The sequence below is a fragment of the Cryobacterium sp. PH31-L1 genome (assembly GCF_030063145.1).
Taxonomy (GTDB): Bacteria; Actinomycetota; Actinomycetes; order Actinomycetales; family Microbacteriaceae; genus Cryobacterium.
Genome location: NZ_JASISM010000001.1, coordinates 397,357 through 452,325, shown reverse-complemented (window position 1 = coordinate 452,325; position 54,969 = coordinate 397,357). Strand labels below are relative to the sequence as shown.

The 54,969-nt window shown below is 63.0% G+C and carries 64 protein-coding genes, 1 tRNA gene and 2 pseudogenes (2 of these 67 cut by a window edge); 31 read left to right on the top strand and 36 right to left on the bottom strand.

The window, feature by feature from the left end; translation table 11 throughout:
- Positions 1-24, top strand: partial view of an IclR family transcriptional regulator gene (locus tag QMF22_RS02215; RefSeq protein ID WP_502846893.1) — the end only. It extends 717 nt beyond the left edge of the window; only the last 24 of its 741 coding nucleotides appear in the window; the start codon falls outside the window, past its left edge; the stop codon is at positions 22-24.
- Positions 25-44: 20 nt separating this feature from the next.
- Here the strand turns inward: QMF22_RS02215 and QMF22_RS02210 are convergent, their stop codons facing one another.
- Complete coding sequence (locus QMF22_RS02210) at positions 45-350, bottom strand: hypothetical protein (RefSeq protein ID WP_283449921.1); 306 nt, start codon at positions 348-350, stop codon at positions 45-47.
- A 299-nt stretch (positions 351-649) separates the two neighbouring features.
- Here QMF22_RS02210 and QMF22_RS02205 point away from each other — a divergent pair, with 299 nt between their 5' ends.
- Positions 650-1,996 (top strand): MFS transporter, encoded by a 1,347-nt coding sequence (locus QMF22_RS02205; RefSeq protein WP_283449920.1) that lies wholly within the window; start codon positions 650-652, stop codon positions 1,994-1,996.
- A gap of 268 nt (positions 1,997-2,264) precedes the next feature.
- Here QMF22_RS02205 and QMF22_RS02200 read toward each other — a convergent pair whose 3' ends face one another.
- The 6 genes from QMF22_RS02200 to QMF22_RS02175 form a co-directional block, all read right to left on the bottom strand.
- Entirely contained in the window at positions 2,265-3,707 is a 1,443-nt protein-coding gene (locus tag QMF22_RS02200) for an aldehyde dehydrogenase family protein (RefSeq protein WP_283449919.1), read from the bottom strand.
- Positions 3,708-3,837: 130 nt separating this feature from the next.
- Positions 3,838-4,569, bottom strand: coding sequence for an alpha/beta fold hydrolase (locus tag QMF22_RS02195; protein ID WP_283449917.1), 732 nt, complete (start codon positions 4,567-4,569; stop codon positions 3,838-3,840).
- Positions 4,566-5,156, bottom strand: coding sequence for an isochorismatase family protein (locus tag QMF22_RS02190; protein ID WP_283449915.1), 591 nt, complete (start codon positions 5,154-5,156; stop codon positions 4,566-4,568). Before QMF22_RS02190 ends, QMF22_RS02195 begins: the two co-directional genes overlap by 4 nt.
- A 17-nt stretch (positions 5,157-5,173) precedes the next feature.
- Positions 5,174-6,655: a D-alanyl-D-alanine carboxypeptidase/D-alanyl-D-alanine-endopeptidase gene (locus QMF22_RS02185; RefSeq protein WP_283449913.1), complete on the bottom strand. Its 1,482-nt coding sequence runs from the start codon at positions 6,653-6,655 to the stop codon at positions 5,174-5,176.
- A gap of 31 nt (positions 6,656-6,686) precedes the next feature.
- Positions 6,687-7,673 carry a Gfo/Idh/MocA family protein gene (locus QMF22_RS02180; protein ID WP_283449911.1) on the bottom strand — a complete coding sequence of 329 codons (987 nt, stop codon included), beginning with the start codon at positions 7,671-7,673 and terminating at the stop codon, positions 6,687-6,689.
- Complete coding sequence (locus QMF22_RS02175; protein WP_283449909.1) at positions 7,670-9,052, bottom strand: DHA2 family efflux MFS transporter permease subunit; 1,383 nt, start codon at positions 9,050-9,052, stop codon at positions 7,670-7,672. The genes QMF22_RS02180 and QMF22_RS02175 overlap by 4 nt, the downstream gene beginning before the upstream one ends.
- A gap of 48 nt (positions 9,053-9,100) precedes the next feature.
- Here QMF22_RS02175 and QMF22_RS02170 point away from each other — a divergent pair, with 48 nt between their 5' ends.
- The 6 genes and pseudogenes from QMF22_RS02170 (at position 9,101) to QMF22_RS02145 (ending at position 11,915) form a co-directional block, all read left to right on the top strand.
- On the top strand, positions 9,101-9,370 hold the full coding sequence (locus QMF22_RS02170; protein WP_283449907.1) for a hypothetical protein: 270 nt from the start codon (positions 9,101-9,103) through the stop codon (positions 9,368-9,370).
- A 42-nt stretch (positions 9,371-9,412) separates the two neighbouring features.
- Positions 9,413-9,538, top strand: coding sequence for a hypothetical protein (locus QMF22_RS02165; RefSeq protein WP_283449905.1), 126 nt, complete (start codon positions 9,413-9,415; stop codon positions 9,536-9,538).
- A 232-nt stretch (positions 9,539-9,770) separates the two neighbouring features.
- Positions 9,771-10,058 (top strand): YnfA family protein, encoded by a 288-nt coding sequence (locus tag QMF22_RS02160; RefSeq protein ID WP_283449902.1) that lies wholly within the window; start codon positions 9,771-9,773, stop codon positions 10,056-10,058.
- A 285-nt stretch (positions 10,059-10,343) separates the two neighbouring features.
- Positions 10,344-10,763: a YkvA family protein gene (locus QMF22_RS02155; RefSeq protein ID WP_283449900.1), complete on the top strand. Its 420-nt coding sequence runs from the start codon at positions 10,344-10,346 to the stop codon at positions 10,761-10,763.
- Positions 10,764-10,824: 61 nt separating this feature from the next.
- Positions 10,825-10,995, top strand: a pseudogene (locus QMF22_RS02150) (transcriptional regulator); the annotation flags it as partial.
- 116 nt (positions 10,996-11,111) lie between these two features.
- Complete coding sequence (locus QMF22_RS02145) at positions 11,112-11,915, top strand: P-type ATPase actuator domain-containing protein (protein WP_283449898.1); 804 nt, start codon at positions 11,112-11,114, stop codon at positions 11,913-11,915.
- 28 nt (positions 11,916-11,943) lie between these two features.
- Here the strand turns inward: QMF22_RS02145 and QMF22_RS02140 are convergent, their stop codons facing one another.
- Both QMF22_RS02140 and QMF22_RS02135 read right to left on the bottom strand, forming a co-directional pair.
- Positions 11,944-12,336, bottom strand: coding sequence for a PPOX class F420-dependent oxidoreductase (locus QMF22_RS02140; protein WP_283449896.1), 393 nt, complete (start codon positions 12,334-12,336; stop codon positions 11,944-11,946).
- 88 nt (positions 12,337-12,424) lie between these two features.
- Positions 12,425-12,982 (bottom strand): class I SAM-dependent methyltransferase, encoded by a 558-nt coding sequence (locus tag QMF22_RS02135; protein ID WP_283450728.1) that lies wholly within the window; start codon positions 12,980-12,982, stop codon positions 12,425-12,427.
- A gap of 489 nt (positions 12,983-13,471) precedes the next feature.
- On the opposite strand from QMF22_RS02135, the gene QMF22_RS02130 reads away from it, so the two are divergent.
- From QMF22_RS02130 to QMF22_RS02100, 7 genes are all read left to right on the top strand, one after another.
- Entirely contained in the window at positions 13,472-13,963 is a 492-nt protein-coding gene (locus QMF22_RS02130; protein WP_283449894.1) for a hypothetical protein, read from the top strand.
- Between the two features lie 2 nt (positions 13,964-13,965).
- Positions 13,966-14,301 carry a transcriptional regulator gene (locus QMF22_RS02125; RefSeq protein ID WP_283449892.1) on the top strand — a complete coding sequence of 112 codons (336 nt, stop codon included), beginning with the start codon at positions 13,966-13,968 and terminating at the stop codon, positions 14,299-14,301.
- 162 nt (positions 14,302-14,463) lie between these two features.
- Entirely contained in the window at positions 14,464-15,048 is a 585-nt protein-coding gene (locus tag QMF22_RS02120) for a recombinase family protein (protein WP_283449890.1), read from the top strand.
- A 126-nt stretch (positions 15,049-15,174) separates the two neighbouring features.
- Positions 15,175-15,450 carry a type II toxin-antitoxin system Phd/YefM family antitoxin gene (locus tag QMF22_RS02115; protein WP_283449888.1) on the top strand — a complete coding sequence of 92 codons (276 nt, stop codon included), beginning with the start codon at positions 15,175-15,177 and terminating at the stop codon, positions 15,448-15,450.
- The gene (locus QMF22_RS02110; protein WP_130178533.1) at positions 15,447-15,710 is read left to right on the top strand and encodes a type II toxin-antitoxin system RelE family toxin; all 264 of its coding nucleotides are present in this window, start codon (positions 15,447-15,449) and stop codon (positions 15,708-15,710) included. Before QMF22_RS02115 ends, QMF22_RS02110 begins: the two co-directional genes overlap by 4 nt.
- Positions 15,711-15,857 carry a hypothetical protein gene (locus tag QMF22_RS02105; RefSeq protein ID WP_283449884.1) on the top strand — a complete coding sequence of 49 codons (147 nt, stop codon included), beginning with the start codon at positions 15,711-15,713 and terminating at the stop codon, positions 15,855-15,857.
- A gap of 116 nt (positions 15,858-15,973) precedes the next feature.
- Positions 15,974-16,630: a hypothetical protein gene (locus tag QMF22_RS02100; RefSeq protein WP_283449882.1), complete on the top strand. Its 657-nt coding sequence runs from the start codon at positions 15,974-15,976 to the stop codon at positions 16,628-16,630.
- Between the two features lie 138 nt (positions 16,631-16,768).
- Here QMF22_RS02100 and QMF22_RS02095 read toward each other — a convergent pair whose 3' ends face one another.
- The 5 genes from QMF22_RS02095 to QMF22_RS02075 all read right to left on the bottom strand — a co-directional run bounded on the left by QMF22_RS02095 (position 16,769) and on the right by QMF22_RS02075 (position 20,731).
- Entirely contained in the window at positions 16,769-16,969 is a 201-nt protein-coding gene (locus QMF22_RS02095) for a hypothetical protein (protein WP_283449880.1), read from the bottom strand.
- 291 nt (positions 16,970-17,260) lie between these two features.
- Positions 17,261-17,635 carry a VOC family protein gene (locus tag QMF22_RS02090; RefSeq protein ID WP_283449878.1) on the bottom strand — a complete coding sequence of 125 codons (375 nt, stop codon included), beginning with the start codon at positions 17,633-17,635 and terminating at the stop codon, positions 17,261-17,263.
- Positions 17,636-17,717: 82 nt separating this feature from the next.
- Positions 17,718-18,419, bottom strand: coding sequence for a helix-turn-helix transcriptional regulator (locus QMF22_RS02085; protein ID WP_283449876.1), 702 nt, complete (start codon positions 18,417-18,419; stop codon positions 17,718-17,720).
- Between the two features lie 139 nt (positions 18,420-18,558).
- The gene (locus QMF22_RS02080) at positions 18,559-19,755 is read right to left on the bottom strand and encodes an ATP-binding protein (RefSeq protein ID WP_283449874.1); all 1,197 of its coding nucleotides are present in this window, start codon (positions 19,753-19,755) and stop codon (positions 18,559-18,561) included.
- Positions 19,756-20,155: 400 nt separating this feature from the next.
- Positions 20,156-20,731 (bottom strand): TetR/AcrR family transcriptional regulator, encoded by a 576-nt coding sequence (locus tag QMF22_RS02075; RefSeq protein ID WP_283449872.1) that lies wholly within the window; start codon positions 20,729-20,731, stop codon positions 20,156-20,158.
- A 74-nt stretch (positions 20,732-20,805) separates the two neighbouring features.
- Between QMF22_RS02075 and QMF22_RS02070 the strand changes: the two genes are divergently transcribed.
- Together QMF22_RS02070 and QMF22_RS17430 are read left to right on the top strand one after the other, a co-directional pair.
- A complete protein-coding gene (locus tag QMF22_RS02070; RefSeq protein WP_283449870.1) occupies positions 20,806-22,191 on the top strand; it encodes an MFS transporter in 1,386 nt (461 codons plus the stop codon).
- A gap of 196 nt (positions 22,192-22,387) precedes the next feature.
- On the top strand, positions 22,388-22,603 hold the full coding sequence (locus tag QMF22_RS17430; RefSeq protein WP_502846892.1) for a PLDc N-terminal domain-containing protein: 216 nt from the start codon (positions 22,388-22,390) through the stop codon (positions 22,601-22,603).
- Between the two features lie 181 nt (positions 22,604-22,784).
- Here the strand turns inward: QMF22_RS17430 and QMF22_RS02065 are convergent, their stop codons facing one another.
- Together QMF22_RS02065 and QMF22_RS02060 are read right to left on the bottom strand one after the other, a co-directional pair.
- Positions 22,785-23,501, bottom strand: coding sequence for a hypothetical protein (locus QMF22_RS02065; protein WP_283449867.1), 717 nt, complete (start codon positions 23,499-23,501; stop codon positions 22,785-22,787).
- 328 nt (positions 23,502-23,829) lie between these two features.
- Positions 23,830-24,981, bottom strand: coding sequence for an LCP family protein (locus tag QMF22_RS02060; RefSeq protein ID WP_283449865.1), 1,152 nt, complete (start codon positions 24,979-24,981; stop codon positions 23,830-23,832).
- A 221-nt stretch (positions 24,982-25,202) separates the two neighbouring features.
- Between QMF22_RS02060 and QMF22_RS02055 the strand changes: the two genes are divergently transcribed.
- Positions 25,203-25,586: a hypothetical protein gene (locus QMF22_RS02055; RefSeq protein WP_283449863.1), complete on the top strand. Its 384-nt coding sequence runs from the start codon at positions 25,203-25,205 to the stop codon at positions 25,584-25,586.
- Positions 25,587-26,731: 1,145 nt separating this feature from the next.
- On the opposite strand, the gene QMF22_RS02050 is transcribed toward QMF22_RS02055, so the two are convergent.
- The 4 genes from QMF22_RS02050 to QMF22_RS02035 form a co-directional block, all read right to left on the bottom strand.
- Positions 26,732-27,577 carry a hypothetical protein gene (locus QMF22_RS02050; RefSeq protein WP_283449861.1) on the bottom strand — a complete coding sequence of 282 codons (846 nt, stop codon included), beginning with the start codon at positions 27,575-27,577 and terminating at the stop codon, positions 26,732-26,734.
- Between the two features lie 1,309 nt (positions 27,578-28,886).
- Positions 28,887-29,099, bottom strand: coding sequence for a hypothetical protein (locus QMF22_RS02045; RefSeq protein ID WP_283449858.1), 213 nt, complete (start codon positions 29,097-29,099; stop codon positions 28,887-28,889).
- 1 nt (position 29,100) lies between these two features.
- A complete protein-coding gene (locus QMF22_RS02040; RefSeq protein ID WP_283449856.1) occupies positions 29,101-30,000 on the bottom strand; it encodes a hypothetical protein in 900 nt (299 codons plus the stop codon).
- Positions 30,001-30,522: 522 nt separating this feature from the next.
- Positions 30,523-31,086 carry a hypothetical protein gene (locus tag QMF22_RS02035; RefSeq protein WP_283449854.1) on the bottom strand — a complete coding sequence of 188 codons (564 nt, stop codon included), beginning with the start codon at positions 31,084-31,086 and terminating at the stop codon, positions 30,523-30,525.
- A gap of 258 nt (positions 31,087-31,344) precedes the next feature.
- Between QMF22_RS02035 and QMF22_RS02030 the strand changes: the two genes are divergently transcribed.
- Positions 31,345-31,701, top strand: a complete 357-nt coding sequence (locus QMF22_RS02030) for an alpha/beta hydrolase (protein WP_349357072.1) — start codon at positions 31,345-31,347, stop codon at positions 31,699-31,701.
- Between the two features lie 63 nt (positions 31,702-31,764).
- On the opposite strand, the pseudogene QMF22_RS02025 reads toward QMF22_RS02030, so the two are convergent.
- Positions 31,765-32,049 (bottom strand): annotated as a pseudogene (locus QMF22_RS02025) (IS701 family transposase); the annotation flags it as partial.
- 311 nt (positions 32,050-32,360) lie between these two features.
- On the opposite strand from QMF22_RS02025, the gene QMF22_RS02020 reads away from it, so the two are divergent.
- The 7 genes from QMF22_RS02020 to QMF22_RS01990 all read left to right on the top strand — a co-directional run bounded on the left by QMF22_RS02020 (position 32,361) and on the right by QMF22_RS01990 (position 36,095).
- On the top strand, positions 32,361-32,780 hold the full coding sequence (locus QMF22_RS02020; protein WP_283449852.1) for a hypothetical protein: 420 nt from the start codon (positions 32,361-32,363) through the stop codon (positions 32,778-32,780).
- Positions 32,777-32,986: a helix-turn-helix transcriptional regulator gene (locus tag QMF22_RS02015; protein WP_283449850.1), complete on the top strand. Its 210-nt coding sequence runs from the start codon at positions 32,777-32,779 to the stop codon at positions 32,984-32,986. Before QMF22_RS02020 ends, QMF22_RS02015 begins: the two co-directional genes overlap by 4 nt.
- Positions 32,983-33,333 carry an SdpI family protein gene (locus tag QMF22_RS02010; RefSeq protein WP_283449848.1) on the top strand — a complete coding sequence of 117 codons (351 nt, stop codon included), beginning with the start codon at positions 32,983-32,985 and terminating at the stop codon, positions 33,331-33,333. Before QMF22_RS02015 ends, QMF22_RS02010 begins: the two co-directional genes overlap by 4 nt.
- A 130-nt stretch (positions 33,334-33,463) precedes the next feature.
- Positions 33,464-34,042: a sporulation delaying protein family toxin gene (locus tag QMF22_RS02005; RefSeq protein WP_283449845.1), complete on the top strand. Its 579-nt coding sequence runs from the start codon at positions 33,464-33,466 to the stop codon at positions 34,040-34,042.
- Positions 34,043-34,052: 10 nt separating this feature from the next.
- The gene (locus QMF22_RS02000) at positions 34,053-34,616 is read left to right on the top strand and encodes an SdpA family antimicrobial peptide system protein (RefSeq protein WP_283449843.1); all 564 of its coding nucleotides are present in this window, start codon (positions 34,053-34,055) and stop codon (positions 34,614-34,616) included.
- 29 nt (positions 34,617-34,645) lie between these two features.
- Complete coding sequence (locus QMF22_RS01995; RefSeq protein WP_283449841.1) at positions 34,646-35,668, top strand: sporulation-delaying protein SdpB family protein; 1,023 nt, start codon at positions 34,646-34,648, stop codon at positions 35,666-35,668.
- Positions 35,646-36,095 (top strand): TetR family transcriptional regulator C-terminal domain-containing protein, encoded by a 450-nt coding sequence (locus QMF22_RS01990; RefSeq protein ID WP_283449839.1) that lies wholly within the window; start codon positions 35,646-35,648, stop codon positions 36,093-36,095. The genes QMF22_RS01995 and QMF22_RS01990 overlap by 23 nt, the downstream gene beginning before the upstream one ends.
- A gap of 98 nt (positions 36,096-36,193) precedes the next feature.
- Here the strand turns inward: QMF22_RS01990 and QMF22_RS01985 are convergent, their stop codons facing one another.
- From QMF22_RS01985 to QMF22_RS01970, 4 genes are all read right to left on the bottom strand, one after another.
- A complete protein-coding gene (locus QMF22_RS01985) occupies positions 36,194-36,448 on the bottom strand; it encodes a hypothetical protein (protein ID WP_283449838.1) in 255 nt (84 codons plus the stop codon).
- Between the two features lie 80 nt (positions 36,449-36,528).
- Entirely contained in the window at positions 36,529-36,936 is a 408-nt protein-coding gene (locus tag QMF22_RS01980) for a hypothetical protein (protein WP_283449836.1), read from the bottom strand.
- Between the two features lie 413 nt (positions 36,937-37,349).
- The gene (locus tag QMF22_RS01975; RefSeq protein ID WP_283449833.1) at positions 37,350-38,306 is read right to left on the bottom strand and encodes a hypothetical protein; all 957 of its coding nucleotides are present in this window, start codon (positions 38,304-38,306) and stop codon (positions 37,350-37,352) included.
- Entirely contained in the window at positions 38,272-38,886 is a 615-nt protein-coding gene (locus QMF22_RS01970) for an RNA polymerase sigma factor (protein WP_283449831.1), read from the bottom strand. The genes QMF22_RS01975 and QMF22_RS01970 overlap by 35 nt, the downstream gene beginning before the upstream one ends.
- Before the next feature lie 676 nt (positions 38,887-39,562).
- Here QMF22_RS01970 and QMF22_RS01965 point away from each other — a divergent pair.
- Together QMF22_RS01965 and QMF22_RS01960 are read left to right on the top strand one after the other, a co-directional pair.
- Positions 39,563-40,117: an RNA polymerase sigma factor gene (locus tag QMF22_RS01965; protein WP_283449829.1), complete on the top strand. Its 555-nt coding sequence runs from the start codon at positions 39,563-39,565 to the stop codon at positions 40,115-40,117.
- Positions 40,114-40,662: a hypothetical protein gene (locus tag QMF22_RS01960; RefSeq protein WP_283449826.1), complete on the top strand. Its 549-nt coding sequence runs from the start codon at positions 40,114-40,116 to the stop codon at positions 40,660-40,662. Before QMF22_RS01965 ends, QMF22_RS01960 begins: the two co-directional genes overlap by 4 nt.
- A 226-nt stretch (positions 40,663-40,888) precedes the next feature.
- On the opposite strand, the gene QMF22_RS01955 is transcribed toward QMF22_RS01960, so the two are convergent.
- From QMF22_RS01955 to topA, 6 genes are all read right to left on the bottom strand, one after another.
- Positions 40,889-40,964: transfer RNA gene (locus tag QMF22_RS01955), tRNA-Thr, on the bottom strand.
- Between the two features lie 46 nt (positions 40,965-41,010).
- Complete coding sequence (locus QMF22_RS01950; RefSeq protein WP_283449824.1) at positions 41,011-41,649, bottom strand: TetR/AcrR family transcriptional regulator; 639 nt, start codon at positions 41,647-41,649, stop codon at positions 41,011-41,013.
- A gap of 28 nt (positions 41,650-41,677) precedes the next feature.
- The gene (locus tag QMF22_RS01945; protein ID WP_283449822.1) at positions 41,678-43,213 is read right to left on the bottom strand and encodes an alpha/beta hydrolase; all 1,536 of its coding nucleotides are present in this window, start codon (positions 43,211-43,213) and stop codon (positions 41,678-41,680) included.
- Positions 43,214-43,316: 103 nt separating this feature from the next.
- The gene (locus QMF22_RS01940; RefSeq protein WP_283449820.1) at positions 43,317-44,519 is read right to left on the bottom strand and encodes a DNA polymerase III subunit delta'; all 1,203 of its coding nucleotides are present in this window, start codon (positions 44,517-44,519) and stop codon (positions 43,317-43,319) included.
- A gap of 201 nt (positions 44,520-44,720) precedes the next feature.
- The gene (gene tmk, locus QMF22_RS01935) at positions 44,721-45,338 is read right to left on the bottom strand and encodes a dTMP kinase (RefSeq protein WP_283449818.1); all 618 of its coding nucleotides are present in this window, start codon (positions 45,336-45,338) and stop codon (positions 44,721-44,723) included.
- Positions 45,335-48,364: a type I DNA topoisomerase gene (gene topA, locus QMF22_RS01930; RefSeq protein ID WP_283449815.1), complete on the bottom strand. Its 3,030-nt coding sequence runs from the start codon at positions 48,362-48,364 to the stop codon at positions 45,335-45,337. Before topA ends, tmk begins: the two co-directional genes overlap by 4 nt.
- 206 nt (positions 48,365-48,570) lie before the next feature.
- On the opposite strand from topA, the gene QMF22_RS01925 reads away from it, so the two are divergent.
- Positions 48,571-48,807 (top strand): hypothetical protein, encoded by a 237-nt coding sequence (locus QMF22_RS01925; protein WP_105033547.1) that lies wholly within the window; start codon positions 48,571-48,573, stop codon positions 48,805-48,807.
- An 11-nt stretch (positions 48,808-48,818) separates the two neighbouring features.
- Here QMF22_RS01925 and QMF22_RS01920 read toward each other — a convergent pair whose 3' ends face one another.
- The 5 genes from QMF22_RS01920 to QMF22_RS01900 all read right to left on the bottom strand — a co-directional run bounded on the left by QMF22_RS01920 (position 48,819) and on the right by QMF22_RS01900 (position 52,093).
- A complete protein-coding gene (locus QMF22_RS01920) occupies positions 48,819-49,259 on the bottom strand; it encodes an Rv3654c family TadE-like protein (RefSeq protein ID WP_283449811.1) in 441 nt (146 codons plus the stop codon).
- Positions 49,256-49,621: a TadE family type IV pilus minor pilin gene (locus QMF22_RS01915; RefSeq protein WP_283449809.1), complete on the bottom strand. Its 366-nt coding sequence runs from the start codon at positions 49,619-49,621 to the stop codon at positions 49,256-49,258. The genes QMF22_RS01920 and QMF22_RS01915 overlap by 4 nt, the downstream gene beginning before the upstream one ends.
- Positions 49,602-49,805, bottom strand: a complete 204-nt coding sequence (locus tag QMF22_RS01910; protein WP_092339129.1) for a DUF4244 domain-containing protein — start codon at positions 49,803-49,805, stop codon at positions 49,602-49,604. Before QMF22_RS01910 ends, QMF22_RS01915 begins: the two co-directional genes overlap by 20 nt.
- An 86-nt stretch (positions 49,806-49,891) precedes the next feature.
- Positions 49,892-50,977: a type II secretion system F family protein gene (locus tag QMF22_RS01905; RefSeq protein WP_283449807.1), complete on the bottom strand. Its 1,086-nt coding sequence runs from the start codon at positions 50,975-50,977 to the stop codon at positions 49,892-49,894.
- A 42-nt stretch (positions 50,978-51,019) separates the two neighbouring features.
- Positions 51,020-52,093: a TadA family conjugal transfer-associated ATPase gene (locus tag QMF22_RS01900; protein WP_502846901.1), complete on the bottom strand. Its 1,074-nt coding sequence runs from the start codon at positions 52,091-52,093 to the stop codon at positions 51,020-51,022.
- 691 nt (positions 52,094-52,784) lie between these two features.
- On the opposite strand from QMF22_RS01900, the gene acs reads away from it, so the two are divergent.
- Together acs and QMF22_RS01890 are read left to right on the top strand one after the other, a co-directional pair.
- A complete protein-coding gene (gene acs, locus QMF22_RS01895; protein ID WP_283449805.1) occupies positions 52,785-54,758 on the top strand; it encodes an acetate--CoA ligase in 1,974 nt (657 codons plus the stop codon).
- Between the two features lie 197 nt (positions 54,759-54,955).
- On the top strand, positions 54,956-54,969 hold the 5' portion of the coding sequence (locus tag QMF22_RS01890) for an acyltransferase family protein (RefSeq protein WP_283449803.1). Its footprint extends 1,141 nt past the window's final position; only the first 14 of its 1,155 coding nucleotides appear in the window; it begins with the start codon at positions 54,956-54,958; its stop codon lies beyond the right edge, outside the window.

Here is a 54,969-nt window from a genome sequence, read left to right as displayed (position 1 = left end):
ACGATCGTCGCAGAGCTCGGTTGACGCTGAAAACGCTCACTTGACTATCGGGCCACGCACAGGCTCTGCATGCCCACGCGCACGGTCGATCCCACGTTGCGGGCCCGCAGCTGCGACACGATGCTCGGCTCGTCGGCGACGGCGTAGAACTCGGTGTTCTCGGGGGCGCTGGGGTGGCCGTCGGTTGCTCGAGCTCGGTGGCCGACAGAACCGTCGACGGCTCGGTCGGCAGCTCGATGAGCGGTGGCACCGACTGCGGCAGGATTTCCACTCCGCCCGATGACGGCGGCCAAGTCAGTGCCCGCAACGGATGCCGCAGCCGCGCCCCCGACCGCGCGCGCCTGCAGCACCCAGCCGACAATCCCCGCAGCGAGGGCCAGCAGCGGAATCGCGGCCGGGACAGGCCGACGCAGTCGACGCGGGAGGCAGACTCCCAGCCACGTAGGCGAAGTTCACACCGGATGTTGCCGGCGCAAGCTTCCGCAGGGACCACTACACCGGCACCCGAAAAACAACAATACTGACCAAAGGGTAGGTAATCCTTGATTTTCCTGTCATACTGCCCCAGTGCCGGTTTTTCTCCGCACGATCCACACACTTTGCAGCAGCACCCGACCCAGCACCGCAGTGAGATACGAGGGAGTATTCCATGGCTTTAACGACCGAGCGCACGCAGGCTACCAGCGCTAGACGGCACGAAGAACGGAGGGTCCTCGCCGGCACAATGGTGGGTACCACCATCGAGTGGTATGACTTCTTCATTTACGCCCAGGCCGCCGGCCTCGTGCTGGCCGGCCTGTTCTTCGCCCCGCTCGCCGGCGAGAACGCGCCGCTCGCCCAGCTGATCGCCTGGGCCTCGCTCGGCATCAGCTTTCTGTTCCGCCCGCTCGGCGCCATCGTCGCCGGCCACCTCGGCGACCGGATCGGCCGCAAGGCGATGCTGGTCTTCACACTCGTCATGATGGGCGCGGCCACCGCACTCATCGGCCTGCTGCCGACCTTCGACCAGATCGGCGTCTGGGCCCCGATCCTGCTGATTGTGCTGCGCATCCTGCAGGGCTTCTCGGCCGGCGGCGAATGGGGCGGTGCCGCGCTCATGAGCGTCGAGCACGCACCCATCAACAAGCGCGGATTCTTCGGCGCCTACCCGCAGATCGGCGTACCCGTCGGCCTGATCCTCGCCACCGGCGTGATGATCGCCGTGACCACCTCGATGAGCGAGGAAGCGTTCCTCAGCTGGGGCTGGCGCATCCCGTTCCTGGTTTCCGTGCTGCTCATCGTTGTCGGCTGGGTCATCCGCCGCGCGGTCTCCGAGAGCCCGGTCTTCAAGGAGATGCAGACCCGCAAGCAGGAGTCCGCCGCACCACTCAAGCAGCTGTTCAAGAGCCACTCGCGTCAGGTCATCCTCACCGCGCTCATCTTCATCGCCAACAACGCGGCCGGCTACATGCTCATCGCGTTCTTCAGCTCCTACGCCACCAAGCCCGCCGAGGCCGGCGGACTCGGCATGGAGCGCACCCCGGTTCTCATCGCGAGCACCGTCGCGGCCGTGTTCTGGCTCGCGTCAACCATGGCCGGCGGCATCCTCTCGGACAAAATCGGCCGCGTCCGCACCTTCCAGATCGGCTATGCGTTTCTGTTCATCTGGGCCATCCCGATGTTCCTGCTCATCGACACCGGCGACATCGTCTGGTTTGCGCTCTCGCTCATCATTCTGGCGAGCGGACTCGGTCTCTCCTACGGCCCGCAGGCCGCGCTCTACGCTGAGATGTTCCCGGCGCAGGTGCGGTACTCCGGCGTCTCGATCGGTTACGCCCTTGGCGCGATTCTCGGTGGTGCCTTCGCCCCGCTGATCGCCCAACTGCTGCTCGATCAGACCGGCCAGTCCGTCTCGATCGCCGTCTATCTCATGGTGCTCGCGGCGATCTCCTTCGTTGCGGTAACCCTCGTGAAGGAAACCCGCGGGGTTCCGCTGGGCATCAGCACCCACGAGTAACTCGCGTTCATCCTGACCGTGCCGCCCGGGTTTCAACCCGGGCGGCACGGTCATTTTGTGTTGCCCGGCGCAGGCGGCGCCGGGTGAGCCTGCTCGGCCGCGGGGCTAATTCAGGAAATGCCCGCCACCCCCGGCGGTCCACCGCGAGTTTGGGCGGGGCTGGCGCCGGCATCCATTCACCATTCCTGAATCAGCCACCGCCAGCCGGCGCACCGGCACAGAACAGGGCCCCAGCCGGTGGCGAGGGCCCTGTTTCTTGAGCGGATGGCTAGCCGTTGATGACCTGCGGCACACCGAGCGCCTTGAGACCCTCAACACCGAACTCGAGCCCATAGCCGGACTGCTTGGCCCCACCGAACGGAATCATCGGGTGCACCGCGCCGTGCGCGTTGATCCAGACCGTGCCGGTTTCCAGACGAGCGGCGACGGCGCGCGCTGCGACGAGGTCGCTCGACCAGACCGAACCGCCCAGCCCGACGTCAACGCTGTTGGCGCGAGCAATGACATCATCCAGGTCGGTATAGCGGATGATCGGAAGCGCCGGTCCGAACTGCTCCTCACGCACGAGCGGGTTGTCGTCGTCGATGTCGGCGATGAGCGTGGTCGGGTAGAAGAATCCGGGCGCCGTCAGATCGGGGTCGCCGCCGATGAGCACGCGTGCGCCGGAGTCCTTCGCTGACTGCACGAGGCCGGCGACGATATCGAACTGGGCCTTGTTCTGCAGCGGGCCGAGCACATTGTTCTCGTCGATTCCGACGCCCATCGGCATTTTGGCTGCGACCGCTGTGAGCGCGTCGCAGACCGCGTCGTAGATGTCGTCGTGCACGTAGAGGCGCTTGAGCGCTGCGCAGGTCTGGCCGGTGTTGATGAACGCGCCCCAGAACAATCCTTCGGCGATGGTTTCCGGGTCGGCGTCAGGAAGTACGATGCCGGCGTCGTTGCCGCCGAGCTCGAGGGTGAGGCGCTTAACCGTGTCGGCCGAACCCTTGATGATGGCCTTGCCGGTTGCGGTCGATCCGGTGAACATCACCTTGCCGATGCCGGGGTGCACGGCGAGGCCGGCACCGATCGCGCGGCCGCCTGAGACGACGGTGACGAGTCCTTCGGGCAGCACCTGGTTGAGCACTGCGACGAGAGCGAGCACGCTGAGTGGCGTGTACTCGGAGGGCTTAACCACGACGGCGTTACCCATGCGCAGCGCGGGCGCGATCTGCCAGATTGTAATCATCATCGGCCAGTTCCACGGGCCGATCGCGCCGACGACGCCGATCGGGCGGTAGGTGATCGCGGCGTGCGTGGTGCCGTCGTCGATGAGCACCTCAGACTCCAGCGGCGTCGCGGCGGCTGTGCGCAGCCAAGCGGATGCCCCGCCCACCTCGAACCGCGCGTTGGGACCGTTCAGCGGTTTTCCCTGTTCGCGGGACAGCAGCTGGGCGAGGGCCTCCGCTGCTGCGTCGATCGCGTCGGCGGCGCTTATCATGATGGCGCTGCGCTCGGCGTGCCCGAGGGCGGCCCACGCCGGCTGGGCCAGCGTTGCCGCCGCGATGGCTGCTTCGAGGTCGTCGACGGTGTGCACCGGGGCGAGGCCGACCACCGAGCCGGTCGCAGGGTCGAGGATCTCGCGCGTCTCGCCCGTTGTGGGAGTGATGGCGGCGAGCAGCCCGTCGAAGGTGTCGAATGTCGGGGTGGCCAGGGTGTCGTTTGTTGTCATGAGTCCTCCGCGTTGAGTGCGGCGTCTTGAGTCCCGCCGTGGCTCCACCGTATGCGCGAGCACCGACATCCACTTGCACGAGAGCGCTGCCCACTCGCCATCCCGCGCACATCGTGCACGAGCCCGATGGTCAGGCCAGAAACTCCAGCGCCGCCTGCTTGAACTCACGCGACGTCAGCGCGTTGACATGGGTGCGGCCAGGCAGCTCGAGGTACTGAGCGCCGCGATCGGCGGCGAGGGCGGCTACCCCAGCGGGAATCTGGTCGGCACCGCCGGCCACAAACAGCTGCGGGATGCCGGCGGGCACGTCGAGCGTGAAACCCGCGACCCCCTGCACGCACGCCAACAGCGCCTCGCGGTCGGCGCCAGCGGCGATTGCCGGGCCGAGAACCGCGGCGATGGTCGGATCGGCGGGCAACTCAGCAGACACCACGAACCGGTTGACCTCACCCTGATCCCAGGTCTCGAACAGTTCAAGCGGCCCCGCCCCGCCGAGCACGAGGCGCCGCACGCGCTCCGGCGCCAGCTGGGCCAGGGCGGCCACCACCCGCGACCCCATCGAGTACCCGATCACGTCGACCCGCTCGAGGTCGAGGGTGTCGAGCACGGCCACGAGGTCGGCGGCGAGCTGCCGGGGCGCGTAATCAGCGGGGCGATGCGGCTTATCGCTGCGGCCGTGGCCGCGCAGGTCGGGCGTGATCGCCCCGCGCCCCGCCTCGCCGAGCGCACGCACCCAGCCGGAACCACCCCAGGTGACCGCGGCCGCCGAGGCGAATCCGTGCACGAGGAGCACCGGCCGCTGTCCCGGCGTGGCGTCGAAGGCGATGCGCACACCGTCGAGCCGCCTCGCGAACTCTGTCACGCGACGGCGTCACTCGCAGCGAATACCGCGCCGGCGTGCGCCATCTCGGCGAGGGCTGCCTGGGTGGATTCGGCGGCGACCCCGGCCACGAGATCGGTCAGCACGCGCACGCGCTGGCCATGTTCAAGCGCGTCGAGGGTGGAGGCCCGTACGCAGTAGTCGGTGGCGAGGCCGACGATGTCGACCTCGGTGACTCCGTGCTCGCTCAGCAGTGCTCCCACGGTCAGCCCGGCCTCGGTGGTGCCCTCAAAGATGGAGTACGCGGGCTTGCCCTGGCCCTTGCGAATGTGAAAGGTCACGGCATCCGTTGTGAGAGCTTTGTGATACTCGGCGCCCGCGGTGCCGGCCACACAGTGCACCGGCCAGGTCGTCACGTAGTCGGGAGCAGCATCGCGAGCGAAGTGACCGCCGTTGTCGTTGCCGATGTCGTGCCAGTCGCGCGACGCGAAGACGTATTTATAGGCGCCACCATGAGCAGCCAACAGCGCGCTCACGCCCGCCGCGACCGCCGCGCCCCCGTCAACCCCGAGCGCACCGCCCTCGGTGAAATCATTCTGAACGTCAATGATGAACAGTGCACGGGTCACGATGTCGCCTCCGATGGTCAGTTGTTGGACAAATTGTCGCCGCAGTTGAAGAAGCCGGTGGCCAGGGTGTCGATGGCGATTTTCGCATTCGAACTCACGTTGCCAATGGCGTAAATAGCGAAGGTAAGCGGGGTACCGTCGGCGGCGTGGATGACGCCGGCGAGCGTGTAACCGGTGTCGATCCAGCCCGTCTTGGCAAAGACGGCGCCGTCGGCAGCGGAATTGGCACCGGCGAAACGGTCGCTGTAGGAGAGGGATCCGCGCGGACCGCCCGCGACCGGCAGGCCGTCGAACAGCACGCCGAGGTCGCCCTCACGAGCGTTGACCTTCACAAACAGGGCGGTCAGGTAAGCCGGCGACACGGCATTGTTCGGGCTGAGGCCGGAGCCGTCCTTGATGATCATGCCGGTCGTGTCGATCCCGTAGGCGGCAAGCCCGCCGACGATGCCCTGCTGAAGCGCGGCAAAGGAGTTGCCCGCCCCGCTTTTGATGGCCACAAGGCGGGCGAGCATCTCGGCAATGGTGTTGTCGCTCACGATCAGGGCCTGCTGAATGAGCGTCGACACCGGTGCGGACTGCACTGCGCCGAGCTGGGCGGCGCCGGCGGGAGCCGTGGCCTGGCTGATGGTGAGACCGCCGCCGAGCGCGTCAGCGAAGGCCGCTCCGGCGCGGGCAATCGGATCCTCGCTGCGTGCTGAGGTGCTGCGGGTGGGTTCGTTGCGGTCGCCGTCCACCATGAGGGCGGTGATTTCGGGCATGTAGCCGAGGGCGAGTTCGGTGCGGGCCCAGCCGTCATCCCAGTCGGGGCCGGAGAAGTACGAGGAGTCGAGCACAAGGGAGGTGATCGGCGGGTTGGCCGGGTCGGCGGCCCAGGCGACCATGGTCTGGGTGGCGAGGTCGTCGAGGTGGGCTGCCCCGGTATAGAACGGCTCCTGGCCGGTGGGCAGGCGGGACAGGGTGAGGTCTCCGCCGCCGACGAGCACGATCTGGCCGGGTTCGGCGCCTTTCACGACGCGGGTGGTGGCACGGTAGTCGCTGCCCAGCACGTTGAGCGCGGCGGCCGAGGTGAGCACCTTCATGACGCTAGCCGTGCGCGAGGACGTCGTTCCGCCGCGGTCGAACAGAACTTCGCCGGTGGTGGCGTTGACGACCTGTGCCTGAAAATCGGCGAGACGGGTGTCGGCGGCGAGCCCGGCGACCGAGCAGGTGCGCAGCCGGCTGGCCGTCGTTGCCTCGGCGGGCACCGGCCGGGCCGGATCCACCGTGGGCGTCGGGCTCGGCGTGGCCGCCTGCGATGACGAAACAGCGGATGCCGCAGCCGGCTCGCTCCCGCCGGTTTGCGTTCCAGCGAACACGGCTCCGCTGCCCAGCAGCACGAACACCAGGGCGCCGGCGGCGATCAGCCACGCCCGGCGGTGCCGGGAGAAGACGGCCGCGATCCCGCCGCGCGGGGACCCATCAGCCGTGGCGGGTCCGGGTGTCTGCACTGGTTCGTCCACCTCCGTATGGTATCCGACTGGCCTGGGCAGGCTATTCGCCCGGGTAGAGCAAGCCGATCTGGGCGCGCACGGCATCGAGGGTCTCCGTGATCGCAACGGATTCTTCGGCCGGCATGATATCGCTCGAAATTCTGCCGGCCCGAATTAGAGCCTCGACCTCGACCGCTTCGAAGTGCATGCCGCGGCCAGCGAACTCGGCCGGCACAAAGGTCTCGAGCACAGCGCCAAGATTGTCGAGCACGCGAAACCCGGTCGGTGCATACCAAACGGAGTCGATATCGATGCGCCCACTCGTGCCAATGATGGAGGCCGTGGTGGGGCCCAGGGTGTCGCTGGCCGAGAACGTCGTGGCGATCTGGCCGCCGGCGTAGCGAAAGATGGTGGCGACCTGGGCATCCGCTCCGGTGGCTTTGAACGAGGCGCTGGCCAGAATCGTGTCGGGCACCCCGAACACGGCCTGCGCGAAGTTCACCGGGTAGACGCCGAGGTCGAGCAGGGCCCCGCCGCCGAGGGCGAGCGAGTTCAGTCGGTGCGCGGGGTCGTCGGGTAGATCTTGGGTATGGTCGGCGAGCAGGCTGCGCACATCACCGAGCGTTCCGGCGGCGAGAACCTCGCGGATACGAGCCATGTGCGGCAGAAACCGCGTCCACATGGCTTCCATGACCAACAATCCGCGGCTCGCGGCAAGGTCGACGATCTGCCGGGCTTCACGAGCGTTGAGCGCAAAGGGCTTCTCGATGAGCACGTGTTTGCCGGCGTTCAGCGCGAGCGCGGCGTGCTCGGCATGAAAGGGGTGCGGGGTCGACACGTAGATGGCGTCGACCTCGGGGTCGTTCACGAGATCGGCGTAGCTGGCGTGCGCGGTGGGGATAGAGAATTCGGCAGCAAAAGCATCGGCCGACGCCTGGCTGCGCGATCCGACCGCCTGCACCGTGTGGCCGTTCTGCACGAGGTCGTTGGTGAACAGGTGGGCGATGCCGCCGGTGGCCAGGATTCCCCAGCGAATGAGAGCCGTCATGCCTGCAGTTTATCCGTGGCCACCGACATTGGGTTCTGGATGCCCAGGCCCGAGACGATTCCGCCACCGACCAGCAGAATTCCGGTGGCAATCGCGGCGCGGTGGAACCCCTCGACGTCGAGAACCGGCCCCACGATGATGCTCGCCGCTGCGATCGCGACGAGTCCCGCCACCCGTGACACGGCGTTGTTGACGGCCGAGGCGATGCCGGCCCGGCTGGGCTCGATGGCGCCGAGGATGGCGGAGGTCAGCGGGGCCACGGTGATGGTCAGGCCCAGGCCGAAGATCACCACGCCGGGCAGCACGCTGCTGAAGTAAGTGACGCTCTGATCGACCCGCAGCATGGTGAAGAAGCCGATTCCGGCGGTGATCGGGCCGACGCACATGAACAGCCGAGGCCCAAACCGCCCGGCGAGCCGCCCGACAAGACCCGACAGCGCAATGCTCAGGATACTGACCGGCAGCAACGCCAGGCCGGCCAGTGTCGCTGAATACCCGCCGACCTGCTGCAGGAACACCGCGAGAATGAACGAGCCGAGCGACAGAGCCGCGTAGATGAAGGTGGTGGCCACGTTGCCCACCCAGAAGTTGCGCACCTGGAACAGGCTGAGCGGCATCATCGGTTGCCGGGTACGGCGCTCGTGCCCGATGAACGCTGCAAAGCACACGAGGCCCACCCCGAGTGGAATCAGGATAACCGGGCTGCCCCACCCGAAGTTGCCCTGTTCGATGAGTGCGAAGACGGCCAGGGCCAGGCCGAGCACGCCGAGTACCGCGCCGACAATGTCGACGCGGGTGCCGGCATCCGCTGCAGGGTCGCGGGGCAGGCGCGCCAGCAGAATCAGGGTCGCCGCGATGGGCACGATGTTGATGGCGAACACCAGCCGCCAGGACGACAGGTCAACCAGCAGACCGCCGATGAGCGGGCCGGCGATGAAGGCGGTGCTGGTCCATGCGGTCCAGGTGCCGATCGCGCGAGCCTGGCCAGCGCCGGAAAACGTGCTGAAGATGAGCGCCAGGGAGCTCGGCACCAGCAGGGCACCGGCCACCCCCTGCAACCCGCGCGCGCCGATCAGAAAGGGGGCGCTCGGAGCCAGGGCGCAGAGGACGGATGCCGCGGCGAACCCCACGAGACCCCAGAAGAGCACCCGCCTACGCCCGAAGGCGTCGGAGAGCGAACCGGCGAGCAGGATGATGCCGCCCAGGGTGATGAGGTAGGCATCGACCACCCACTGCTGGGTGGCAATGCCGCCGCCGAGCTCACGCGTGATCGCCGGAAGGGCCACATTGATGACGGTGCCGTCGAGGAAGGCGATGAACGAGGCGAGCACCGCGACCACGAGAACGAGCCGTTGAGTGCCGGCCGAAGAACTTGTCATGATCCGAGTTAACTCCACCGGCCGGAAGATATACGCCAAACTAGACCAATGATCACCCTGCAGCAGGATGCCGATGGCTTTATCCGCATGAACCGGCACTTTCCCGACAACTCACTCATAAGCATCGCCTTCACCGAGGGGGCTGCGGAAGAGTTCACCGGAACCCAGCTGAACGCTATCTTCGACGATGCGCTGGCCGAGTTTCGCGGCCAGAACCGCCTCGAGGGTGCGAAGGGCTTCTCCCGGGCACCCGCGAAGACGGTGCACCCCACGAAGAACATTACCTTCGTAAAGGTGCACCCCGGAATGGCCGCCTGACCCCGACCGCTCCGGCCGCGCGCGCTCGAATGCTGCTCGCCCGTGCAGGAATGGCAGCGCAGAGCACGGCAGCGCACCAAGCGGATGCCCGGCGGCTCAGACCGGTTGCGGCGCTCGGGCGGTCAGCGCGGCGAGCCGGTCGACACCGATCGGTTCGTCGGCCAGTAACGGAACGATAGCGACCCAGGCTCAGAATCAAGCGGCCCCTCCGGGCTCCTGATTGGGCTGCTCGCCGGGGGCGGTTTCATCGTTCTGGTTGGCGTGGCCGTCGCCTTCTCATTCGGCACAGCCGACGCATCATGCTCATCGGCTGCACCGTTCTGCCCGTCGGGCTCGTTGCGCTGGCCGGAGCACTTCTCGCCCCGGCGACAGTGACAACCTGGATTGGGCTTCTGGTAATTTGGTTCGTGCTCGGCGCTGCGACGGCGTTGATCAACCGTGGCGGTTCGCGGGCCTCGGGGTACTCGCGCTGGCCGCCTACGGATTTGTCGCCGCCTTTCAGCCTGATGCAAACTTCGGCCGCGTCCTGGCCGCCTACGGCGGCATTTTCGTGGCTGGATCCCTTGCCTGGGGAGTTTTCGTCGATGGGTTCAAACCCACCGTGTGGGACTTCATCGGCTCGACCGTCTGCCTGATCGGCGCGGCCATCATCATCGCCGCACCCGTGGCGACAGAACACGTCGACTAATCAGGTCACCGGTTCAAGAGGTCGACCTCGTCGCAGCCGACTAAGCAGTACGGCTGAACCACGACGAGGTTCAAATTTCGGGCCGAGCTTCGCCAACTGTTCGAGTTCTCAGTGTCGCGCCGAATCTGAGCGGACCCTCCGAGCCGCACAGGCCAATCATCAACCGTCGTTGGCGCCACCCTATCCGGGACCCACCCCAGCTGTTTGGGTCATCCTCTGAGAGAATCGTGTCATGAGGACTTCCACCAATCCGAACGCCGGCGCAGTCCCTGAGGATTCGTAGTCGTGTCGGAGTGGTGGCAGGTGGCAGTCGGCGTCGCATCCGGCCTGGTCCTGTTCTGGCTGGTGCTTGTCCTTGTACTGTGGTTCGAGCAACGCAAGCACTCGGGCCGTGCGTCGCTGGTAGATCTTCTTCGTCTCGCTCCGGACGTCGTGCGACTGCTGAAGCGTCTCGCTTTAGACAGGTCCGTCCCGATCGGGGTCCGGGTCTGGTTGGGCGTGCTGTTGATCTACCTGATCTCGCCTATCGACCTCATCCCGGATTTCATCCCGGTGCTGGGATATGCCGACGACGCGTTGGTCGTAGCGATCGCTCTCCGATTCGCGACCAGGCGCGCGGGCAGCGACTCCATCACGAAGCACTGGCCGGGGACACCAGCTGGTCTGGCTACTGTTCTGCGTCTGGCCGGATTGTCCTCTTCCTGACTTCAGGTGGAACGCAATACCCAGACGCCGGCAAGGAGGTCTCACCGGGCTGACGGAGACTATCTCTGCCACCCGACATGAAGGAACGCGCATCTTCTATCGTTTGGAAAATGAGCACGCCGCGCTGCTCGTGCGCGATGCAATCTTCCAGGCCGAACACAGCCTCGGAGGCACCCCCCGCCACCACCACGGCGATCTACCCACCACACCCGTCGAAGCGGTCCACTCATGACGGTCACATTGACGGATGCCCCCATCAGGTCGGGCGGGCGCGTCCTGGCGAAACCGCCGTAGAACTTTCGCACCGGAGCGCGCCTACCCGAGGTTCGCTGGGCGGCCCTCGCGCTGGTGCTGTTCCTGATCGCGTGGCCGCTGCAACTCGCGGGTGCCCCCGCACCCGTGTGGTGGACGATCTACCTCGCTTGCTACCTGGCCGGCGGGTGGGAACCGGCTCAGGCCGGCCTTGCCGCTTTGCGGGGACGGGTACTCGACGTCGATCTCTTGATGATCGTCGCCGCCATCGCCGCAGGATCCATTGGACAGGTTTTTGACGGCGCTCTCCTGATCGTTATCTTTGCTACGAGCGGGGCGATCGAAGCCCTCGTCACCCAGCGAACCGCCGATTCGGTCAGCAGCCTTCTCTCCCTCGCCCCCGAACAGGCCACCCGCCTGATGCGGTCGGCAACCGGGGACGACCTCATCGTCGTCGACACCGCCGATCTCACGGTCGGTGACCTCATTCTGGTGCGTCCCGGTGAACGGATCGGCGCGGACGGCATCGTCGTCGATGGCACCAGCGAAGTCGACCAGGCCGCCATGACCGGCGAATCCGTGCCCGTCCGGCGCGAAGCCGGCCAAACGGTGCTCTCCGGCACCGTGAACGGCACCGGTGCGCTAACCGTGCAGGTCACCAGCTCCGCCAGCGAATCCGTCATCGCGCGCATGGTGTCCCGCGTCGCAGAAGCATCCGAAACCGAATCACCCCGTGCTTTGTTCGTGGAGAAGGTCGAGCAGCTCACTATCGATACCGCGGCGGTGTTCGATCCGGTCCGGAGAAACAGCCATGAACGGAGGCTACAGGTCAGCTCACCGGTCAGAAAATCAACTTGGGCTGCCCGTCTGAACTGCGACCGAGCCGCGAGAAGACCATAAGCGCAGACGCGTGCCCGGTCTGTACCGGCTATCCCTGTCCGCTGATGCTTTCCGCCTCGATCGTGAGAATGACGCGTTGCTGATCGCGCCCGCCATACCAGGGGTAGGGTCGTCCGGTGTATTTCTGCGACAGCGCCTCGATGCTCTCCGAGCCGCCGTCTGTCGTCATGGTCACCACTTTGCCACGCACCTGGATGTACCGAAACGGATTCTCGGGGTCTTGTATCGCTACTGCTACGCGCGGGTCGCGCTCGACGTTTCGCACTTTCACGAACCCGACGACTGTGTTGATGATGATGTGCTCGCCGTCGGTATCAACCCACGTTTCGGTCACCTGCGGGGAACCATCGGCCATGATGGTGGAGAAAAAGCATGGACTTGGTTTGCGTAGCAGGTCGAGAACGGCGTCGGGTAGGGTCATCGAGTTTCCTTTTTAGGGAGCAGTGGCGGTCGCGGTTTGTCGTCGGACGATTGTCCCCTATCCGGCTGTGTGGCAAGGATAATCCAGTTCAGGGTCGCTCCTGCTCGATCGTGTGCAACGAAGCCGTTAGTACCGCAGGACCGGACCCCTGTTGCAGGACGAAGATCCCGTCCGGGGTGTCGACCGGGTCACCCGTGCCCGGCGTTTGGAATACCGTGACGCTCCACGGCAATTCGTCGCTCGGGACACTGAGGTGCCAATCGGCGAATCGGTGGATAAGGGTGAGGCCACATGCTGCGGCAGCAACTAGTTGCGCTTCGGGGCCACCGCGCGCGGCCGTGGTAGTCCCGATGACGAGCAAACCGCCGGGGCACAGAAGCTTTGCTATCGGCAAGAAGGCCCCGGTCAGCGTGTCGTCACTGAGGAGCGCGGGCACGTTGCCCGTCGCCATGACCACGTCGAAGCGGTCGGGCAGGTCGATGGCGGCCAGTTCATCCGGAAGGTGCTCCACCGCGACGGCGCGAAACCAGTCCGGGTCGAAGCACTCGAGGGCCACCGCAAGGATCTCGGGCGTCGGGTCGATGCCGACCGCACGGTGTCCCCGACCGCGAAGTGCCGCGACAGCCGATCCATGACCGCACCCGATGTCGAGGATGACGGCGTCTCACGGTGAGATCATGTCAACGAAACGTGCCTCCGCGGCCAGATCGGTACCATCGGCGATGTACCGGCGCATCTTCGCGGCATAGGGCCAGTAGTCGACGCCCCCTCAGCGCCGGTATGTCCCGGACACCGGGAATCCGTCGCCAGCCACACCGTTGAACACCACGGTGTCACGCATCCGGAGTGCTGCTCGTGTCAGTACCCACATTCGCCCATGTCAGAAAAGCGGTTCGACTTGGTCGCTGGCACAAGTTCAGTCAAGTTACCAACGTAGGGGCTGCGCGGCTCACCAGATCGCGCCGGACTCTTTATTCGGTCGCTGGCGCCGCGCAATCGAACCCTCGCGGAACACTAAAGCTTTTGGAGCGCACAGCCAATTTCCACGGGCACTACAGGACGTTAATCGTCGGGCCCATCAGGAATCAATGGTGAAGCACAAGGTGCGTGAGACCATCGAGACTCTGATCCCGCAGTGCGCTATCCGTTGCGGAAAGTGGAAAGTGATGTCACGATGCAGAACGAAGAACAGGTCCCCATCTCCGCACGCGATGCATTGGCATCCGCTCAAGCAGCAGAAGATGCCATGCGGCGGCGCGCCCGCTCGATCAGGCCATCCATCGCCATCGTCGGACTAGCCGGTGGCGCGATTACTGCCGCAGTTTTGCTGCCCCAGGAGATGTCATTCGTCGTTGCAGTCCTCGCGCTCATTGCCATAATCGTTTCGGCCTGGCTCTTCGACCGTGCTGGAGTTCGCCGCCTCCTGGCCCAGCCAGGTCAGCATCTTGCAGGGCGACTGATCCTTGTCGGCGTTATGGTGCTGGTCCCGATCGCCGGAATCCTCATTGGAACGTACACAGACTTCTTCTGGGCAGTGGTGGGGTTGGCGATTGCAGTGCCACTGGTCATGATTGCGGTTCCCTGGTGGTGGGAGCGAGATCTTCATCGCACAGCAGCGGGAAGCTAACGATGCGCGCGGTATTCGATGAAGTGATCCATGCACCCAATAGGCTGCGCATAACGGCCGCGCTGTCGGCCGTCGAGACCGCGGACTTTTCCATAATCCGTGATTTGCTGGGTGTCAGCGATTCCGTTCTCAGTAAGCACGTGAAGCCGCTGGGCGAAGCGGGCTACGTCAACATCACAAAGACCGTTATCGATTCCCACATGCGGACTTCTCTCGCCCTCACCATGGAGGGCCGGAAGGCCTACCGGGCGCACATAGAAGCCTTGCGAGAAATCACCGCCAATATGGGCGATGCGGACACGGGCAGCGGACAGGTCTCGGTACATCCCCGACCGTGATCCATCGTCACGAGAACTAATCATCCCGGGCATGATCAACCACGCAGGCTGCGCCCCACGCCTATTCTGACAATTTCGGTGTAACACCCGTGATCCGTCCCAAAAAGGGGGGGCACTGCGACGGTTGTTGACCTGTTCACAGCAGAGCGGGATGGTTTTGCCATGGATGGATTACTAATTGGATACGCTCGCGTTTCCACAGAGGAGCAAGATCTCACCGCCCAACAAAACGCCTTGGAACGACTGGGCGTTAGATCGTCACTGATCTACACCGATCACGGTCTGACCGGAACGAATCGGGCCCGACCCGGGCTTCGCGAAGCGCTGGCGGCCTGCCGTGCCGGAGACACTCTCGTCGTTGCCAAACTCGACAGGCTCGCACGCTCACTGAGAGATGCGAAAGACATCATTGACGAGCTGACGGCCAAAGACGTCAAGCTGAGTATCGGCGGAGCGGTGCATGATCCGAACGACCCGGTCGGGCGTCTCCTCTTCAACGTCCTGGCAATGGTCGCTGAATTCGAGCTCGATCTGATCCGCGCCAGAACGCGGGAGGGAATGCAGGTGGCCAAAGCGAAAGGGCGTCTTCGCGGTAAGCAGCCCAAACTCTCGGTGGCGCAACAGAAACACTTGATCGAAGTCCACAACGCCGGCCTTCACTCCAGCGCGGAACTGGCGGAACTTTTCAACGTCGCACGGTCGACCGTTTATCGCACTATTCAACGTCAGTTCGAATCGGGCCACTGATCGGGGCCCTCAACAGTTTTCTCGTTGCCGGGCCTGCTGGTCCGGCAACGAGAAGCCTGCGCGAGGGGCCATTTGTAGATTTGAAGATCGCTTGTACATCTGGGGAACGGAACGTACGCTTGAAGCATGTACACCACGGTCCCCGTCAGCGTCTCTGATGCACGCGACCAGCTCGCATCCATCATCGACCGCGCTCATACCGAGCACGAGCCGGTCTTCTTGTCTCGCCGCGGGCGGCGAGTTGCGGCTGTTATCGACGCCGACGATTTGGAGCGTCTCATTGAACTGGCCGAAGACATGGCCGATATTCGTGCCGCTGAGGAATCCCGTGAAGAGATGCGTCGCACGAAAAGCGAACCGACTCCTTGGGAACAGGTGAAAACAGACCTCGGCCTCGTATGACTTACTCGGTGAAGATCGCACCAGCCGCTGAACGGCAACTGCGCAAGTTCGATCCACAGGTCCGCCGGAGAGTTCAAGCAGCGATCGACCTCTTGGCAGACGATCCGCGGCCACCCAAAGCAATCCAACTCGTTGGAGGCTCTGGCGAATGGCGGGTCCGAACGGGTGACTACCGCATCATTTACGAGATTCACGACGACCTGTTAATCGTGCTGATCCTCCGACTCGGACATCGACGCGAGATTTACGAATCCCGATAAGTGATCCCGCAAGACGAACCTCGTGCGGTACGAAACAACTTCCGGTTCTCCTACCGTGGCGGCCCGACCGGGCTTATGGGCGACGCAAAGATCGTGACCGAGAAAATAGCGATCAAGGCGAAGAAGGGGATACTGCGCGGATTCTAATCCGCTGAATCAACTCAGACTGTCGAAGATCTCCCCGCCGCGCTGGCGTGGGGCGGCGCGCAGGTCTCCGACATATCGTCATCGGGCTGACCTCGATTACTCGATAGGGTGCAGAGATGGCATTGCATCCGATGAGCACCGTCCCGCACGTCATCGCTGAGCTGCCATCTCTCCAAGGCGGATCGCTGACCGTGGGTGACTACCTGCCTCGTGGGCACGTTTCCTATGCGCGCGTCATGAACCCCATGCGTGACGACAACGGTCGCCCCCTTCCCTGGCGGACCTTTGCTGCGGAGCAGTCTGAGGTGGACGCAACGTCGAAGTGGGCCGACCTTCTCGACGACGAGCCGGACGTAGATGTCAGAGTCGGGACCATCGAACCCGCCGTGGCAGCAACGCTCGCCCGCCTTCTCCGCGACCACACCGCCACACCCACCGAGTGTTTCTTCCTTGTCTGGGAAGGATACGCCGACCTGCGCGCGGACCTGCGAAAGGCAGCAAGCATCATGCTCATGCCCGAGCGTCGCATGCACGTTCTCTCCGGCGACCTCGCCGACGGCGCGGAACCCTTCGAGGGGGTGGCCGGCGGAAGAAGTGCCCAGTGGTGGATACCCGCGGATGGTGTCTGGGCCGTCGGGAACGACCTCTACGGCGCAAGCGTCTATGTCTCAGGAACCGAAGAACTGATCAGCGCCATTCTCGCCGCCGCCGACATCGAGGCATACCGTGCCTCAGCATCGATGCAGATCGTCGCCGAGGAGTGGGCCTCCTAGGTCTCCTGCGATCCCCTGGCTCTAGGTAGAGTTCCCGCTACGGGAACGTTCAGCGGGCACAATTTCAGGTGCGCGCGGAGCCTGAATTGATGGTGTTTATGACCCTCGAGCGCTGTTCTCCAGGCGAAGTGCTATGAGTCAGGACGTGAGCATCCAGATGAGGGCGGCGGCGTTGGCCAACGCCGTGATCGCAGGCCCGAGGGTCTTGACACGATCGGAGATCGCACCACCGATCACGGCATCGAACCCCTGGACCAGAACCATGGCCAGCGCTGCGGCGGCTGCGAAGGCTATCGAGGAACTGGATAGGCCGACTACAGCGACGACGATAAGCGCCACGCTTCTTGCCAACGCATACATTGACGGAACGCGAGACTCACGGGTTGCGTCGCGCAAGCCGCTCACAGCGTACCCGCCGCTCACTAGAGAGCTGCTGAGCGTCAGAGAGGCGCAGATCCAGAAGGCAACCGACATGCCTTCACCTTAGCTAACGGTCCTCGGCTGCCCATGCCCGTGACCGCGTGGGCGACGAGGTGCGGTCGTTTCATGGTTAGCCGTCCCGGTCACAGCACGCAATAAGGTAGTGAGGGCCACGCGAGCTACTTGGCCGTGCTAGCTGAAACGTTGTGTTCAACTTTCAGGTCGTGAGAAGAGGTTGACGAGGTTACCGTCGGGGTCGCGGAACAGTGTCGATCTGTTCCCCCACGGCATGGTTGTCGGCTCGAGCACAATAGCTTCGAGCGCGTCTCGGAGTCGAGCGAACTCCGAGTCTACGTCGGTGACAAGAAATTCAATGATCACCGAGTTGTTGGCGCTTGGGGTAGGGGCGTGCTTTCCGAGCGTCGCGACCGTCGCGGTGCTGGCAATCGCGAGGACAGTGGTTCCAGTTCGTATTTCGGCGAAGGTGGGCGCCGGTCGCGCTGCGGTTGTGGCCGTAACAACCTCGTAGAAGTGGGTAAGTCGGTCGACGTCACTGGTGATAATTCGGATGGATGCAAATTCCATGGTGTTCCCTTCAGCCGGCCCCGCTGGCTCGACACCACCATCCTGCCACTGCCTGGCGACACCGTCCTGTCGGTGTTTAGCGTTAGGGCATACCGGTGCTCACGGTTCGCAATTCGCCACGCGGAATGTCGAGGTCCTCTATGTGGAACGGTCGCTGCGGTGATCGTTCACCGGTCGACACCGCCGTGCTGATCCGTTCGCCCTTGAACGCACGTATGTCGTGACGGAGCCGACACCACGCAATCAGATACCAGTCACGTCCTTTGCCCACGTAGCCAAGAGGCTCGATCTCCCGGGAAGTCTCGATCCCAGCGCGGTCCCGATAACCGATTTGGAGTACATTCCTGGTTCGGAGAGCGCCGGTGAGTGCCGGTGGCATCTCTACTGCGGGGCCGTCTTCGAGCAAGTGGATGCGGGTAGCGAGGTCTGCGGTCTCGCCCAGGCTGCGATCATCCATCACGGCCACCACTTTCCGCAGCGCGGACGTCGCCGCATCGCGGAAAGGACTGGTGGCCAACATCCCGAGCGAGATCGTGACCGCAAGCGCCTCGTCGACGGTGAAGCCCAGCGGCGCGAGCGTGTGTGCGGGATCGAGGCAGTACCCACCGGTCCGGCCAGGTTCTGCCCAGATCGGCACCCCGGACTGTTGCAACGCTGAGAGGTCGCGCTCAATAGTTCTGGAGCTGACATCGAACTTCATGGCGAGCCACCGCGCGCTCCTCGGTCGCGGCGCTACCGCCCGCAGCTCCTCCACCAGCGCGTACAAACGATCGGTGCGGTTCACAGAACTACCTTAGATACCAACAAACGGAACAACCACGCCCGGCATCCGCTAGCTCGACAAGGAGCAGGCAACGCTGACAACGCACCTCGAGACCTGATTGAAAGCGAACTCGGACTTCCGGGTGCCCCAAGCCGAACCCTCAACGCGGCACGGCGGGCGGCGGGAAGCGGTCCCAGTCATCCGCACGTGCGACTCCCTCCGCCTCGGTCGTCGTTGAGCGGATGTAGTCACCGAGATACGGCAGCGAGAACACGACGTGCCCGCGTCCATCCGCCTGGACGTAGCCACTTTCGATGAGGCGCTTCTTGTATACCTGCACGTACTGGTCCGACACCCCCATTCTTTGAATGATGTCGGCCATCCTGCTGCGCCCCTCGTCGACAGCCATCGCCTTGACGAATTCCTGGTCCTTCTCAGAGAGATCTTGGTAGACACGGCTGATGACGCGGCGCTCGACTGCTGTGATCGCGCGACCGTGCGCAGACTGCGCGTCGGCAAGCGCGATGGTCGCCGCCGTTCCACTGCCGCGCCACGCGTAATCACCGGCGAGCTGCACGAGGTAGGGGTAACCCTGCGAAAACGTGACGAGTAAATTGAGCGCATCCTCGGTTATAGATCTCCCACCGATACGAATTGACTCTGACAACACGTGCCGGGTTTCCCTTGGAGTAAGGCGACGGAAGTCGAGCTCTCGTGATCTTCGAAGGAACGTCGTGTGCTCCTGTTCGACCAACGCGTTAAGGTCGACCTTTATACCGGCGAAGACGACCATGACATTCGCACCTTCGCTGATGGCGTGCGATACCTCCAGCGCGAACCTCGACAGTTCCCGCAACCTCACCTTTCCCGAGGAAACCTCGTCGATCGTGATCAGAATTCCGGCGGGCTGTTTGCTTTCAGCAAGGGTGGTGGACAGTGCAACCAGGTCGCGGCGAAGCAGTGGCTTCACTTCACGGTGGCGGTCCACGTATTCCCAGTGCGCGGTGAATTGCCATATGCCGAGACCCGTCAACCGCGCTCGCGCCTCGGGCGAGAGCCCACCCAGGAGGCTCGGAATGGTGGTCTCCATCACTCGGTCCATCAAGCCAGCGCTGGCATCATCGCTGATCACCAGCCACCCGTTCGACAGCGCGCTATCCTGAATCTTCGCGAGCATCGACGTCTTCCCGGCACCTCGCAGCCCGGAAATCAGCACCGAGTGGTTCTCACCAAAGTCTAGGCTGGCGAACACGTCGGACAACTCCGCGAGTTCCGTCTCATGCCCCCCGAACACCAAAGGTCGACGACCGTATCCTGGACTGAACGGACTGGGTTCGTAACCGTCTCGAAGGGGCATGGGTACCAGAATAGCTCAAACGGTATTTATTGTATTTACTTATCCGGCTAGCAGCGAAACCCGATTCATTTCCGTGGGAAGAATATGCGGAGGCCGCACGGCTGAGGGAAATCTCGGTTGACGCCAAGGCACTGCACGACCGTCCACACACGGTTCTGCTGTTGGATAAACTCGCCACGATCTACGAATTCTGATCAACGACGGCCACTGCGACAGTTCTCTCGGTCCTGAAATCTGGCGTTCCGCAAGGGGGACGTCGAGAGCGACAGATCCGGGGGCAAACTACCTGGCGGCCGAGTTCGCCGACGTTGTGTCACAGGGGAACCTCTTATGCGACGGTGCGGCATGATCTTGACGTGAACCGATTGGATATGTGTCAGCCCGACCGCTTCGTCGCAGCTCAGTCCTTGGCGAGCAGCGACCGCAGCGTGGCCAATACAACGCGGTCCGCTTCCTCTTCGGCTAGCGCACCTCCGCGCAGTTCCGCTGCGGCGGCGTGAAGAATCGACATGAAACAGGTCGATAACCACGACGCACGCAGGTCGGAGCGCATACTGCCAGCCGCCTGGCCGCGCTCGATGAGCAACCGTACCCGAGTCATCGGTTCCTCGTGGTGAGCGCGGATCGCATCGTTGCCCAGCGATGCTTCAACGGCACTCAGCATGCGCTGTTGCGAGTTCACGATGCGCCATGACCGGCGTACGAGTCGTTCGAGGGCTTCCAGTGCGGGCCCTTCGAGGTCGATGGTGGAGAGGTCCCGCTCAGCGCGATCGATGCTTCGGACAAGCGCCGCCTCAAGTAGCTCCTCGCGGGTTGAGAAGTGCCCGTACAGGGTCACGCGCCCCACTCCTGCTGCTTCGGCGATGTCACTCATGCTCGCGTGAGGATCGGCATCGAGACAATGGGTTGCGGCGTCAAGTATCGCGTCACGATTGCGTAAGCCGTCGGATCGCGGCGCTCGAGGTTTGGATTTCACGATTTGACACTATCTGAAACAGTGCTGTATTAGTTAACCAACTCATACAAGTCTGTTTGATTTAAGGATGTCGCATGTCCCACCCCGATTCCTCGTCTGTGCAATCGTCTGAGCTCTCCCGGTTCGATAGGCGCGAGAAGCTTGCACTCATGATCCTCGCGCTTGCTCAGGCGATGCTGGTGATCGACATCACCGCCGTGAATGTCGCTCTTCCATTGATGAGTCGTGATCTCGGTCTTGATGCGTCACTCGCCAGCTGGACGGTTGCCGCGTACACGGTGCCATTCGGCGGCCTGCTGCTCTTCGGGGGCCGCTTGGCGGACGTGTTCGGCGTGCGCCGGATGCTCCTGTTCGGCCTTGTCGTGTTCACCATCGCATCGTTGGCTTCCGCCATCGCAGTCGAGCCGATCCTGTTTCTCTCAGCACGCGCAGTTCAAGGGATCGGCGCAGCGCTCGTCTCGCCCGCCGCCCTCTCGACTCTGGTGCGACGCTTCGACGGCGTTCGCCGTCACCGCGCACTCGCGGTCTGGGGCGGCACCGGCGGAGCGGGAGCGGCTGTCGGAGTGCTCATCGGCGGCCTTCTCGCCGGTGGCTCAGGCTGGCGCTGGATCTTCCTCATGAACGTGCCGATCGGTGCCGTCATCGCGGTAGCGCTGCCAATTGCCGTCCTAGCAACGATGCCGGATAAGCGCCAGCCGCTCGGCGCGGGCAGCGCGATCTTCGCGACCGTAGGCTTCGCGAGTCTCATCGCCGCGATCTCGCTGTTAGGACGCGTCGCCGTTCCGATCCTTGCCCTGCTCGTGGCGATCGCGCTCGCGTTGCTGGTTGGCTTCGTCGTCTTGGAGCGTCGGGCCACACAACCCTTGATCAGGCTCGCGCTCTTGAGGTCCCGGCCGCTCATCTCCGGGGCTTCCCTCCTTCTCGTCTCCACCGGCGTTCTCATCGGCACCTTTTTCCTGCTGTCGTTCCGCTTGCAGGTAGGAGAAAACTGGACACCGATCGGCACCGGCCTGGCATTTCTACCGATCGCGGTCGGCGTGGCCGCAGGTGCCCAGTTGGGCGGACATCTTCTCGGTCGGTTCGGTGCCCGCCGCGTCGCACCCATCGCGATGCTCCTGGCTGCGGCCGGATTAGGCGCACCGGCGCTGGGCTCCAGTGACATCACAACCATCGTGGCCGCCTCCGTCGCCGCTATCGGGTTGGGAGCCAGCTTCGTCTGTGCGAGCACCACGGGCCTCTCGGAAGTGGAGCCATCGGAATCCGGAGCGGCATCCGGTCTCTTGAACTCATTCCACGAACTGGGAAGCGGAATCGGAGTCGCCACCATCGGGGCGATCGCGGTCGCCGGCTTTGGGATCGGATTTGCCGCACTCGCAGCCGCCGCCGTCGTGGGCGGCGCGGTCGCGATAGGCCTCCCCCCGGGCAAACCCGCCGCCGGCACAGTGCACTTCGGGCACTAGACGTTTGACAACAAGTGTGTGTGGCAGCCTGAAATACTCGATCGGTACCGGGGCCATCCCGATCCCATATGGCGAACCCTGAGCGGGCGAAATTGAGAGGTCGGGGTTCTATGGCCTCGCGGAGTGGAAACTTGACAGTGATCCTCTTCGCTGATCAGCTTGGCGGACAGGATGCCTGTCGAACCGGGGGACGACGATGAACAATCCGCTTATTCCAGCTTTCTACGACATCGCGTGGAGCGGCGTTGTGGTGGTCGTCGTCGTGGCTCTCGTGGTGGCCCTGGTGCAAATTCGGCGCGCACCTTCGTTGAGTTCGACCGCTCGGGCCATCTGGGTGCTTATTGCGCTTTTCGCTCCCATCGCAGGTCCTCTGATCTGGTTCCTTGTCGGCAGACGACCTCAGCCCGAGTAGCACCGCCTGCGGTGCTACCCATCGATTCTTGGCGGGGATGTCGACGATACTCTGCGTGGACTGCACCTTACGAGGAACCTCATACGGGACACCGATCACGTGATAGCTGGACACTCTCTGTTGTGCGTGATTCGCGGTCCCATAAACCGAACCGGCCGCTGATCAGGTCGTGTCGCCCGGGCTACTTCGTGGATCGCGTCCAGGGGCTCACGCTTTCCAGCTGGACGTTCACGACGCTGGGGCCAGCGAGAAGAGTTCCAACGGCCGTGAAGTCTTGCAGAGGGAGGATGCTGTCGGTCGGGTCGATGCCATTGAACTGTCGAACGTTGACCCGCCCCGAATTTGTGGACGAGAAGATAACCGGTTGCTCAGCTCCCGCATACAGATAGGCGTCGTAGCCGCCAGTCTCGGGTAGTGCGGGAAGGGCCGAAATCGGTGACACGGTAATGGACCAGTCACCCGCGCCGGGCCCGATGGTGATCCAGCCCGCCGGGCCAACGGTGGAGTCCAAGCCATAGGCGACACTGGCGACATCGCCTTGATAGTCAGCCATGCCAGCCTCGTGGTACGTTCCGTCTTCACCATAAACCTGCGCGCCGGACTGCTCATTGGCATAGTGGCCGGGCGCCCACGTGATTGTGTAAAAGCCAGATTTTGCGTCGTCGGCAAAGACAATTTCATCAGCGCCGCTGCCTGTGACGGTGAAAGCCTCGAACGTCCCGAATGTCTGGTCCGCCCACGCCTGAGCAGATTTCTGCGCAGTGGGTTCATCCGTCTGGGCGGGGGTTGAAGAGGACGACGCTGATGAATCAGGTGCGGCGGGTTGCTCCGCTTGGCAGCCGGACAAGACAACAGCCGTGCCGGTCGCTGCGGCCAGTACGAATGTCACACGTTTCATAGAATCCCCTTGGTGTTTACCGTCTTCCCCGCGTTGAGATGACGTCGTCGGGCTGCGCCCTTGGCGCCCCACTGTTTTAGATTGAGTTTCCCAATGCCTAAGCTCGTTAGACAATTCGACAGTGGTGGTCGTGTGTGCGAGGTCTATGCGTGGACCGTTGCCCTGATGCAGGCTCTTCAACTTGCGCCGTGACTTTAGATGCTGCCCGGACGACCAGAGAAGCCCACAAGGGGAAAACCCTCTTTCGGGAACCTGATGAAGGTCTCCACCGCATCTCGAGAAGCGACACCCGGTCGCTGTGCCCCACCTCTGGCAACAAAATTTGAATTTATCTAAGCGCGGTGGCGATCAGGCTGCGGATGTAGTCGTAGTCCGGGTTCTGCGGGTCGACGCCATTATCTGGAACCAACTCAACGGAACCCACCGGTAGGTTTCTGGTCTTGCCTGCCAGGTTGGCGAAGGAGTCGAGCATTCCCCGCGGTACGTCGGTCTTGACGACCTGCTGGCCGGCCTGGGCCACACCTTGGAACTTTGTGAGCACGTTCGCCGGGTTGAACTGCTTGAGGAGCGCCTCCTGCAGGATGCGCTGGCGGGCCATGCGGTCGTAGTCGCTCGTTCCGTGCCGGGAGCGGGCGTACCAGGTGGCGTGGTAGCCGTCCATATGCTGCTTGCCCGGCTCGAACCACTCGGCAACACCGTTCAGTGCCTCATCGCCGCCGAGCGGAACACGGTCGGTGACAGTGATGTCTACGCCGCCGAGGGAATCGATCAGGTCGGAGAAGCCTTGCATGTCAATCAGCACGTAGTACTGGATGGTGAGGCCGGTGATTCCACTGGCGGCGTCGCGCATGCCTTCAATGCCTGGTTCGCTGTTGTCGGCCAAAGCGTTCGGGTACATCTCCGGGCTCTTCAGCGCGACCTCGGTATAGATGGAGTTGAGCATGCAGACATCCACGTTGCAGCGATTTTCATAGCCGTAGCCGTCCGGGTAGACCGCATTCAATGGCGAGTCGGCCGGGAACGGTACGTCTTCGAGGTCGCGCGGTAGGCCAATGACGTCCGCCTTTCCCGTCTCAGCATCGATGCTGACGACCGACATGCTGTCGGGCCGCATGCCTTTCCGGTCGGCTCCAGCGTCGCCGCCGAGGAGCAGGATGTTGTAGCGGCCGTCAACGGGCGGCTCCGACGGCCCAGCCGCGAAAACCGAGGATAGGAAATCGCTGGCCGTGGTTGCCACAGAGGCACCATACCCGGCGACGCCGACCACGGCCGCCAGCACAACAGTCGCTAGCCCCGCGATAAACGGGCGCGCCTGGGGCCGGGCCTTCACCAAACGCACTAGCCGGATCGTGTCGAAAGTTAAGACAACCCACACCACGGCATAGAACACGATCGCGATGGCGATGATCCACAAACCAATCGAGTCAGTGGCCACGGTGAGCAGGATCTCCGGATTCATCGCGTATACGGTGCCGGTCACTACGATAATGGCGAGGAAACATAAGGTGGCGCGTAGGCCAAACCGGCCAAGTACCCGACTACCGGCAAGCACTTGAGCAGAGCCGGGGATGAGAATATTGAGGACGACGAGCCACCAAGCCCGCCGAGTCATGAACGTTCGGGATCCGAAGTCCGGGTACCGGATCGGACTCCTCACGCTGCTCATCGTTTCGCCTGCAGGGCCGTGTACTTCAGTTCCACATGACGGGCGAGGAGGGCGACCTCACCTCGTTCGACGACAAGGCTCTCTCTATCCACAGCGAATTGCATGTTGTCGTTCCAAATGCCGACTACTACGGTCTGCATTCTCACCACTCCAAAGTCGTCATACGCAGCGGGGAAGAAGAGCATGTCAAAGACGCTTTCTACGTGAGACGCGTTGCTGGAGGGAACGAAGTTCTCAAGGCCCAACCACCGGTGGCTGGAGCCGAGGCTGTGCACCCATTCACCACGAGATCGTGGCAAGTACGGCCAAGTTTCGGGCACGGAACAATGCGCCCCCAAAATTTCCCCATGCTTACACCGTATCGCTACAGCGAAAACAACATCGCCATCGGGGTGACTGCAACGAATTTCTGGCGCTGACACATTGAATCGCACCAAGGACCGATAAGTAACCTCACTCATCGGCTGCACCAGCGACGAACAAAACCGTCATCGTTATCCCACAGTCGACGGCTCAAGCTGGACTCCCAAGGCAAACAGCGCAGGATGACGCGTGCGCCCAAGCCTCCACCGGGTGACGCAAATCACACCGGACCCTGAAATTGATAAAATAAGACCTGGGTGTTTCCAGCCCGACACGCGCAATGCCTTGTCCTCCATCTGTGGCGTCCCAGAAGCCGAACCCCCTACGGGACGAATCGACGTCCGTCGGGTGGCCCCCTGCCGACTGCCAAGACAGTCCTGTTACGTCTGCCAAGACGCGAGGTGCGCGGCGAATCCCGGTCTCTTCTGCCACTAAGCGACCGTTTCAAGCGCGAGCTGAGTCGCCGCGGCAACTTGGTCGGCTGAGCATCCCTCTAGATCCCACGTCTCGATCCATGCATCCACCTCCCGGCCCTGCTCTCGGGAAAGCGCTCCTAACGCTGACCTTCCCACAGACGCTTCAGCCGTTGGATGTACACGGCCGGAATCTTTGCGCGGTCCCCAGCTGTTGCGCCGATCGCGTACCGGGCATAGTCATCGATCAGGTCTATGCAGACGGCGCACAGGCTGTATTTGCTGCCGCGTCAGGCTGATCGAATCACCGAACTATGGTCTGGAATCCCGCAAGTCGGCGCCATTAGTCCGGTCGATCCTCGTCCCTCGGGATCCCTACTCGCGACGATCGGTGTGCGGAGGCGTTGCGGCCACAGACGGAACGATCACTAATACAAATCCGAGGGAAATAGCCGCCGCAAACACGTTGGCGATTGGTACGGCGAAAGAGACTGAGACGACGTACCCAATCGCTGTGGTTGCAATAACCAACAAAGGCGCGAAACGCGCCAGCTGCGAAGCCCTTGGTCGCGGCAAGTTTCCTGCACCCCGCTCGTTCTTAGATCGCGCAATCCAAATCGAGGCTCCAAAAAGAAGGGCAAAGAATAGCAGCCATATTCCGGCAATGCCCGTATAACCCGACAGGACTGCTACTGGGGCAGTGAGCCAGACAGTCCAGAGCGTTACCACGCCCAATCGGCCTGTAGTGGGAAGCGGTTCTGTAAAGCGTGCGAAGGTCATGGTAGACACTAACAACCTACCTCGACGGGGTACGCGAACGGAGAAGTATGAAATTTTCTCAGTCCCAAGCATTTGCCATTAGCCAGCGCGGAACTCGCTGCGCTCGTAATCGCAACGGATGACAGGCCGCATGCAAACGCACCTACGGGGCCTCCGACGGCTGTACAAGCAGCCACGACCAGGAACTGAACAGTAGGGTCAGCGCCAGATATCATCTCAGTCTGGTCTCGAGAATATTCATAGGTACAAAACAACCAGTCGCATGCAATTCCAGGGTCGGCAACGACCGGATATGCTGCACCCTGATGATTAACGATTTGAGTAATGATATTGCCATCGATGGCGTAGTGCGTGCTAACCGTTGCACCGGTGGAATCTTTCGCCCATGCTGGCTCAATGTAGTTCACGACTTCGCCTGCGACATCACGTACGTGGATTGTGCCGTCCGGTGCCTCCGTCAGTACTGCCGCGTCACCGTCGACTAGTACTGCAAACTGGTAATCGAGGGGGGCGGACGCGTCGTTGATCACCACGTATCCCGCGTTAGCCGCGGTACCCTCTCCCGTGAGAACGTAGCTGTACGCATCCGATTCCGTGTATATGAGGGCTTTCCCATCAGCTCCTAATTCGCCATCGATTTCTGAAACTGGAACAACACTCACCGCGGCTTTTCCACTTTCAACGGTCAAGCCACCATCTTGGCTCAGCTGGCCCAACGGGGCATCATCGGCATTTCCGTTTTTAGCCGGAAGCTGTGAGCGCAGTTGCATTCCACCTGTCGGTTGAATAAGCCCCATATTTTCTAAGGCCACCAAGGGATCAGCCTCGGTATTTGCATGTGCGGGGACGGACACTCCTAACATCACTGCAATCGTAAGTATAGATAAAAATGATCGTGAAATTGAAACTCTCAATGTCGTCTTCTCTCGATTTACTTCACCGTGATTTATGGTTGTCGTGATACTCGAACACTTCAGGTCTAACAGGTCGTGCTATTCGTCGCAAACCGATAAGTCTCGGATATCTCACTAAGAATGTGGGGAGTATGGCTCAAACGCAGAGCCGTACTCTTGGGCTCAGATCTGAAAGGAGTCGTCGGTTCAGTAGTTGTGGCCAATGGCAACGACGTCGCCTGGTGCGTAGGAACCCACAACATCCCAACGGTCATACTTCTGAAGTACGCCGACCAGGAACCAACCTTGCAGCAGGGCAGACAGCATCCCCTACTGTCCAGGCGGAGCACGTCTCCCGCCAGACGGATATGGATATGGATTTGCCCTGGGCCGAGTAGGAGCCAACGAAGAAAGCGTGAGCGTGCACGAGGACGAACACGACGTCACCGCGACGATCAGCAACGGCTATTTGCCGCCAGTCGGACTCGACCGTTCGTCGGATCGAAAACGACGCGTGCTCACCACCCAGAGCCTATCTCGCGGGGTTGAGGCGACCGCACGCCCGACAAATACGGAACGGTTAGCGCGATACGCCCGCAAGGGGAACCCTCTGCGGCACGGTGCGCCTAGCAACCCAGGGGCGCTGTCATCGCCGGCAACGTATCAGCCCTCAATCCCCCGCAGCTTGAGTCATTCCTGCGTTACCGCGCCGGCCTTTTAACCGTGACAGTGATGGGCTCTGACGAGGTCTGGAACGGCTGAGGTCGCTGCCTACGATGCTCACGCACGCGGCCACACCGTTGCATTGACCACTTGAAGCTGTCGGCACTATTGGTCCTGTTTTGGCGGGGCGGTAAGAGTGACCATTCTCGACAATGAGCCGCGCGAAGCGACGACGGTGACGCGGAGTCAAGGCAGCTTCCACATTCAACAACTAGAGCGAGTCGTCACATCTTGCTCGATCAACCTGACCAGACGATATACCTCGCGGATGCTGAGCACCCGGGGGTGGATTCAGAAGATCAAGTACTACATGTAGTTGAATACCGCAGCAGCCTACGTATGTAGAAACGCCCGTCCGTAGGCCTTAGCGAAACCTGCGAAGATCGTACGTGCAATTCATTCTTCCCGCGTCCCCTGCTCCCGACAACGACATTTTTTTAAGTGGTCACATCGTATTTCGAAAGCAACTTCCGTACCTGCCCACCCGGTGCAGCGTTACCCCATTATTTAGGGACGAGATTCCATGGCCTTGCCAGGAAGTCGATGCTCAATGGCTTTGCGACATTCGCACGAATAATAAAATACCACTGCCGATCACGAGGGAAGCGATGCCCACAAGTATCGACCCAATGGATATATTTCCTACAAAAGCCACTACCGGTGCCAGGGTGATTAGGATTGATCCAAAAATTGCTAACGCCGGTATCTTGCGCTCGGTTTCCTCATCGACAAGCCCAATAAAGATCATCCAGCGTTTCATCCTAGACGCCAATCCCAAAACCCTTCAATGTGTTCTTCACGATCGAGCCTGCGATGCGCCCAACCGCTCCCAGCGCCGCGCCGAGGAGGCAGCCCCTAAACCCGCCCCAGAAAGTGGAACCGTCCCACATCGAGTTTAGCGCACCCGTAACGCACCCTCCGATGATCACTCCAACGCCAGTGGAAACCCCCGCGAACGCGGCTGCAACCGCAGCTCCAGTAGCAGCACCAGCTGTTATCGAGAGTGCAAGTTGCCACCATTGCGGGTCAGCAACGACGGGGAATGCTGTGGTTGGGTCAAATTTCACGCTCTGAATTAGCACCTGATCTTGAACGGTCAAAGAAGTCTCGACATTCTGACCGTTCGCATCCTTCGCCCAGGGCGCGAGGAACTTTCCCATCGCTATGCCTTCAGCGTCACGGACGGAGACCGAACCATCTGATTCGACATTCACGATCGCATTGGCGGGGAGCGACAACGGGAAACTGTACGTGCTTGCTGCGGCTGAAGATTTGATGGTTATAAGAGTTTGCGTGCCCGTCGAAGTCACATAACTAGTCAGTGAAGCACTCGGTAGGACTGTGCTCGCAATTGGGGCGCCCTGACCGGCGAATAGCACCTCCGGAACGTCACTGGCATCAAGATGCTGCGTCGCCGCTGCCTTGCCTGGCAATCCAATACTCGAACCGGCGTCACCGCCGCTCAGGACTACTTGGCTTGGCTCTGAATTGGAGTTTGCCCGAGGGTCATGACCTTGAGCGCCTGCACTAAGGCTTGGGGGCGCAATAGGCATTTCCGCCGCCGCTGCGATCCCCCCTGTGGTGATGGAAATACTGCCAACGAGCAGTCCCACGATAAACGCTTTTTCCGAGAATCGCATGCCACCGGTATTCTTTTGCATCGAGCTCCAAACGTATTCTTTTTTACTCAAATATTTGCGACATCGGCTACGGCAAACTATTCCGCCAACCATCACTGCCCGCGGCCTCGATAGTCGCAATACAATCTTCTCGTCAAACGACCACGGAGAATTTGAATAAATAGCGGCTGAAAGCGACACCGTCAATGCCGGCGACGGTGGTGGCCGAGCGGGTGGGGTGGTTTCGGAAGAAGGTCGCGCAGCTGAGGCCGGTGTTCGCGCCGAAAGACCCAGCAGACCGGATCACCTATCGGGCCGGTGACCAGGCGCAGTGCGACCGCTGGTTCCCGACGGCGGATATTCCCTTGGGCGGAGGCCGAAGCGGGTCACCGCCGGTGCTGGTGATCGTGGCATCGTATTCACGGTTCATTACCGCGGTAACGTTGCCGTCGCGGACAACGTTAGTGCCGGGAGCTGACCACCCACGATGGGTAGAGGAACTCAGAGAAAGCGGGTGTCTCACTTACCAACCCTCTACGGTAAATTTAGCGCTGACTTATCGGATCACACCCTGACGAACCGCCCTGGGCAGCTATCCAGCTTGCAATTGACGGTACGAGTGAGGGCGGTGTTCCCTGCGCGCACGATGTACAAGCCAAACGCGCTAGTGACCAGCGCCGCCCCGAACCCAGTAACGCCCGAGGTCACCTGCCAATCGATCCCGCTCTGGCTGGCCAGGTAGAATCCGGTGCCCGCGATGATGAGCATGAATCCGCCGAGGTAGTAGTCGATCGTTCGTCCGAAAATTGCGGGCATAGGGAAGAAGTGAAGTCCCACGATGAGCACGACCACCGGAAGTATCCACACGTACTGACCGAAGAGCGCGAGGACAACGACCGAGGTGACGATGAGCGCACCCTGGATGCTGCTGACGATTGTCATGCCCTTGGAAATGCGGGCGTCGTACGCATTTGTCTCGTTCGAAACTCCACCAGCAAACTTGATCAACTTTGCGGCACGCACAGCCAGGAAGACCGACCAGCCAAGTGCCGCCACGAAGAAGAATGCTCCCGGAACTGGCCAGGCAAGAACTGGCCAAATGGCGTACACGGGGGTGAAAACGGCCATGGGAATCAGTCCCGAGGCGATGCCCCTGACGATCGGTCCAACTCGAGCATTGAAATCATCCACCGAAAAATTGCCTCCCCCTAGGTCAGTTGAAATTACCCCGTAGGAGGTGGCGCCCGTAAGCCGGACGATGAGCAAGGCAGTTCGAGGGCGAGAACGGCCGTCGCACCGTGGGTCTCGACATGTGTCAGACGGGAAACCTCTACGGGACGAGACGACTTCCGTTTTCGCAACTTTGGTGGCCCGACCAGTCTCGTTATAGGCAACGCAACGACTCGAGACCAGAGGGACGGAGAGAATATTGCGCCGAGTCTGAGCCTCTGCATTACCCAAAGACGACGGGATAAACAGCGAAACAACGCGACGGTGAGCCCGCTGTATGCCGACCTCTCCGGCCTACCGCCAACTCTTATAGCGACTGCCGACCACGATCTGCTCCGCTCAGAAGGAACAATGTTGGGTACCCGAATACGGGAGTATGGCGTCAACGTTAATCATGTGGAGTATGCCGGAATAGTTCATGGCCTTTTAGGCCTCGGCCATGTGTCACCAACAGCAGAGGCGGGCCAGGATCTATTCGAGCGGTTCTACCGCCTGAGGCGCTACCTCAGCTAACTCAGCGGTCAGTCCCGGGCACAGTCCGCTTTATTACTGGACGGCCCCCATCAAACGTCTAGGTCAACGACCGCAACTGAGGCGGGTGCGAGTGATGAACAGGTGGGCGGCGGTCACGAGGGTGACGTGACGGTTCCAGCCTGCTCCGGTGCGGCCTTCGAAGTGGGCCAGGCCGAGGCCGTGTTTGAGTTCGCGGTAGTCGTGTTCAATTCTCCATCGCATCTTCGCAATCCGCACCAGGGTGGCGATTGGGGTGTTTTCTGGGTAGTCGCGGATCCAGAAGTCGGTGGGCTCGGGCGCGGTAGCTGGCCATTCGGCCAGGACCCATTGTTTGGGCAGTGATCCGTCGTCACGGAGCGGGATGTCGCGGTTGGCGAGCCGGATTCGTAGCACGTGAAGCGAGAGGCCATCGTTGCGGTGATGTGACAGTCTCAGTTACGAAGAATGAGGAATGTGGTTGGTTCGAGATCGACAGTTCGAGGGTGTGGAACCGGAAAACGAGGCGGATGCGCAGTGCCCGGAATAACCGCTCGCAGGTGGGCGCGATCAGAGATCTTGACCATAGCGGTTCAAAGCAGATGCCGTGACTTAACTACTCTTTCCACCGAAGTTGTAAACAAAACTTGACATGCATTCTGCGACGCTCATAGTGTTGGGTCATGCTCAAAAAAGCGATTAGGACCTCAACATGGAGCATCATTTTGATGACTATTCTTGCGGCGACGTTTGGCGGTTACATAGCCGGCTGGCAACTAGCAGGAATAGCGAAAGGGGCGGTTCTGGGACTCGTTATTGGATGTGCCACGGCAATCCATCTCGTATTCCGCACCATCAATCGACGGGCACCCGAGGCACACACTCCAGAATTGGAAGAGGAGTCAGTCGAATACCAACTGCTTCAACGTGCTGGTGCTGGGGCCTTCACTGACACCATTTCGCTTGGAATTCTCGCCTGTATTGTTGCTTTTGCGTCTCCAATCTCCGGCGTCGGTTTGTATGCGCTTCTTGGACTGTTGCTGGCTTCGATTATGAACTTCGGTATACGAGCCACCGTGCTCTGGCGGCGTGGTGGTGCATGAAGAATACTGTTCGTGATGAACGTGAGCGGCATAAGTGGACACAGGCCCACCTTGCGGCCCAGCTACAAGTATCGCGGCAGACCATCATCGCCATCGAGCGTGAGCGGTTCGATCCCTCATTACGTCTTGCCTTCGCTCTCAGCGCCACTCTAGGCGTGGAGATCACCACTCTATTCACACCCGACCTCGAAAGGACTTCACCATGACTGTCTGGATCGCCCTCGCACTCTCTCTTCTCGTGTCCCTTATCACTGTCCTCGCCAGCCGTGGCGTGATACCTAACAATGGCCTCGTTGGGATCCGCACGCCGGCAATCACATATAGCGATAACTCATGGCGCCAAGGCCACGCCGCAGCGACTCCTGTCATCATCGCCACGACCGTCATCGTAGTGTTCGGAGCGATCCTGCTCCTGATCGTTACTCGTGATAGCACGACGGACGCAACTAATTTTGCCGGTCTCGGATTGCTTGCCCTCGAAGTAGTTGGGATTGTTGCCGCTGCCATCCGAGGCAATAAGTACGCATCCCGCGACTTGCAGAACCAACCATAAATGTGGCAGGTTATAAATTGTTTAGGTTATTCGATACCTAAAGTGAATATTTATACCTAGCATAATTGGGGGATTTATCAATAAAAAGTTTATTGGCGCTGCCGTTACGATCGCGCTTAGTGTTGCATCGATGACGTCCATGGGGGCAATCCCGGCGACGGCAGCTGAAAACCCGGCCGCCTCCATCATAAGTAAGAAGCAAACGGCGCTAAAGTACAGCACTACCGACGTAATTAGTTTCTTCGTACTAAGCAGTGGATCCATCTTTAATTCAAATCCGGAGTTAGCGGAAAGGCTCGGTCTTGAGCATCAGGACGTTCCCTCCGAAACTGTCGACGAGTTGGTGGCCCTGTTTGAAGAAATCGACCCGCACTTGACGGCTCGAGTTGTAGAACCGGTTCAGTCGGGCAATCCTCTTCGAGCTCAGGCCGGGATCAAAGCGCTCGGTGAGGACGTCAAGCTCGTCAATACTCGCCTTATGGGCGAACAAGCCGCCAACAGGGTTTCTACTGGTCGTGCATCAGCCAATGGCTGGCTGTGGACGCAGAGTTATGTCGCGACCGTGCAGATCGCCGCTGCCGCCGGTTACGTCCTTGCGCTTGGAGCTGCAGTAGTGGCCGGTGTTTTCGTTCTGCTCTACGAGCCAAACACAGGGGCGACGAAGTTTGACCGTGAACTCGCGGCGCGCGCAATCAGTGGGGCACTCTAAACAAGCTGCAGTGAATACCGCTGCCAAGGGCGGAGCTATAGCGGCAATCGCGACAATCGTCTGCCTGTGCGTACCCCTTGGCGCCGGTGTTTTCGCTGCCATGCCCACGACTGTTCTGAGCGAGGATTGGAAGTCTCGCGCAGAAGTGGGCACAGTCTTCCCAGAATCATGGGAATTCTTCACTCGCGATCCTTCGTCCATCGCATTGGTCGTCTACGACGACACGTCCGCCCGCCGCGGTGAAATACTGGCTGAAGGCACTCTTCCACAGACCAACATTCAAAACGGTCTCGGCCTTTCTCGGAATCAGCGTTCTCAGGACACGGAGAAGGCCATTCTGGCGAGTCGTACGAGCGACTGGGTGGAATGCGGCGGCATGGTCTCCGTGGACTGCCTGAAAGCGGCTGCGCACGAATCTACTCAGGTGGTCACACCATCCAAGGGCTCGCCCAACTTCTGTGGAAGCTACGTAATCGCAGAGCAATCTCCAGTCCCATATGCGTACCGAAACGTAACGAATGAAACAATCCAAGTAACCAAAGCCGCCCACATCGAGATCTCATGCGCACGATAAGCCAGGTCCTCAATAAAATCACGGTGAGTGTGTCCGAATACGCATCTCTGCGGCGTTCGACGCAGGTGGGACGATCTGTGATCGCGGCCGCCCAGCTCTCCATTTTGGCTCTAACCTCCTGGGCTAATTTGACGCCAGAGGTTCTCGGACATAAGCCAGCTCCGGCCTGTATCAGTGTCGTCAAAGCATCGCTCTTCTGCGTCGACACGAGTGACGACAAAGTAATCTCAAGATTCATCGCGGCAGGGATACTCATACTTGTGATCATTGGTTTCCTTCCAGCTGTCACGGCTGTGCTTCATGCTTGGGTCGCGTTCTCCTTATCCACGAGCATCGGACTACCAGACGGCGGCGACTCTGCTGCAGCTGTGGTCACGATCATCATTATTTTCATCACCGCACGCGATACACGCCTCTTCGCGTGGGGACGGTCCGATCCGATATGGTCATCATCCGTGACTGACGGGATTGCGTGGGGCGCATGGTGGATCCTTCGTCTGCAGATGGCTTTCATCTACATTGAGAGTGGGCTCTCCAAATTCGGGACGGCCGAGTGGATGAACGGCAGCGCAATGCACTACGTCGTCCGGGATCCATCGTTCGGCGCTAGCGGTCCCGCAGGGTTACTAGCGCGGGGGATCACGAATACGGCTGTCGGTACGGCAGCTGTCACGTGGGGAACGATCGTTCTCGAGGTGGCCGTCGGCGTATTGATTCTGGCGGGGCCACGGGCTCGGAGATGGGCGCTCAGTTTGGTAATCGCTCTTCACCTGGGAATAATCATTGTGATCGGCTTGTGGTCTTTCGCCGGAATTATGATGGGGGCCGTCATCATTGCGGCTACGCCGAGGCAGCATCTGCTAATTGCCCCGGACACAGGGGCTGCATTTGGCCCCGAAGTGTCTGAAAAAGGAGTGGAGTCAAGTATCGGGTCACCCACGAGCGAAAATCACGAACCCAATCTCGGAGCCAATCAGAGCCCGACAGCAACCCAAATTCCGCATAAAGATCAACGATCTATGATCATCTGTGTGGCTTCAAAATCACAATAAGGAGGAACTGCTTCAGGCGGCACTGGAGCGTGCGCAGTCGACAGTCACCGGTGCCGTCTCAGCAGAACCCGCGAAGCCGACGCTGGAGCTCTGGCTGGTCGGGTTGATCATGGCTACCCTTCCGGTCGATGAGGAGCGTCGCGCCGCCGTAATCATCGGTGTCGCGTTCGCAGACCAGGCGCCATTCGATGAGAAGATCGCCGCGGCGATCCGCTCAGGGGATGAAGCGATTCGCAGCAACCTGGTCCGCCTGTTCGCTTGGCGACGCGCTGAAGGAGAACTGAAGGCGCGTTTGGATGACGACTCACTCTCACGAGCGATCTTTGCCTTCAGCGCCGGACTAGCCGGTCAGTTGCTCTACGACCCGCGCCCGATTGCCGAGATTGAGGCGCTCGTCGCCGGAGTTGTCGCATCCGCCCTGGTCTAAGTCACACAGGCTGAGGTACCGCTCGAGCGCAGCACTCGCGTTTGACACTAGCGGGGCCGCCCGCAAGGGGAACCCTCTGCGGGACGACCGGAGGTCCGTCAACGCTTGCCAGCCTCTACGCCGTTCTCGGCGGTAAACGCCGCAATCGCCCGACGATATCGCCCCGATTTGACGAGTCCGACGGTGATCATCCCTCCCGCGACACCGAAGTACACGAACGCTCGCGTCGGCTCCGTTCCCACGACCAATTGGGCGATTGCAAGCAGCGCCCCAACCCCGCCGAATAGCGTCCACGCGATGGCGGACGTGCGGATACGCTCTATTGCCATTCTCTGCTGAATGAGCGAGGACATGGCTGGACTGTACACCGGCCACTTACTTGGTGCGTCGCGAGCCTAGTCCTCTACGTGCAGGTCCGCCTCGAGATCTGTGATCACTCAGATCTCGAGGCGGAGTCGCGCAAAACTTTGAGGGTCCACAGCGCTGTCACACCATTTATCACCCCGAGGAAAATGTAGACGACCGCCCACGTGCTACCAGCGACGATGAGGACGACGCTCAAGGCAATCATGAGTGGCGACAGAACGCACTGAACGATGGCCCCGATACGCTGTCTACGTCGAATTCGGGACGCGCTGACGGACACTCCCGGTGGCCACACTTTGTCGGCCCAAGTCCTCCTCAACGTCCACACCGCAGCGACGGAAAAGAGGATGGTGGCGCCGACCAAAACCAACGCACCAAGAATACTCGCCGCCGAGTTGGCGATCAGAAGGCCCGCGGCACCTGCGATCACGGCGGCGGCAGCCATTCCGAACCAACCGGCAACCTTGGGCGACATGGGCTCAGAGTAACCAGTATCGGATCGAACCGGTAGCGACACCTCCAGTGGGCCTCCCAGCCGAGTCTTATGGGAACGCCCTTCGGGACGGTGACTGCAGCCATGGACTTTAGGCGAGTCGGGCGACTATCAGCACATGCGCCCGTCGCTGAGTACAAGAGCGAAGCTGAGAGCCGTCTGTTTGCAGCGTCTGCAAAACCGGCGAGTAGGACCTCCTCCCTGCCCGTGACAACGATCTGGGGCACCCGCAGAGCGGAAGCTGTGCGAGTTAGATCCATTCCAAATGCAAGGCTCCGACGGCGGTCAACGCTGCCGGGTAGGTGTCGTCGCCAGGGCCGACGGAAGAGGGACCGGGATAGAGTACGTCGGCGGAAGATCAACTGCGGCTGGATTCACCTCCTGACTCGGAGTGATCATGGCGCCGTGTCCACAACGGTCGTCTCAATCGCAGTTAGCGAAATCTCCTCGTTGAGTCCCCACCCGAAGAGTGTGGCACCGCTCATAGCCCGTTCACCTATGACAAGTCCGGTGTCGGGATCGATGATGATTTCTTGGCGTTGCCCTGCTCTGAGCATCTCATTTCGGCCGATCGCGATTCCTGTCACGCCGTCGAGATTCGCGACGTTGTCGGTCGCCGTAACTCCGGGAATACGGGAGAGCGCGTCGAGGAGAGCTGCGCGCTGTGGAGCCGGAACGAGACCGGACCGAAGGATGTCAGTGATGCGCACGAAGTTGTCCTCGTCCCGGGATGCCGATCCCCCGCTGTACTGGGCGTTGATCCACTCATACGCTGCGATGCCATCGAGGGGGATGTCCGCGTAGTCGACGTTCACCCACGAAGACTCGGGGCCGTAAAATCGTCCGTCGACTTCTCGGGTTGTCTCGATCGAATCGCCGGTGAGCACGCCGGGCATGTTGCCCCAATCGCGGTAGAGCACCCATTCCGCGTCAAGATCGGCGGGCATGTACACGTCCAGGATCTGATCGTTCGGCTCGCATCCGGTGTCATCGCAGACTCCCCAGCGAGCGTGCGTGTGCGAACGAAGGTACTGATCTGAGCCAGCCACAAGGTTTGCATATTGGATGGTCTGGGTGGCCGCAGAGCGCAGCACGTCACTCGCGTAGGCCGTCTGTGCGTTCAGAGTGATGTTGCCCGCCACAAGGACGCCCGTCATTGCAGCGGCCACCCCGGCAGCAGCCCAGCTGAGCCGCGGCAGCCAGAGCCGCTTCTTATGACGCTGCGCTCCCGCATGAGTCGCGTCGCCATCCGCGATGCGGCCGAGAAGCGCTGCCCGCCCCGCGGTCAATACTGTCGGGCTCGGTTCGCGCGAGTCGTCACGCGTGTTGCGGAGCAGTGTCAGTTCGTCCATGGTCCGTCTCCTGTTCGAGGGTTTCGATGCCTGCGGCGCGGCGCAGTTGGCGCCGTGCCCGATTCAGTCGTGAGCGCACTGTTCCGACCGGTACTTCCATCGCTGTGGCGATCGCGGCGTAGTCGAGGTTGCCCCACGCGTAGAGCAGTAGCGTGTCGCGATCGATCTCCGACAGTCGCCGCAACGCCTTCGCCAACCGCTGGGTGAGGCGGTGAGCGTCAATACGTGCGCCGGCCAGGTCGATGAGGTCGGGGACGATCTGCGCCGCGAGATCTGCTGTCATCCCCTTCCACGCCGTCGCCTCCAAGCGGACATGCTTCCGCATCAGTCGCGTGGCAATACCCAGCAACCACGGGCGCGCATCGACCACTGTCAAGTCGTAGGCCGACCTCCGCTCGAATGCCACCAGGAACGTCTCCGACATCACATCGTCCGCAGCGTGGTCGCCCAGCCGCTGTGCGGCATACCGGAAAACTGATGGCGCGTGACGGTCGTACAACGTCGCGAACACGGCCGGGTCACGCGCCGACCGTTCTATTACGTCGTTATCAGGGCTCATATCCGTATTGCTCGATTCCATTGATCGGGTTCACACCAATCTTGCTGGGTCCGAGTGTCGACGAGCGGAGGTGTTCTCCCGCGACCTCGTCCAAGCATCGATGAACTCGATGCTGTCCCATTGGAGGTACTGCACCCCTCGGCTCATGGGCGCGCACAACCGCAGGCCCAATTGAACCCACAGAACGTGGACAATGGTCCGCCGGCCGACTGGAGGTGCCTGCGGATCTTCCCGAGTGTCCCACGGGTTTTGAGAAACTCAGGTTCCAAGACAGTTCTTCTCCTTGGGCGATGCGATCTGATAGCACCGCTCAACCCCGACGTTCGGTGCCCGCAAGCCGGAAGGTGACCGGGACACCCGAACGATAACGGAGCGCCGAAGACGTTCCGAATGGTCTCGGGAGCGCCCGATTCCCGTATGCCCCGCCCGAGAAAATGCCCGGTGAAGGGGTGACAAACGGAACATCAAATCAGGCGTCGACCACACTCAAACCGATGGAACCGGGGCCATCCGTCTCCGCCCCACGAGCGGTGCGCGACCGGAGCTGTGGAATCGATCGCGATGCTTTGGTGAGGGTAATCCCGCGCCTAGGCACTCGTGCAACCGCGGCAGAGAGGCGCCGCGTGTAACACTCTGGCTGCGGCCGGACATTATTAGGTATGACCGACTTTGAGGCGGACGCCAGCGACTCAGACCTGTGGTTGCAGGTGCGCACGGCAACGGTCAATCGTTCGGGGTGCTCTTCGACCGGCACCACGACCGGGTCTTCCGCTACAGCTTCAGGCTGGTCCGCTCCCACGTCGAAGCCGAAGACGTCACTGCGATGGTCTTCCTCGAAGCCTGGCGACGACGGGCGCGCGTTCGTCTCGTCAACGGCTCCATCATCGCCTGGCTGCTGGCCACTGCAACCAACGTCGCTCGCAATCGACTTTGCCCCGCCCTGCGCTACCAGCGGATGCTCAACAAGATTCCCCGACCGGAACCCGCCCCTGACCACAGCACGACCGTTCTCGACGAACTCGCCGCGGCACCCGCTCGGCGAACAGTCCAGGATGCCTTCCGCGGATTGAATCACCACGACCAGAAGATCCTCTCACTCTGTGTTCTCGAAGAGCTCTCGGCACCGGACGTCGGCGAGATCCTCGGCATCGCACCCGGCGCAGTGCGAGCACGCCTGCTGCGCGCCAAACAGCGCGTCAGCCACACCCCTAACATCGATTCCTTGACACTTCATTCAGGAAAGACACTATGAATACGAACGATGATAGCCGCCCAGTTTTCAACGAAGCGCGCAGCGCCGCGATGCGCGCGATGCTGGTCGACGTTGCAGAAATCGGCACCACCCAGAATCGTCGATTCCGAGTGGCTCCACGAACCTGGACCGTCGTGCCGGCCGCCCTCCTCGTGGTCGGCCTCTCAGCTGGCATGTTTTTCGCCACCCAACCGGTGACCGATGATTACTCAGTCGCCTGCTTTGCCCGGGCTGAGTTGGACTGGCGCGGAGCCTTCCCCGGCACGACCGGCGGGTCCCTCATCGGCACAACCGATGGCACAGATGCAGGATCCGCCCCCATCACGGACGCCATCGCATTCTGTTCCGACCTATGGGCCCAGCACGCACTCGATGCCACCTCCCCCAACGGAACACTCCCCGGCCCCGGATACGACGATCGCACCTTCTCCCACCCCGTCCCCAGCCCCCTGACCGAGTGCGTCATGAAAAACGGCGCAGCGGCCGTCATCCCTGGCGGCCCCGACGTGCGCAGCCGACTAGGCCTCGCCTCAAAATCCGTATAGGTCTCCGCGGACAGTCCACGCAGAGCGTTGAATCCCGAGATCGTGCCCGTCTTACTCAGCGGCCAACTTCTATCTCTTCGACAGCGCGTCGCCGTTCGACCCATTCCGACGACACGCAAAATGTGAATCGCACCTAAGCCTGGGCAAATTGTGGGCAAATCCGGCAAATTCGGAGAAACATACCGCTGAGCCGGTTTCAGAAACCCCATCTGACCAGCATATTTAGTGGAGCCGCCTGTCAGAATCGAACTGACGACCTTCTCATTACGAGTGAGATGCTCTACCAACTGAGCTAAGGCGGCGATACCAGAACGCCCCATAGGGCACTCGGTGACACAGCAGCCAAGCCTAGTCGTTTCTGCGAGTGATTCTGTACACCTCAGCGAAGGAGGCATCCACGCGCTCCGAGAGAGGGCTCCCACCGTCCCCCTCGGCCCAGCACCGCCAGGCATGGCGGATGGCGGCCACGGCCACCAGAGTGAATAGCAGGGCGCGCTGGTTCAGCTCGGCCGTGTCGTGACCGGGAGCGTGGGCATCCGCTCTGAAACGTTGCTCGATGATCTGCTGCAACTGGTCCTCGAAGTCGCGCAGGGTGGCCATGCGCATGCCGAACAGGTAGGCATTCTCCTTCATGACCGTGCGTCGCAGCTGGTGGATCTCGCGGTCGGCCTCTGTGCGCTGCAGGCTTTTGGAGAGCAGCACGGCCAGATCGGCCAGCACGTCACTGTCGGGGCCGCCAGCGATAAACGCCTCGATGTCATCAGCGGATGCCAGTCCCGGCGCGTCTCCGATCAGGGCGGCGTCTTTGGAGGAGAAATAGTTGAAGAAGGTGCGCGGCGACACGTTGGCGACGCGGCTGATGTCTTCGACGGTGACGTGGTCGATGCCGCGCTCGCGGGACAGGGTCAGCACGGCGTGCTGGATGGCCCGCCGGGTGGCGAGGCGCTTGCGCTCGCGCAGTCCGGGCAGTTCAGTATCAATCGACATGCCGCAATTATTTCACAGCACGCAACTGCTAGCACTGGGGGTCGGATGCTGGCACGATTCCGTCCACCAGATACGAGTCGACGGCATCGTTCACACAGGAATTCGACTTGTTGTAGGCGGTGTGCCCCTCGCCCGTGTAGGTCACGAGGCTGCCGCTGTCAAGCTGCTCGGCCAGCTGCTGCGCCCAGACGTAGGGGGTGGCCGGGTCGTTGGTGGTACCGACGACGAGGATGGGGGCCGCTCCGGCCGCGTGGATCTCGGTGCGTTCGCCGGTGAACTTGTACGGCCAGTCCGCGCAGCCGATATCGCCGAAGCTCATGAATGGGCCGATCACCGGGGCCGCAGCTTCGAGGTCGGCGGCCTGGGCACGCATCACGGTCGGGTCGGCGTTGTACGGATAGTCGATGCAGTTGATCGCCATGAACGACTCGGTGGAGTTGTCGGTGTAGTCGCCGTTGGCATCCCGGCCGTTGTATGCATCGGCAAATTGAAACGCGCCCTCGGCGCTGCCGTGCAGCACGGTGTCCAGCATCTTGCTGAGTTGCGGCCACGCGGTGGCCTGGTAGAGCGGGTAGATGATCGCGGTGAGCAGCGCGTTTCCGCCGAGTTGACGGCCGTCCTTGGCAGTGATGGGGCTCGCGTCGACGGACTTCAGCAGCGCGCCGATCGTCGTCATCGCGCTGTCGACACTGCCGCGGAAGGGGCAGTCCTCTCCCGCCAGGCAGTCGGTGAGGTAGGCGCGCAGGGCATTTTCAAAGCCGACAGCCTGGGTCTTGGTGACCTCGAAGTTGCTGGTCGAGGGGTCGACGGCGCCGTCGAGCACGAAACGGCCGACCTTCTCGGGAAAGAGTTCGGCGTAGGTGGCTCCGAGGAAGGTGCCGTACGAGTAGCCGAGGTAGTTCAGGTGGGTGTCGCCGAGTACGGCGCGCAGCAGGTCAAGGTCGCGGGCGGCGCTCTTCGTGTCGACCGTGCCGAGCAGCGGCCCGGTGCGCTGGGCACAGGCCGCGGCAAAGGCGTCGGAGGAGATTTTCAGCTCGGCGATCCAGGCATCCGTTCCACGCTCGGCGGTCGTGAGCCCATAGATGTACTCATCCATATCCGAGGAGTCATAGCAGGCAACCGCCGAGGACCGCCCGACGCCCCGAGGATCGAACCCGACGATGTCGAAGCTCGCCTGCAGGGTGGAATCGGTGGCGTAGTCGAGGGAATCCTTGATGAAGTCGTAGCCGGAACCACCCGGCCCGCCTGGATTGACCAGCAGTGAGCCGATCCGGTCGCTGCCGGTGGCGACATGGCGTACCAGAGCGAGCGACACGTCGCCGGCCGTCGGATCGTTGTAGTCGAGCGGCGCTGACGCATCGGTGCACTGCAGGCCCTCGCCGCACTCGCTCCACTGCAGCACCTGGCTGTAGAACGGGTCGAGGTCGTTCGTGACCTGCTCGCCGGTGGGGGTGGACTCGGAGGGGCCGGCATCCGTCGCGAACCAGGAGGCGCATCCGCTCAGCGCGAGGGTGAGGGCCACGGCTGCGGCGGTGATGCTGGTGGCGCGAGTGCGTCGGTTCAACGGGTTCCTCTTTCATAGCGAGAAGCGGATGCTGCGGTTCAGGCTATCGAAAGCGGCTGGGAGTCACTGCGAATGGCTTTGCGAGCTCGTCACTGCGAGCTTGTCACTGCGAGCGCCGGATCGCCGACACCAGCATCGCCTCGAGGGCGAGGGCCGGGGCAACGTTGCCCTGAATGCGCTGGCGGGCCACGGCAATGGCGTCCATCGTGGCGACCGTGGTGGCTGGGCTTACGGCCGCACTGGCCGTGCGCAGTTCGGCAAGCAGTTCGAGGTTGATCACGGCGTGTTCCCGGCCGAGCTGCACCATACAGACATCGCGATAGAGCGAGGCAAGGTCGACCAGGATGCGGTCGATGCCGTCGTGCAGGCTGCGCTTCGCCCGGCGCTTCTGGTCGTCTTCGAGGTCTTTGATCTGGCTCCGCAGCCCCGGCGGCACGGATTGCCCGGCTTCCACACCGAGCGAACGCAGCATGCCGTCGCGCTCGGCGGCATCCAGCTCGACGGTGATCGCCTTCGCGTCGTCACCGGCGATCGCGAGTAATCGGGCGGCAGCATTGACGGCAGACGACACCGAGCGGATGCCGAGGGCCGCACGCAGTGTTTCCTCGCGTCGTGCCCGCGCATCAGCATTTGTGGCGAGCCGCCGAGCCATACCGATGTGGCTCTGGGCGAGGCGGGCGCTGAGCTCGGCGATGACGGGGTCGACGCCGTTGCGGCGCACGAGCAGGTCGGCGACGTCGGCCACGCTCGGCACGCGCAGACGAACCGTGCGCACGCGCGAGCGGATGGTGGGGAGCAGGTCGGCCTCGCTCGGCGCGCACAGAATCCACACCGTGCGTTCGGGCGGTTCTTCGAGGGCTTTCAGCAGCACGTTCGAGGTGCGCTCGACCATTCGGTCGGCGTCTTCGACCACGACGACCCGATAACGACCCACCGAGGGCGAGTATTGCGAGCGGGCGACGGCCTCCTTGACGGTCTTCATCGGGATGATGACACCCTCGGTCGTGAGCACGCTGAGGTCGGGGTGGGTCCGCGCCTGCACCTGACGGGCGGCCGCGAGGTCGCCGTCGGGGGTGCCCGGGCTGAGCAGGGCCGCCGCAAAAGCGAAAGCGAGGTTGGAGCGGCCGGAACCGGGCGGGCCGGTGATGAGCCAGGCGTGCGTCATGGAACTGGATTCGGCGGTCGCGATGCTGCCGGCCGCTCCCCCGGCATCCACCGCGCCGGTGGTTGCCGGCACCCGCTGCGCCGCCGCCCGGAAGATGGCGATCGCGTCGGCCTGTCCGGTTAGGTTGTCCCACACTGCCATGAGTCAAGGGTAACCCGCGCCGCTGACAGGCCCGCGCCCGCCGAGTGCCCCTACCGACCGGGCCCAGGCCCGGAAAGCGGGCCCAGGTTAGATCATGGGCCCAGTTGCATAAGGTGGGCCCGGTCCCCGCGCACCCGCCCACGGTCGTCCCAGTTGCACAAGGTGGTCCCTGTTTCCGGGCCCGGGCCCGGGCCCGGAAAGTCAGAGTAGGGGAAGGACGCGGGACCGGATGATGGCGGCGATCTCGGCGACCGGAGCGGCGGCATCCACTACCAGGAACCGGTCGGGTTCGGCAGCGGCCAGATCGAGGAACGACGCGCGCACGCGAGCGTGGAAGTCGTTCTTCTCTGCCTCCAGCCGGTCGAAGACCTTGTCGTCGGCATCGAGCCGGGCGCGGGCCGCCCGCGAGTCGAGGTCGAGCAGCACGGTCAGGTCGGGCAGTAGCCCCTCGGCGGCCCAGAGCGACAGGTCGCGAACTTCGGTGGCGCCGAGCACGCGCCCGGCACCCTGGTACGCCACCGACGAGTCCAGATAGCGGTCCTGTACGATCACGTCGCCGCGAGCGAGCGCCGGCCGCAGCTTGGTGCCCACGTGCTGGGCCCGGTCGGCGGCGTAGAGCAGGGCCTCGGCGCGCGGGTCGACTTCGCCGCGGTGGTGCAGCACGATCTGGCGAATCTCTACGCCGACCTCCGTTCCGCCGGGCTCGCGGGTGCGCACGACAGTACGCCCCCGCCCTTCGAGCCAGTCCGTCAGCAGCTGCGCCTGGGTCGTCTTACCGGATCCGTCGCCGCCCTCGAGGGTGATGAAGAGACCGGTCACGGCGCCTTCGGCGCGATGGTCGTGGTCGTCGCCGAGTCAGCGGCCGAGGCCCGCTTCTTGACGGCCGGCTTCTTGACCGCGGGCTTCTTCACGGCGGCCTTCTTCACCGCCGCGACGGGCGTGCCGGCCAGCGCGGCCTTGGCCGCCGCATTCTTGGCGCGGGTAGCGGCTGCCTTCTTCGCGGTCGCCGCCTTGGCCGCAGCGGTCGGCGCCTTCTTCACGGCCGGCTTTTTGGCAGCGGCTTTCTTGGCTGGTGCCTTCTTGCGCGGCGCGGCCGGCCCCTTGGCCCGCTTGTCGGCGAGCAGCTGCACGGCCCGGTCGAAGTCGATCTCCTCGATATCCTCCGACTTGGGAATAGTCGCGTTGGTGACCCCGTCGGTCACATACGCACCGAACCGGCCGTCCTTGATCTTGATCGCTTTGCCGCTCTCCGGGTCGGGCGCTTCGAATTCCTTGAGGGCACTGGAGGCCCGACGTGCACCGTACTTGGGCTGCGCGTAGAGCTCGATCGCGCCCGGCAGGTCGATGTCGAAGATCTGGTCTTCGCTCGTGAGCGACCGGGTATCGATGCCCTTCTTCAGGTACGGCCCGAACTTGCCGTTCTGGGCCAGAATCTCGGTGCCGGTCTCCGGGTCGAGCCCGACGACGCGCGGCAGGGCGAGCAGGCGCAGGGCCGTTTCGAGGTCGACCGTGGCGAGGTCCATGGACTTGAAAATGGATGCCGTGCGCGGCTTGTCAGCAGCGGCCACCTTCTTCACAGCCGGCTTGCGCTTCGGCTTGGCGACCGTGACCGTGACCTCGCCGGTGGCGGGGTCGATAGTTTCGATGGGCGCGGCGACCGGAGCCGCGACAACGACCGGAGCAACCGGCTCGGCCGGTGCCGGCGCGAGCTCGGTGACGTACGGCCCGAACCGGCCGTCCTTCGCCACGATCTCCTTGCCGTTGTCCGGGTTGAGGCCGATCACGCGGTCGGTCACGACCGGGGCGTCGATGAGCTCACGCGCCTTGGTCGCCGTCAATTCGTCGGGAGCGAGTTCCGGCGGGATGTTCACGCGGCGGGGCGGAGCATCCGCTGCCGCGTCGGGGTCAATGACCTCGAGGTAGGGGCCGTACTTGCCGATGCGCAGGGTGATGTCGTCGCTGATGGCGACCGAGTTGATGACGCGCGGGTCGATCTCCCCGAGGTTGTCGATGACCTGGCGCAGGCCTCGGTGCTTGTCGCTGCCGAAGTAGAAGCTGGTGAGCCAGTCGAGTCGGTTGGCTTCGCCGCCGGCGATGCGGTCGAGGTCGTCTTCCATCTCGGCGGTGAAGTCGTATTCGACCAGGTCGCCGAAGAATTCTTCGAGCAGGCGCACGACTGAGAACGCGATCCAGTTGGGAACCAGCGACTGGCCGCGCGGCGTGACATAACCGCGCTCGGTGATCGTGGAGATGATCGACGCGAAGGTCGAGGGGCGGCCGATGCCGAGCTCTTCGAGCTTCTTGACCAGGCTGGCCTCGGTGTAGCGGGCGGCCGGGGTGGTCTCGTGGCCTTTGGCCTCGAGCTCGAGCAGGGTCAGCGTCTGGCCTTCTTCGAGCGGCGGCAACTTGGACTCGGTCGCATCCGTGGACGCGTTGCGCTCCTCGTCCTTGGACTCCTCATAGGCAAGCATGAAGCCGCGAAAGGTGATGACGGTGCCACGGGCTCCGAATTCAGCGAGCGCGCCCGAAGCGGTCGGGTGCTCCGAGGCTCCGGTCGGGCCGGCAACAATGGTCACCGAGGCGGTAGAGCCGGTGGCGTCCTTCATCTGCGAGGCGACGGTGCGCTTCCAGATCAGGTCGTAGAGCTTGAAGTCGTTGCCGCGCAGGCTGGAGGCGAGCGAGGTCGGGGTGCGGAACGTGTCGCCGGAGGGACGAATTGCCTCGTGCGCTTCCTGGGCGTTCTTGCTCTTGCCTTTGTAGGCGCGCGGGGCATCCGGAACCGTCTCGGCGCCGTAGAGCTTAGCTGCCTGGGTGCGGGCGGCCGTGAGGGCCTGCTGGCCGAGCGACGGCGAGTCGGTACGCATATAAGTGATGTACCCGTTTTCGTACAGCGACTGCGCAACGCTCATAGTCTGCCGTGCGGTGAAGCGCAGCTTGCGTGCCGCTTCCTGCTGCAGGGTCGAGGTCGTGAACGGTGCGGCGGGGCTGCGACGGTACGGCTTGGAGGTGACCTTGGTGACCTCGAGCTTCACACCGGGAGCCCGCAGCGCGGTCGTCAGTGCCTGAGCGGCGGAGGCATCGAGGGTGATGGCCTTCACGGTGGGCTTGAGCGCACCGGAATCGTCGAAGTCGCCACCGGTGGCGATGCGCTCACCGTTCAGTCGAACGAGCTTCGCGTCGAACGCCTGCTCGGTTTCTAAAGCGGATGCTGCCAGTCGCGCCAGCAGATCCCAGTAGCCGGCGGAGACGAACGCGAGGCGCTCCTTCTCCCGGTCGACGACGAGACGGGTCGCGGCGCTTTGCACCCGGCCGGCAGACAGGCCGGGGCCGACCTTGCGCCACAGCACGGGCGAGATCTCGTAGCCGTAGATGCGGTCGAGGATGCGGCGGGTTTCCTGCGCGTCGACGAGGGCGGTGTCGAGGTCGCGGGTGTTGTCTTTGGCGGCGAGGATGGCGTCTTTGGTGATCTCGTGGAACACCATGCGCTTGACGGGTACCTTGGGCTGCAGCACCTGCAGCAGGTGCCAGGCAATGGCCTCGCCCTCGCGGTCCTCATCAGTTGCGAGCAGGAGTTCGTTCGCATTCTTGAGGGCCCGCTTGAGTTCGCTGACGGTCTTCTTCTTGGCGTCGCTGACCACGTAGTACGGTTCGAAACCGTTCTCCACGTCGACCGAGAATCGGCCGAGGGCACCCTTCTTGAGCTCAGGCGGCAGGTTTTTCGGCTCGATCAGATCGCGAATATGACCAACCGAAGACAAAACCTCGTAGCCGTCGCCGAGATACGCGGCGATCGACTTCATCTTGGTCGGTGATTCAACAATGACCAGCTTCTTAGTGCCTGGCACCAGACTCCTCTTTATACGTAGTGACCAAATATGGGCCAAGGCACACCATACACACCGGAATGGAGTGCGCGCCTAATCGACGGGCACGTCTCGGCGCGTCCCGCTGGCACACACGGCGCTCCCAGCCCGTGCTCAGTTCGCTCAGAGCATGCACCACCACAATCCCGAACGCTTGCTGTTTGCCCGCCCAAGTGCAGAATAGACGCATGGGTACAATGACGGCCACATACACCGCGAAGTTGACGGACGGCCCCCTTCAGGGCAAGACAATCACGACGACTTTTCTCGACTCGGGTGATCCGCAGCCGCGCATCGAGATTCCGGCCGATTCCGGCAAGCGCTATCTCTACGCGCGCGGCGCCGGCCTGGAATTCGAAGGCTCCGATTCACCCGGGCGCCCGAGCGCAGTCGAGTACCGCTACCTCGAGGTGCTGCTCTCGTAGATCGACCCGGCTCAGGGCGGCGGCCCGGCCCGAGCACTCCCGGAGATGTCGATTCCGTGCACCCGACGCCGCACCGAAACGGATGCGATCAGTCCCGTCACCGTACAGTTCGTGACGGTGGTCTCGTTCACCGTGGCGACGGCATCCGCTGCCTCGCAGGGGTAGCCGGCGATTGACCCGGAGGCCGTGTCGGCGGCGGCGAGCGCGGCCGCATCGGCCGCGTTCGCTACGGACCGGCCCGCGGCGAGCAGCCCGAGAACCGACACGACGAGGGTTGTCAGCAGCACGGTGGCGGCGAGCACGGCGAGCGCGAGGATCGACCCGGCTCCCTGATCGGTCGACCGAGGCCCGGTTTCAGCCACTGTGCCAGGCCCGGTCTCGGGCCAGACGCCAGTGCCTGCCGTTTCGGTCTTGGCGACCCGGTCGTTCGCCGTACCGATTCCCGGGCTCATTGGCCACCGGCCAGGGCGCAGGACTGTGCATCGAGGGTGAGGCCCGCGAAGATTCCCGGCGCACGCGTGACGACGTGGGCACAGACGAACTCGCCGCGGTGTTCCGGTGCCAGGCTCGCGCCACCCACGGCTCGTTGCACGAGCGCTGCGGCCCGGGCCTCGCTGTCGCCGCGGGCGAGGGCCCGCGCGGCGCTGGCGGCAGCATCCGTCACCCGCACCTGCACGCCAATGACCTGAACAGCACCGAGGCAGCAGGCCAGCACCAGTACGATCGCTGGCAGTGCCGTGGCGAACTCTGCGGTCGTGCTGCCCCGACTGCGTTGGCGACCTCCGGCGCCTTGACTACCCGATGCTGAGGGCACGTCGCACCAGATCGGTGAGCATTCCCCGCACCTCGTCGCTGCGCAAAATGACGATGAGCAGCCCGGCGAACCCGACCGCGGCCATCGTGGCGACAACGTATTCCGCCGTCGCTGCTCCGGCCTCGTCGGCCAACTTTTTAAGGGTGGTCTTTGTATACACAGACTCGTCTCCTTCGGCGTCCATCGACGCGGGTTGGGCGGCACGAGCACGCTCACTCTGCTCCGATCCATCGGCGCGGGCGGGCGGCATCCGCTTTTCTGTGGACAGTTTCAGAACGTTGTCAGGGTGGAGGAGAGCACACTGAGCAGCAGCGGCACCACGCCGACCAGCATGAACGCGGGTAACACGCACAGGCCAAGCGGCAGCATGAGCGTCACGGAGAGTGTCGCGGCTCGGCGCTGCCCGGCGCTGCGGGCATCGCGCCGCAGTTGTTCGGCCTCGCTGCGCAACAGTTCTGCCGCGGGAACTCCCGCTCGCGTTGACAGGTCGAGTACCCGGTCAACCGGGTCACCGACGTCGCCCGCTGCAATGCCGTAGCGCTCGGCGGCAGCCTGCACCAGTGCACGGGAGCGGTCGATGGAACCTCCGCCGCTCATAGCGATGGCCATGAGTTCCAGTCGCAGCCCCGGCGTGAGGTCGGTCGGGCCCGCCCGGCGCACCAACGCCCGGTTCCAGCCTGCGGCTGCGAGCATCAGCAGAGCGCCGCCGCTAAGGCAAACCCACCCAGGCACGGTCGCGAACAGGGTGTGCAGGGAGTCGAAGCCCATGAGGCTGCCGAAGACGACCCCGATCAGCGGCAGCACCATCACCAGTCTGGCGGTCGCGCGAGGAGCCGCCAGCGCCACCTCGAGATCGCGCTGCACCTGGGCGAGTTCCCGCAGGGATGCGGCGAGTTCGCGCAGGCAGCCCGCCAGCGGCGCACCGGCCTGGGTTGCTACCTGCCAGGCAGCAGCAAGTCCGAGCCAGGCGTGCTCGGCCTGAGTAGCCGCATAAGCACGTCGTCGCCCGCGTCCGGCAGCCGCCGCACGTGCGGCACCGCCCGCAGAAGAATTCTCGCAGCCGAGCCGACGCGCCTGACCGGCGATCGCATCGGCCACGCTGTCGCCCCGAGTCGCGGCGCGCGCTGCAGCCCGCACTATGGGAGTGGTCCCCGATGCCACCGCGCCGGCCTCGCCGGCCGAAACCATGCGGGCTGCACGCGGCGAAACCACCCGGCGCCCGATCGGAACGCCGCGCGCCGGTAACAGGTAGCCCCACGCTGACACCGGGGACACACCCGCCGACAGCAGAACCGCCAGCCGTTGGGTCACTGCCGCGACCTCTTCGATCGGCGGGACAGCGTCAGGTCGGCGCACGGTTGCACCCTCGCCGAATCGTGGCTGGTTGATCGCCCCGCATCAGACCGCCTCGATCGAGAGCCGGTCTCGGCCGTCGAGCGTGAAACGTCCGACGGCGTCGAGTCGGCGTACCCCGTCGGTGCGTTCCAGGTGCAGCACCAGGCCGATCGCGCTCACGGTCTGCCTGGCCACGGCGGCAGCGCTCATGCCGGCGAGAGAACCGAGCGCCTCCAGTCGCGCCGGAACGTCTTCGAGCGAATTCGCGTGCAGCGTGCCCGCTCCCCCGTCGTGACCGGTGTTGAGAGCGGCAAGCAGCTCCCGAATCTCCGCCCCGCGGCACTCGCCGAGCACGAGCCGATCCGGCCGCATGCGCAGCGCCTCACGCAGCAGCGCCTCCAGTCCGATGCGCCCAGCCCCCTCGAGATTGGCCTGCCTGGCCTCGAGGGCCACGACGTGCGGATGCCGAATGCGCAACTCAGCCACATCTTCGATCGCGACGATGCGCTCGTCGGCCGGCGCTTCGCCGAGCAGCGCCGCCAGCAGCGTGGTTTTGCCACTCCCGGCAGCACCGGTGATCAGCAGATTCTGGCGGCCGCGCACCGCGGCACGCAGGCGACCCAATCGGGCAGCGGATGCCTCCCCCACGCCAAACAGCCCGGCGTCAGCGAGTGCGCCAAGGCTGCGGTCGGCGGCGTGCGGAAGCCGAATCGAGAGCAGAGTTCCGGTGCTCGAGACCGGCGGAAGCACAGCGTGCACCCGAATGCCGTCGGCCAGTCGCACGTCGACGCACGGGCTCGCCTCGTCAATATGCCGCCCGCCCAGAGCGATCAGTCGGACGGCCAGCTCGCGCACCTCGGCCTCGCCGAGTTGCCAGGCCGGCGCGAAGGCGAGACCGTGCCCGGAGTCGATCCACAGGCCGGCATCTCCGTTGACGAATAGGTCAGTCGCACCCGGGGCCGCGGCGTAGCTGGCAAGCGGCCCCAGGGCGCGCACGTTCGGGCGCTCGCTGCCCACCAGCGGCGGGGCCGCTCGGGCGGTCTGCGGTCTCGCGCCAGCGGCATCCGCTGTCGCCGAACGGTGCCGGGCGGAGTTCACGGGCGGCGGTGTGGCTCCAGAACCCGACATGCCCGACATGCCCGACGTGCCCAAGCGCACCGCCGCGGTGCCGACCGGCGGCGTCGCCCGGGGATCGGCCACCGCTCGCGAAACCGAATAGTCAACGCCAGAGTCGGTAGCGCTCGAACCGGCAGCACTCGGAATAGCCGACACTGCGACGGCCGCGCCCGGAACGGCGTACGACGGAACGGCAACGAAAGGCTGGCCCATGCTTCGACGGTACGGCGAGCGGTGACGGCGCCGGCTGGGCCGGCACAATCTGTGGACAACCAGGGGGCCGAGGAAGCTGTGGAGGAGTTGCACCAGCACGACCTCCGCACCCAGTTCAATACAGCGCCCGCACCGCACAACTTCGCGCGGGTCTAACAAACGGTCGACTCGTTGAAGTCGAACCCGTTAAATAGAAGGGGCGGCACCTATTGGGGGGAACAGGTGCCGCCTAGCATCGCGCAGATTGGGGGGAACCGTACGCGACGCTGGTCAAAACTTTCGTTCAGACGTGTTTCAGTTTACGCAGCCGCGCTCAAAATGCAAGTCCAATGTCCTCATTAGAGAGGACACTCGGGCGGGGGGTACAAAATCACCCTGAAACGGGGGTCCATTTCTCAGTATTTCGTTTGTGTATACAGAGATTGGTCCGGAACCGGTAGGGTTCAGGTGAGCTGGCGATGTCCTGCATGCACGTACCGCAAAGGAGCGAATTACACATATGACGGTTAAAATTGACACCCTCCTGCACGAATCGCGTCGATTCGCGCCCACTCCCGAGTTCGCCGCGCAGACAGCAGCGACACCGGACCTGTACGCCGAAGCACAGAACGACCCGACCGCCTTTTGGGCTGATCAGGCCCGCAATCTGCTGCACTGGCACAAGCCGTTCACCAAGACCCTCGACTGGACCAACCCGCCGTTCGCCAAGTGGTTCGAAGACGGCGAACTCAATGTCGCCTACAACTGCCTCGACCGCCACGTTCTGGCCGGAAACGGCGACCGCGTGGCGCTGTACTTTGAAGGAGAGCCCGGCGATTCCCGCAGCTACACCTATGCCGAGCTGACCACCGAGGTCAAAAGGGCCGCCAACGTGCTGCTCGGCCTCGGGGTCACCGCCGGCGACCGCGTGGCCGTCTACCTGCCGATGATTCCCGAGGCGGTCATCTCCATGCTCGCCGTGGCCCGCATCGGCGCCGTGCACTCCGTCATCTTCGGTGGATTCAGCGCCGAAAGCCTGCGCTCACGCATCGACGATGCCAATGCCGTGCTCGTCATCACGGCCGATGGCGGCTACCGCAAGGGCAAGATCAGCGCCCTCAAGCCGGCCGTCGACGCCGCACTGCAGTCCAACGACTCCTCGGTGAAGAACGTGCTCGTGGTCAAGCGCACCGGCCAGGACGTGCAGTGGAACGACCGCGACATCTGGTGGTCCGACGCCATGGAGACGGCCTCTCCCGAGCACGAGGCCGGAGCTTTCCCGGCCGAGAACCCGCTCTTCATTCTGTATACATCGGGCACGACCGGCGCGCCCAAGGGCATCCTGCACACCAGCGGCGGCTACCTGACCCAGAACGCGTTCACCCACCAGAACGTCTTCGACCTCAAGCCCGAAACGGATGTCTACTGGTGCACCGCCGACGTCGGCTGGATCACCGGACACAGCTACGTGGTTTACGGACCGCTCGCCAACGGCGCCACCCAGGTGCTCTACGAGGGCACCCCCGACTCCCCGCACACCGGTCGCTGGTGGGAAATCATCGAAAAGTACAAGGTCTCGATTCTGTATACAGCGCCGACCGCGATCCGCACGTTCATGAAGCTGGGCCGACAGATTCCGCAGAAGTTCGACCTGTCGAGCCTGCGCGTGCTCGGCTCGGTGGGCGAGCCCATCAACCCCGAAGCGTGGATGTGGTACCGCGAGGTCATCGGCAGCAACCTGACTCCGATCGTCGACACGTGGTGGCAGACCGAGACCGGCTCGATCATGGTCTCGGCCCTCGCCGGCCTCACCGAAACCAAGCCGGGCGCCGCCCAGGTTCCGGTTCCCGGCATCACCATCGACGTGCTCGATGACGACGGCGTGCACGTCGGCCACGGGAACGGCGGACTCCTCGTGGTCACCCAGCCCTGGCCAGCCATGCTCCGCGGCATCTGGGGCGACCCCGAGCGCTTCAAGGAGACCTACTGGGACAAGTTCGAGGGCACAACCGGCGCGAAAGACGGCCCGCTGTACTTCGCCGGCGACGGCGCCAGGCTCGACCACGACGGTGATATCTGGTTGCTCGGCCGTGTCGACGACGTCATGAACGTGTCGGGCCACCGCCTGTCCACCGCCGAAATCGAGTCGTCTCTCGTTGCCCACTCGCTCACGGCCGAAGCCGCCGTGGTCGGTGCCGCCGACGAGACCACCGGTCAGGCGGTCGTCGCGTTCGTCGTGATCAAGTTCAGCCAGGCTGAGATTGCCTCGCACGAGGACATCGTCAGCATCCTGCGAGCCCACGTGGCCCAGCAGATCGGTGCCATTGCCCGCCCGCGCGACATCTACATCGTGGACGAGCTGCCGAAGACCCGCTCCGGCAAGATCATGCGCCGTCTGCTGCGAGACGCGGCCGAGGGACGCGACGTCGGCGACGTCACCACCCTCGCCGACACGATGGTCATGAACACCATCACCTCGCAGATGAAGAAGTAGCCAGCCAACACCAGCGACGGCCGTCTTCCTTCCGGAAGGCGGCCGTTGCCGTTCCCCCGGCACCATAACTCCTGCAGTTCACAGCCACGGCAGATCTGGCCCCTGGGCTCTCGCGGATGCCTCTCCCGGCCCCCACAAATTGCAGGAGATATGCCGGCTCCTGCCCGGGAACCAGCCAGGGGCCCTACTGTGTGGACATGACTTCAGCCGC

Bases quoted from the DNA above. Each gene is read 5' to 3' on its own strand.
- QMF22_RS02205 (WP_283449920.1), top strand. From the start codon at position 650: ATGGCTTTAACGACCGAGCGCACGCAGGCTACCAGCGCTAGACGGCAC.
- QMF22_RS02200 (WP_283449919.1), bottom strand. From the start codon at position 3,707: ATGACAACAAACGACACCCTGGCCACCCCGACATTCGACACCTTCGAC.
- QMF22_RS02180 (WP_283449911.1), bottom strand. From the start codon at position 7,673: ATGACGGCTCTCATTCGCTGGGGAATCCTGGCCACCGGCGGCATCGCC.
- QMF22_RS02175 (WP_283449909.1), bottom strand. From the start codon at position 9,052: ATGACAAGTTCTTCGGCCGGCACTCAACGGCTCGTTCTCGTGGTCGCG.
- QMF22_RS02170 (WP_283449907.1), top strand. From the start codon at position 9,101: ATGATCACCCTGCAGCAGGATGCCGATGGCTTTATCCGCATGAACCGG.
- QMF22_RS02140 (WP_283449896.1), bottom strand. From the start codon at position 12,336: ATGACCCTACCCGACGCCGTTCTCGACCTGCTACGCAAACCAAGTCCA.
- QMF22_RS02125 (WP_283449892.1), top strand. From the start codon at position 13,966: ATGCGCGCGGTATTCGATGAAGTGATCCATGCACCCAATAGGCTGCGC.
- QMF22_RS02120 (WP_283449890.1), top strand. From the start codon at position 14,464: ATGGATGGATTACTAATTGGATACGCTCGCGTTTCCACAGAGGAGCAA.
- QMF22_RS02115 (WP_283449888.1), top strand. From the start codon at position 15,175: ATGTACACCACGGTCCCCGTCAGCGTCTCTGATGCACGCGACCAGCTC.
- QMF22_RS02110 (WP_130178533.1), top strand. From the start codon at position 15,447: ATGACTTACTCGGTGAAGATCGCACCAGCCGCTGAACGGCAACTGCGC.
- QMF22_RS02100 (WP_283449882.1), top strand. From the start codon at position 15,974: ATGGCATTGCATCCGATGAGCACCGTCCCGCACGTCATCGCTGAGCTG.
- QMF22_RS02090 (WP_283449878.1), bottom strand. From the start codon at position 17,635: ATGGAATTTGCATCCATCCGAATTATCACCAGTGACGTCGACCGACTT.
- QMF22_RS02080 (WP_283449874.1), bottom strand. From the start codon at position 19,755: ATGCCCCTTCGAGACGGTTACGAACCCAGTCCGTTCAGTCCAGGATAC.
- QMF22_RS02070 (WP_283449870.1), top strand. From the start codon at position 20,806: ATGTCCCACCCCGATTCCTCGTCTGTGCAATCGTCTGAGCTCTCCCGG.
- QMF22_RS17430 (WP_502846892.1), top strand. From the start codon at position 22,388: ATGAACAATCCGCTTATTCCAGCTTTCTACGACATCGCGTGGAGCGGC.
- QMF22_RS02065 (WP_283449867.1), bottom strand. From the start codon at position 23,501: ATGAAACGTGTGACATTCGTACTGGCCGCAGCGACCGGCACGGCTGTT.
- QMF22_RS02055 (WP_283449863.1), top strand. From the start codon at position 25,203: ATGACGGGCGAGGAGGGCGACCTCACCTCGTTCGACGACAAGGCTCTC.
- QMF22_RS02045 (WP_283449858.1), bottom strand. From the start codon at position 29,099: ATGAAACGCTGGATGATCTTTATTGGGCTTGTCGATGAGGAAACCGAG.
- QMF22_RS02040 (WP_283449856.1), bottom strand. From the start codon at position 30,000: ATGCAAAAGAATACCGGTGGCATGCGATTCTCGGAAAAAGCGTTTATC.
- QMF22_RS02035 (WP_283449854.1), bottom strand. From the start codon at position 31,086: ATGGCCGTTTTCACCCCCGTGTACGCCATTTGGCCAGTTCTTGCCTGG.
- QMF22_RS02020 (WP_283449852.1), top strand. From the start codon at position 32,361: ATGCTCAAAAAAGCGATTAGGACCTCAACATGGAGCATCATTTTGATG.
- QMF22_RS02015 (WP_283449850.1), top strand. From the start codon at position 32,777: ATGAAGAATACTGTTCGTGATGAACGTGAGCGGCATAAGTGGACACAG.
- QMF22_RS02010 (WP_283449848.1), top strand. From the start codon at position 32,983: ATGACTGTCTGGATCGCCCTCGCACTCTCTCTTCTCGTGTCCCTTATC.
- QMF22_RS02005 (WP_283449845.1), top strand. From the start codon at position 33,464: ATGACGTCCATGGGGGCAATCCCGGCGACGGCAGCTGAAAACCCGGCC.
- QMF22_RS01985 (WP_283449838.1), bottom strand. From the start codon at position 36,448: ATGTCCTCGCTCATTCAGCAGAGAATGGCAATAGAGCGTATCCGCACG.
- QMF22_RS01980 (WP_283449836.1), bottom strand. From the start codon at position 36,936: ATGTCGCCCAAGGTTGCCGGTTGGTTCGGAATGGCTGCCGCCGCCGTG.
- QMF22_RS01975 (WP_283449833.1), bottom strand. From the start codon at position 38,306: ATGGACGAACTGACACTGCTCCGCAACACGCGTGACGACTCGCGCGAA.
- QMF22_RS01970 (WP_283449831.1), bottom strand. From the start codon at position 38,886: ATGGAATCGAGCAATACGGATATGAGCCCTGATAACGACGTAATAGAA.
- QMF22_RS01960 (WP_283449826.1), top strand. From the start codon at position 40,114: ATGAATACGAACGATGATAGCCGCCCAGTTTTCAACGAAGCGCGCAGC.
- QMF22_RS01950 (WP_283449824.1), bottom strand. From the start codon at position 41,649: ATGTCGATTGATACTGAACTGCCCGGACTGCGCGAGCGCAAGCGCCTC.
- QMF22_RS01940 (WP_283449820.1), bottom strand. From the start codon at position 44,519: ATGGCAGTGTGGGACAACCTAACCGGACAGGCCGACGCGATCGCCATC.
- QMF22_RS01925 (WP_105033547.1), top strand. From the start codon at position 48,571: ATGGGTACAATGACGGCCACATACACCGCGAAGTTGACGGACGGCCCC.
- QMF22_RS01920 (WP_283449811.1), bottom strand. From the start codon at position 49,259: ATGAGCCCGGGAATCGGTACGGCGAACGACCGGGTCGCCAAGACCGAA.
- QMF22_RS01910 (WP_092339129.1), bottom strand. From the start codon at position 49,805: ATGGACGCCGAAGGAGACGAGTCTGTGTATACAAAGACCACCCTTAAA.
- QMF22_RS01900 (WP_502846901.1), bottom strand. From the start codon at position 52,093: ATGTCGGGCATGTCGGGTTCTGGAGCCACACCGCCGCCCGTGAACTCC.
- acs (WP_283449805.1), top strand. From the start codon at position 52,785: ATGACGGTTAAAATTGACACCCTCCTGCACGAATCGCGTCGATTCGCG.